Below are 55,752 nucleotides of genomic sequence, written 5' to 3'. Positions count from 1 at the left end.
GGGATGGTCTCGACGGCCGCGAACGCCTGCTCGCGCTCGGCCTGGTCAGGCAGGTACGTGTCGAGGAGGGTCAGGTAGAACTGGACGTGCAGCGCCTCTTCGTAGAGCTGGCGGCTCAGGTACAGCCGGGCCTCGGGGGCGTTGATGTGCTGGTACAGGTTGAGCACCAGGTTGTTGGCGACGATCGAGTCGCCGGTGGCGAAGAAGGCGACGAGCCGCTGGATGAGGTGGCGCTCGGCCGGGTCGAGGCGGCGGGCCAGGTCCTGGAGGTCGTCGGAGAAGTCGACCTCCTCCACCGTCCACGTGTTGCGGATGGCGTCGCGGTACATGTCGTAGAAGACGGGGTACCGCATCGGGCGCAGGGTCAGCTCGAAGCCCGGATCGAGGATGTTCCCCCGCCGGCGGACGGGGAGGGGGGCGTGGGCCGGGGCCTCCCGCAGATCGATCTGGTCGAGCTGGTCGCGGCGGACGGCGGTCACTGGCAGGCCTCGCAGGCGTCAGGGTTCTCGAGCGAGCAGGCGACGGCGTCGTCGTCGGAGACGGTGGCCGTCGGGGCCGGGGCGGAGGACCCGGGACCGGGGGTGGGCGGCGGCGGGGCGATGGTTCCGCTGCCGGAGGTGGCCGAGGCGATGCGCGTGGCCGGCCGGGAGCGCAGGTAGTAGGTGGTCTTGAGCCCCTGCTTCCACGCGTAGGCGTACATCGACGAGAGCTTCCCGATGGTGGGCGACTCGAGGAACAGGTTGAGCGACTGGCTCTGGTCGAGGAACGGGCCTCGGGCGGCCGCCAGGTCGATCAGGGAGCGCTGGGGGATCTCCCAGGCCGTGCGGTAGAGCGCCTTGAGCTCGTCGGGCACGTCGCCGAGGTCCTGCACCGAGCCGTTGGCCGCGCGCAGGCGGTCGACCATGCGGTCGTCCCAGAGCCCGAGCGCCTGCAGGTCGCGCACGAGGAACGTGTTCACCTGGAGGAACTCGCCCGAGAGCGTCTCCCGCTTGAACAGGTTGGAGACGGCCGGCTCGATGCACTCGTAGGCGCCGGCGATCGAGGCGATGGTGGCGGTGGGCGCGATGGCGAGGAGCAGCGAGTTGCGCAGGCCGTGCTCGGCGATCCGAGCCCGCACCGCATCCCAGCGGGGGTCGGTGGTCTCGACGCCCCACAGCTCGGGCTGGAGGCGGCCTCGGGCCGCCCAGGTCTCGGCGTAGCGAGGGTGCGGGGCGCCGGCCTCGACCGCGAGGTCGACCGAGGCATCGAGCGCGGCGAGGTAGATCTCCTCCGAGATGCGGGTCGACAGCGCCAGCGCGTCCGCCGAGTCGAACGCCATGCGGTGGGCGAAGAACACGTCCTGCAGACCCATGATGCCGAGGCCGATCGGTCGCCACCCCTCGTTCGACCGCCCCGCCGCGTCGGTCGGGTAGAAGTTGATGTCGATCACCCGGTCGAGGAACCGCACGGCGGTCCGCACGGCCGTCTCGAGCCGCGGCCAGTCCATGGGCTCATCGGTGCCGACCGTGGCGAAGCGGCCGAGGTTCAGCGACCCGAGGTTGCACACCGCGGTGTTGTCGGCGTCGGTGACCTCGATGATCTCGGTGCACAGGTTCGACAGGTGCACCACGTTCTGGGCCTCGGCGGCCTGGTTGCACGTGCGGTTGGACGTGTCGGAGAAGCACATCCAGCCGTTGCCGGTCTCCGCCAGCGTGCGCATCATCCGCCCGTACAGCTCGCGAGCGCGGAGCTGCCGGACGTAGCGCCCGTCCTGCTCGGCCTTGGCATAGGCCGCGGCGAAGGCATCGCCGTGCAGGTCGACCAGCTCGGGCACCTCCTTGGGGTCGAAGAGCGACCACATCCAGTCGTGCTCGACCCGCTCCATGAAGAGGTCGGGCACCCAGTGGGCCAGGTTGAGGTGGTGGGTGCGGCGGGCGTCGTCCCCGGTGTTGTCGCGCAGCTCCAGGAACTCCTCGATGTCCGCGTGCCAGGTCTCGAGGTAGACGCACGCCGCCCCCTTGCGCCGGCCGCCCTGGTTCACCGCGGTGACCGACGAGTCGAGCGTCTTCAGGAACGGGACGATGCCGTTGGACAGCCCGTTGGTGCCCCGGATCAGCGAGTCGCGGCTGCGCACCCGGCTGTAGGAGAGGCCGATGCCGCCGGCGTGCTTCGACAGCTGGGCCACGTCCTTGTAGCGGTCGTAGATCGCGCCGAGCTCGTCAGCCGGCGAGTCGAGCAGGTAGCACGACGACATCTGCGGGTGGCTGGTGCCGGAGTTGAACAGCGTGGGGCTGCTCGGCAGGTACTCGAACGCGCTCATCAGGCGGTACAGGTCGATGGCCTCGTCGGGTGAGGTCGACAGGCCCGCGGCGACCCGGAGCAGGAAGTGCTGCGGCGACTCGATCACCGCCCGGGTCTCGGGGTGGCGCAGCAGGTAGCGGTCGTAGACGGTGCGGAGGCCGAAGAACTCGAACTCCAGGTCCGCCGAGTGGTCGATGGCGTCGTCGAGCTTGCGAGCGTTGCGGGCGACGAGGTCGGCCGTCGTGGCGTTGATGATCCCCTGCGCCACGCCCGCGGCCACCGACTGGCTGAACGACTGGATGCCCTGGTTGCGCACCTCCTTGTCGATGCACGCCGCAAGGAGCCGAGCGGCCAGGCGGGAGTAGCTCGGCTCCTCGGTGATCAGGCTGGCGGCGGTGCGGATCGACACCTCGTCGAGCTCGGTGGTGGTGGCCCCGTGGGACAGCCCGCTGATGGTCTTGGTGGCCACCCGGAGCGGATCGACGTTGGCGAGGCCCACAGCGCACCGCTCGACGGCCCGGACGATCTTGTTGAGGTCGACCGCCTCGAGATCCCCGTTGCGCTTGCGCACCTGCATCCGGGAAGGGGCGGTGACGGCCTCGGCACCGGCGCCGCGCTCTGCTTCCGGCTCGGCTTCGTTGGAGGGCGGGGCGACGATCGACATGGCCTAGATAACAGGCCTGTAATTCCACCCGCGTCAACGGCCCCCAATGAGTGCTAAACCCGCCGAGGAGCCGCGGCGCGGGGCCGCAACGGGGTCGGTCGGTCAGGCACCCACGCTGAGGCGGATGCCCATGACCTGGTCGTGGATCTTCTCGGCCAGCTCCCTCGTCAGGGTGAAGACGTGGTCGGCCTGGGACTCGGAGTGCATCGCGAGGCCGCACACGGGCGTGACGAGCGCCTGACGGCGCAGCAGGACCGGGTCGCAGCCGTTCTGGACCAGCTCGCACCACTGCGCCGACAGCTGGCGCCAGTAGCGGCTGTTCGACTCGCCCATCGGCCCGTCGGTGGGCACCGCGCCCCACGCCACCCAGCCGCCGCGCTCGAGGTAGGCGCCCAGGGCACCGGCTGAACCGGTGACGTCGGCACCGAGCGGCATCGACAGCAGGCCGGGGCCGGCCTGCATGATGAGGCGCCAGTCGGCGGGACCGCAGACGTGGACGCCGGTCAGGGCGCCCTCTTCGATGGCCGCCAGCGCCCCGGACAGCACGTCGACCACCTGATCGCCCGGGAGCGGCAGATCGGACCGCAGGCCGCCCACCAGGCCCGGCTCATCGAAGACCACGACGCGCGGGACGCCGGGGGCGCGGGCCTCGGCGAGGGCCACCAGGTCTCGGGCCCGGGTGGCGACGGCCCCGCTGGCGACGGCGAACGCGATGTTGGCGGGCGCTCCGGCGTCGAGCAGAGCCAGGCCCGCGGTGATGGGCCCGGTCAGCTGGAGCTTGATGGGATCGGTGCGACCGGCGACGGCGTCGAGGAACTTGCGCCACGTGGTGAAGGGCCGCCCCGACAGCGATCGGTCACCGAGCTCCTGGGTGGGATCGAGGAGGCCGGGGTCGGGGATCGAGAACGAACCGTCGTCGTCGACCACGACGCCCTCGATGCCCCAGAGCGCCTGCGGGATCATCATCTCGAGCGGATCGAGGCGGGGCAGGGTGGGCGCGGCCGGCAGCTCCGCGGTGCGGTCGAGGACGAACGCGATGGCGGCATCGCGGTCTCGGTGCGGGAGGCTCCCGACCGACGTGGGCGCGCCGAGCGGCAGCGTGTCGGGACGACCCGTCACCTCACCAGCTGCGCTCGCAAGACCCACGAAACTGCCTCTCCACTCCCAAGATGCCGGTGACCCGGCCATCTCCCCCTGACACTGGAATAGCGACCGGCGCGGCGCGTCGGCAAATCTCGGACCGATGTCCGCGATCATTCGCCTCCGTCTCTGGCCCCTTCGGGTCCTCTGGGTGCTCCTCGCACTGAGCGCCGGTCCCGTCGCGAGCGACGCGCTCGATGGCCGGTCCACGCCCGTCGTCGCGTCCGTGGCCACCTGGTCGTGGCTCGGCTGGACGGCTGCGCTCGTCGCCATGCTGCTCCCCCGCACCTCGAGCCTCACCGTGGTGCGCGTGCTCGTCCCCGCCGGGTGGATGGCCACGATCGCCGCCGTCGCCGTGGGCGACGACATCACCGCGCTCGACGCGCTCGCGCTCGTGGCGGCCACGGGCGCCCTGGTGTTCGCGCTGGCGCCGTGGGTCACCGACACCTTCGTCGACGGCTCGTCGTACGGCCCCGAGCGGCGCATCGCCCTGCGCACCCCGCTGGTCCTCACGCTGCTCGCCACCATCACCGAGGCGGTCGTGGTGCTGGGGGCGTCGGTGGGGATCCTGCTGCTCGCCTCGCGCCAGTGGGCCGCAGGGGCGGCCGGGGTGCTGCTCGGCGCCGCGGTGGTGTTCCTGGGCGTCCGCTCGATCCACCAGCTGTCGAGGCGGTGGCTCGTCCTCGTCCCCACGGGCATGGTGATCCACGACCCGCTGGTGATGCCCGAGCCTCAGCTGTTCCTCCGCCAGACCATGGCCCGGCTGGGCCCCGCCGAGACCGACGCCGACGAGGCGCTCGTCACCCAGGACCTCACGGCCGGCGCGTCGGGCCTGGTGCTGTCGCTCACCTTGTCCGAGCCGGTCGAGCTGCTCGTGCCCGCCGGCCGCGGGGAGACCACCCTGCACTCGGTCGACCGGGTGCTGTTCAGCCCGGCGCTGCCCACCGAGCTGCTGGCCGAGGGCCGCAAGCGCCGCCTGCCGGTAGCGTGACCCCGCGGCCGGGCTGACCCACCGGTCGGTCAGCGCAGCGGGAACGGCGCCGCCACCACCAGCTCCACGTTGCGGTCCTCGGGACGGCCGAGCAGCGCGATCGGATCGATCCAGCGGTCGTCGTTGGCGGCCAGCTCGCGGCTGATCGACGCCAGCTCGGCGACCGTCCAGCGGTCGTCGGTGCGGTGGTCGGTGGCGGGGGCTCCGGCGTGGTCGAGCACCGTCACCAGGATCGACACGGTCCCGTCGCCGTTGTCGAGCAGCTCGAACGTGCGGCCCTGCTGGCTGAAGTCGATGGCGCTGGCGGTGTCGATCTCCCAGCAGCCGGCACCTCGGCCGAACCCGCGGTGCACCAGGATCTTGTGCTCGTGGCTGTGGCCGTTGATCCACACCACCACGTTGGGGTAGCGCGTGAGCAGCGCCACCAGGTCGGGCCCCGAGGTGCGGGGACCGGGATCGGCCGGATCGTCGTGGCCGTTGTCCATGGTCCACGAGTTGTGGTGGCTGAGGATGACCACGAGGCGGTCGGCCCCGTCGCCCTGCACCCACCGACCCTGCGGATCGCGCCAGCGCCGGTGGTGGCGCTGCAGCTCCAGCTCCAGCCACTGGGTCTGGCGGGGCCCGAGCGAACCGCCCGACCCCTGGGCGTGGTTGCACGTGTCGAGACCGAGGACCTGGACCTGGTCGCCCTCGGGCCGCGACCACCAGGAGGTGCCCTCCTCGAGGTTGGCGGCGGTGAACCCGTGATCGCCGGCATCGACCACCTTCCGGAGGAAGTCGTCGAGCGGGACCGACCGGCGGGCCTCGGGATCGGCGGCGACGCGCTGGATGCCGGGGCCGCGCCTCAGGCGCTCCCAGCGCGCCCGTCCGCCGCCGAGCAGCCGGGTGTGGAGGCTCGTCCGGATGAGCCCGATCGTGCCGCGCGGCTTGGCCGAGGCGGAGGCGAGGAGGTCGCCGACCTTGGCGACGTCCGAGCCGAACGTGCCCTGGTAGAGCACGTCGTGGTTGCCGAACACGGCGAGCCACGGCACGGTGAGGCCGGTCGGCTGGAAGGGCGCCACCGCCGCATCGAGGAAGCCGGGCAGCGCCGGGAAGCCGGCGTCGCCGTAGATGTCGTGGCTCGGGTCGTCGGGGTGCCAGACGCCGCGCCACCCCGAGCGCTGGACCCCTTCGTAGCGGCCGGGGGCACCGGTGTTCGGCGTGACCTCGTGGCCTTCGAGCACGCCCAGCCACCACGCCACCTCGGCCTCGGTGCGGTTGTCGGTGTTGTCGCCGGTCTGGGCGCACCAGGCCATCGGCGCGCCCGTCACGGGGCTGGCGGCGACCGCGTTGGTGGCCACCACCAGCTGATCGAGCACGTGGGTGGTGCACAGCTCCTGGGGCCGGTGGCCACCGTCGGCGCCCGGGTTGAACCAGCCGAAGGTCTCGCCCCCTTCGAGGCGCGCCGGCGACTGGGCATCGCAGACGTGGGTGTCGGTGTGGTGGCCGATGTAGAGGAGCGAGCGGCGGGTGGCCGCCCGATCGTCCGCTGGGGCGACGCCGAGGTCGGTGCACAGGAGGTGCGGTTCGCCCGGAGCCCAGGCGAGACGCCGGTACCGGCCGGAGCCCACCGGGCGGATGGTGGCGTCGAGCGTGGTGAGGGGCCGCTCGGCCCCGAGGTCGCGGCTGCCCTCCGGCGCCGACACCGGCAGGGTCCAGTCGTTGCGACCCGCCGCCCGGCCCTGGCGCAGCCACCGGCGGATCCGCCGGACCATGTGGCCGACCGAGTTGTCCTGGTGGTTGGGCATCGACGCTCATGGTGGCACGGCCACCGCGAACGGACGGTGAACATCGCCGACGCCGGCCCGACCTGCGGGCGAACATCCGAGATCAGGTGGCGATGGCCCCGCCGACCACCTCGTCGCCGTCGAACGCCACCACGCTCTGCCCCGGTGCCACCCGCCGCTGCGGCTCGGCCCACCGCACCACGGCCGCACCAGCGGCGGCGTCGAGCACGTGCACCGCCCCCGGCGCCGGGGTGCCGTGGGCGCTGACCTGCAGCAGGACGGGACCGTCCACGGGAGCGGCCGACCACCGCAAGCCCGTGACCCGCTGCTCGTCGACCAGGAGGTCGCGCTTCGAGCCCACGGTGACGGTGGCCGTGGCCAGGTCGACATCGATCGCGTACCGAGGCGCGCCCCCGCCCGCCAGGCCCAGGCCCTTGCGCTGGCCGAGCGTGACCAGCTGGACCGAGTCGACCGAGCCCACCTCGGTGCCCGACCCGTCGACCACGCGGCCGGGCGTGAGCGGGATCAACCGGTCGAGGAAGGCGCTGCGGCCGCTCGTCTTGGTGATGAAGCAGACGTCCTGGCTGTCGGGCTTCGATGCCGTGCGCAGGCCGAGCTGGGCCGCCAGCGCCCGCACGTCGTCCTTCTGCATGGCACCCAGGGGCAGGAGGGTGCGGGCCAGCTGCTCCTGGCCCAGCATGTGCAGCACGTAGCTCTGGTCCTTGGCCGCGTCGGCGCCGCGGGCGATGCGCCGGGTGCCATCGGGCCGGGTGACGATGCGGGCGTGGTGTCCGGTGGCGACGGCGTCGAAGCCGAGGGCGCGGGCCCGCTCGTCGACCGCCGCGAACTTGATGTGGCGGTTGCACTCGATGCACGGGTTGGGCGTGCGGCCGGCCTGGTGGTCCGAGGCGTACGGGCCGACCACGTGCTCGGTGAACGCGTCGCCGAAGTTGAAGACGTGGTGGTCGAGGCCCAGCGCGTCGGCGACGCGCCGGGCGTCGTCGACGTCGCTGACCGAGCAGCACCCCGAGTCGCTCTCGCCACCCCAGAGCTTGAGGGTGACGCCGACGACATCGTGACCCTGGTCGCGCAGCAGCGCGGCGGCCACCGACGAGTCGACCCCGCCCGACATCATCACGAGGACCTTCACGACACGGGCTCCCGCTCCGAGCGCAGCTGGGCGAGCGCCGCGGGGAACGCGGCGAGGACCAGGTCGATCTCGTCGTCGGTGGTGCTCCAACCGAGCGACAGCCGCACCGATCCGTGGGCCCAGTCGGGCGCCACGCCCATCGCCGCCACGACGTGCGACGGCTCCAGCGCGCCGGACGCGCACGACGATCCGGCCGACGCGGCCACGCCGGCCTGGTCGAGGAGGAACAGCACCGCCTCGCTGTCGACGCCCTGGCACGACAGGTGGGCGATGTTCGCGACCCGGTCGACCACCGTGCCCGGCACGGTCTCGCGCACGTCCGTGAGGCCGTCGGTCAACCCGGCCACGAGGCGGTCGCGCTGCTCCGCGACACGTGCGGCGACAGTGGCCCGGTCGCGGGCACTGACCGCGAGCGCGACACCGAGGCCGACCGCGCCGGGGAGGTTGGGCGTGCCGCTGCGGCGCTCGCGCTCCTGGCCGCCGCCGAGCAGGATCGGGGCCAGTGCGACACCGGCCCGGACGCCCAGCACGCCGACGCCCTTGGGCCCGCCGACCTTGTGGCCGCTGATGGTGATCAGGTCGGCCCGAGCCGCCGCGGTGCGCACGTCGACCCACGCCGCCGCGGCCACGGCATCGGTGTGCAGCCACAGGCCGTCGGGGTGCGCCGGCCGGGCCGCGGCCACCACGTCGGCCACGGCATCGAGGTCGTTGAGGGCGCCGACCTCGTTGTTGGCGAGCATGACCGACACCACCGAGATCGATCGGTCGGCGGCCAGCTCGGAGGCCAGGTGCTCCAGGTCCACGCGGCCGAACGGGTCGACGGCGATGGTCCCACCTCCGAGGGCGTGGACGACGTCGAGCACGGCGTGGTGCTCGGCCGCGGAGCAGACCGGCGCGCCGCCCGTGGCGGCCACCACCCCCGCCACGGCGAGGTTGTCGGCCTCGGTGCCTCCCGACGTGAACACCACCTCGCCGGGGTGCAGGCCCAGCAGGTCGGCGATCCCGTCGCGCGCGTCGTCGAGGGCGCGGCGGGCAGCTCGCGCCCAGCCGTGCTGCCCGGAGGGGTTGCCGGGCGTGTGCTCGAGCACCTCGACCACGGCCGCGACGGCCTCGGGCCGCATCGGCGTGGACGCCGCGTGGTCGAGGTAGGCAGAAGGCACCCCGCAAGGCTACGACCCCTCCCCACCCCCACCACTGCCCGGCCCCTGTGCCTGACCCGATCCCGTCCCCATCCCTCCCCGTCGAACTTCGCAGGGATGCGGCCGCGTGGTGCCAGGACGCGTGGCGCCCTGGCCCCTACGACGTTCAGGTGGGGGGTGCGGTGTAGCGGCTGACGTGCGACGGGGAGTCGGGGCCGAAGGGGGTGCGCTCCCAGTCGGCCCACCGGTCGGCCAGCACCAGGCCTGCGGCGGCCGCCATGTCGTCGAGCTGCTCGGGCGTCGACCAGCGGATGTGCCACGGGCGGAGCGTGATGCCCGCCTCGGTGATGTCGACGTACTGGCCCAGCGCCTCCTGGCGTCCCGGATCGGTCTGGCTCACGCTCAGGACCACCCGGTCGGCGGTGATGGTGCGGGGCGCCACCGCCTCCTGGGCCCGGCCGGGCACGGGCACGAACGCCTCCACGACGAACGAGCCGCCGGGGAGCAGCCGCGCCGCGGCGTCGGCGATGCAGCGCTGCTGGTCGGCCGGGTCGACCAGGTTGAAGAGCGTGTTGTAGGCCACGAACACCACCGCGAACGCCCGGTCGCCGAGCGGCGGCGCGGCCATGTCGCCCAGCACCGCCTCGACGGCCCCGCCCCCGTCCTTCGCAGCCAGCTCGGCGAGCATCGCCTCCGACGCGTCGACGCCCACGACCTGCACGCCCATGGCGCTCAGGGGCAGCGCCAGCCGCCCGGTCCCGACGCCGAGCTCGAGCACCGGACCCCCACCCGCGTGCCCCTCGAGATCGGCCAGCTCGGCGAGGAGCGCCGCACACGTGGGCGCATCGGTGATCCCCTGGTACCAGTCGTCGTAGACCGCGGCGAAGCGATCGCCGTAGGTGGCGTGGTCGTACCCGTCCATCGCGTCAGTGTTCCACCCCGGCGACGTTGGCCCTGCGGGCCAGGCCAGGTGCCTACGATGCGGGCAGTGAACCAACTTCGGCTCAACCCGCTCACCGGCCGCTGGGTCACCGTGTCCACGGGCCGGGCCTCGCGCCCCGGTGAGTTCGCCGTCGACCAGAGCCACCCCAAGGGCGATCCGGCATCGGGCTGCCCGTTCTGCCCCGGCCACGAGGAGGAGCTCCCTCCGGCCCTCGAGACCTACGGCACCAGCGGGGCGTGGTCGCTGCGCGTCGTGCCCAACAAGTACCCGGCGTTCGACGGCACCGGGGAGATGAAGGTGGAGCGCCTCGGCCCCCTGTTCGCGAAGGCTCCCGCCACCGGCATCCACGAGGTGCTCGTGCTCACGCCCGAGCACGAGCACAGCTGGGCCGACCTCGACGACCGCCACACCGGCTTGGTGATGTCGGCGCTTCGCGACCGCCTCGAGGACCACGCCGCCGCGGCCGGCATCCGCTACAGCCAGGCCATCGTCAACCACGGCAAGGCGGCCGGGGCCAGCCTGCGGCACCCGCACGGCCAGCTCCTCGGCATCCCGTTCGTCCCTGGCGAGATCCTCGAGGAGCTCTCCGGGTTCCGCCGGTTCGATGGCGGCTGCCTGCTCTGCGCCACCATCGAGGCCGAGGGTGATGCCGGCCACCGCGTGGTCTCCCTCGACGACGACGTCGCCGTGATCGCCCCGTGGTGGAGCGGCGCCCCGTTCGAGCTGCTGGTGCTGCCCATCGACCACAAGCGGCACCTCCACCAATCGACGCCGCAATCGCTGGTGGCCGTCGGGGTGGCGGTCCGCGATGCCCTGGCCCGCCTCCGCACCCTGTTGGGCGACGTCTCCTACAACATCGTCTTCCACACGCTGCCGCACCGCTCGAACGACCCGTTCCACTGGCACGCCCACATCACGCCGCGGGTCCACAGCATCGGCGGCTTCGAGCAGGGCACGGGCGTCCCCATCAACATCGTCGCCCCCGAGGACGCCGCCGCCTTCCTGGCCGGCTGATCCCTCCGGCGCTCAGCGCAGGACCACGAGGCCGATCGCCGGCCGGGTGAAGATCCGGACCTGCGGGGCGTCGAGGCGGGCCAGCCCCACGCCGGAGCTCACGAAGATCGCGTTGCCCTGCACCTCGTGCAGACCGCCGCGGGCCACGGACCGCGACACGGTCGAGGCCGTGACGAGCGGACCGTACAGCGGCACGACCACCTGACCGCCGTGGGTGTGGCCCGAGATGGTGAGGTCGACGCCCGACGATGGGGGGAGCAGCTTCACGACATCCGGACGGTGGGACAACAGGAGGCGGACATCGCTCGGGTCGCTCGCGATCAGCGCGCGGCGCATGGCGACGGCGGGCGGCGGCGCCCAGAGGAGGGGGTTGCCCCCGATCCGGACCGTCCGGTCCCCCACCCGGAACGTCTCCACCACGTCATCGAGGATCTGGATGTCGGTGCCGGCGACGATGCGATCGAGGCGGTGTCCCGTGTCGACGTCGCCTCGGACCGCGTACACCCCGCCCGGCGCGTGCAGGCGGCCGAGGAGGGCGCGGAGGGCGCCGAGCTGCGCCTCGAACTGGCGGTCGCTGCCCTGGAACACGTCGCCGGGGATGACGATCACGTCGGGCGCCAGCGCGAGCAGGCGCGTCACCGCCCGCTGCTCGTAGGCCGTCACCCGCGTCGTCTGCAGGTCGGCCACCACCCCGATGCGGATCGGGTCGGAACCGGCCCGCTCCGGCGGCAGGGCCACCTCGGCCCGCTCGACCCGGAGGCGGTGCGGGGCCACATGGGTCCCGTACCAGGTGACCGGAGCGGGGATGAGGAGGGCGATGGCCACCACCCAGACCGGCCAGGTGGCCCCGCGGCGGATGGACGCCACGATGACCGCGACGCCGGCAGCAGGCACGGCGATCCCCATCACGAGGTACGCCACGTGCATCGCGGAGAACGTCGTCGAGGAACGGGCCAGGCCCCCTGCGGCGACCACCGAGACCATCCCCGCCACCACCAGCACCGCCCCCGGCACCAGCAGCGAGCGAAGGCGCAAGCGCCCGGTCGTCCGACGTGCGACCACCACGACGGCCGCCACCACGAGCAGGGCCACCACGAGGGCCGTGATCGTGAAGCCCCTCGTGTCCATGCGCCGCAGCCTTCCAGATCGCGGTGCAGCCAACGGTTCGGCCGGGGTCGGCGCTCCCTAGGCTGCTCCGATGGCTCGAGTCCGGGTTTCCACCATCATCGACGCGGCCCCGGCGGTGGTGTGGGACGAGGTCCGCCACATCGATCGCCACGTCGACTGGATGGCCGATGCCGACAGCATCCGGTTCACGTCGCGGCGCCGCTCCGGTGTGGGCACCACGTTCGACTGCCGCACCAAGGTCGGCCCCATCCGCCTCACCGACCGCATGGAGATCACCGACTGGCGAGACGGCAAGCTCATCGGCGTCGTCCACGTGGGCCTCGTCACCGGGTCGGGCCGCTTCACCGTCACCAGGGCCCGGGGCGGGCGCAGCCGCTTCACGTGGGACGAGCGCCTGAAGTTCCCCTGGTGGCTGGGCGGGCCGGTCGGCGGCGTCGTCGGAGGCCGCATCATGCGCCGCATCTGGAAGCGCAACCTGCGCGTCCTCAAGGCCCTCGTGGAGAGCGGCCGCGGCTAGCCGGCGTCAGCCCGGCTGGTAGCCGTTGGCGAACACCACCGCGCCCACCACGAGGGCCACCATCACCGCGCCGGACATCACGTAGGCGCCACGGGTGCCGACGCCGGGCCGGCGGGCGAGGTCGAAGAACAGCCAGCCCGCCAGCGCCCCGCCGGCCAGCCCGCCGAGGTGGGCGCCCTTCGAGATCGACGGGATGGCGAACGTGATGATGATGTTGAGGATCAGCACGTTGAGCAGCGGCGACGACCGCAGCGGGATCCCCCGCTCGCGGTACGCCAGGAACAGGGCCCCCATGAGCCCGAAGATCGCGCCGGAAGCGCCGGCGGACAGGGCGTCGGGCGTGACGATCAGCGAGCCGAACGAGCCCGCGAGGAGCGACACCGCGTAGATGATGCCGAAGCGCAGGCGGCCGGCGTACTGCTCGAGCGCGGTGCCGAGGATCCACAGCGACCACATGTTGACCGCGATGTGGATGATCCCGAAGTGGACGAAGCCCGACGTGACCAGCCGGTACCACTCGCCGTTGCCGACCCCGATCTGCTGGATGCCCTGGTTCGAGTTCGTGTACGCCTTGGCGATCGATGCGAAGTCGATGTGGAACTGGGTGATCGACCCGCTGAGGTAGTCGGCGTTCCTCACCGCGATGGCACCGAGCACGAACACCAGCACGTTGAGCCCCATCAGCACCTGGGTGACGATCGGGCGATCCCGCAGGGCGGCGGCGCCTTGGTACACCTTCTGGGCGCCCTGCTTGGTGCACTCGGGGCAGTGGAAGCCCACCGAGGCCTGGTGCATGCACTGCGGGCAGATCGGACGATCGCAGCGCTGGCAGATCACCCCGGCCTGTTGGTCGGGGTGTCGGTAGCAGGTCTGGAAGCCGGTCTCCACGGGGCCGACGGTAGCGGCCCGCTACCTCAGGTCATCATCGGGCTCGTCGACCAACGAGAACCAGTAGAAGCCGTACGGCGGCAGGGTGACGAAGTACGGCAGCTCGCCGATCGACGGGAACTCCACGCGTCCGAACAGCTCGATGGGCTGCTTGCCCGCCAGCATCGACAGGTCGATCTCGACGGGCTGCGCCACCTTCGACAGGTTGTTGACGCACAGGACGATGTCGTCGGCGCTGTCGTCGCGGGCCTGCTGGCGCAGGAACACCAGCACGGCCTCGTTGGCCACGTCGAGCGCCTCGAACGACCCGGTGCCGAACACCGGGTGCTGCTTGCGGGCCTGGACCATCCGCTGGACCCAGTGCAGGAACGACCCGGGGTTGCGCAGCTGCGACTCCACGTTGACCGCGGCGTACCCGTACACCGGGTCCATCAGCGCGGGGAGGTAGAGCTGGGCGAAGTCGGCGGTGGAGAAGCCGCCGTTGCGGTCGGGGGTCCACTGCATGGGCGTGCGCACGCCGTCGCGGTCGCCCAGGTAGATGTTGTCGCCCATCCCGATCTCGTCGCCGTAGTACATGACCGGGCTGCCGGGCAGGCTGAAGAGCAGGCCGTGGAAGAGCTCGGCGATGCGGCGGTCGTTCTCGAGCAGCGGGAGGAGGCGCCGGGAGATGCCGACGTTGCGCTTCATGCGCGGGTCCTTGGCGTACTCGGCGTACATGTAGTCGCGCTCTTCGTCGGTGACCATCTCGAGGGTCAGCTCGTCGTGGTTGCGCAGGAAGATGCCCCACTGGCCTCCCCCCGGGATCTCGGGGGTCTGGGCCATGATCTCGCGGATGGGCCGCGAGCTCTCCTGGCGGGCGGCCATGAACATGCGCGGCATCAGCGGGAAGTTGAAGCACATGTGGCACTCGGGCCCGTCGGCGTCGCCGAAGTAGTCGACGACGTCGGCGGGCCACTGGTTGGCCTCGGCCAGCAGCACGCGGCCGGGGAACTCGTCCTCGACCACCTGGCGCACGCGGCGCAGGTACTCGTGGGTCTCGGGGAGGTTCTCGCCGTTGGTGCCGTCGCGCTCGAACAGGTACGGCACCGCGTCGAGGCGGAAGCCGTCGAGGCCCAGGCCCAGCCAGTGCCGGACCACGTCGAGCATGGCGTCGGCCACCTCGGGGTTGTCGTAGTTGAGGTCGGGCTGGTGGTGGAAGAAGCGGTGCCAGTAGTACTGCTCGCGGCCCGGCTCCCACGTCCAGTTCGACGGCTCGGTGTCGACGAAGATCACCCGGGCCTCGGACCAGCGGTCGTTGTCGTCGTTCCAGACGTACCAGTCGGCCTTGGGGTTGTCCTTCGACGACCGCGACTCCTGGAACCACGGGTGCTGGTCGCTTGTGTGGTTCATCACCATGTCGGCGATGACCCGGATGCCCCGGCGGTGGGCCTCGTCGATGAGCTCGGCGGCATCGCCCACGGTGCCGTAGTCGGGGTGGACGGTGAAGAAGTCGGAGATGTCGTAGCCGCCGTCCTTGAGCGGCGACGAGTAGAAGGGCAGCAGCCAGAGGCAGTCGACGCCGAGCCACTCGAGGTAGTCGAGCTTCTCGGTGATCCCGCGCAGGTCCCCGGTGCCGTCTCCGTTGGAGTCACGGAACCCGCGGACCAGGACCTCGTAGAAGATGGCCCGCTGGTACCAGCCGGGATCGTCGCTGTTCATCGTGGGGATCGTAACGACGAGCGCAAGGCCCACCGGCCGGAGGGCCAGGTGGCGGGCCGTGCGGGCGCGACCATCGGGAGAGCCGACTTGCGCCTGCCCTCCCTCAGGTCCCGCCTCAGGACGCCGCCTCGTCCGAGGAACTGGGCGAAACCCTGCCATGTCCTGACAGATTCGTCATCTAATGTGTCGAACGTCACATGACGGCGGTCCACGGGGCCGGCAGACCGGTCAGGACAGCCAGGTGACCTCGGCAGGCGGTCGGTGGGGCGGCGGCGCGCTCCCCGTGGGCCAGCCCAGGTACACCAGCGCCACCAGGTCGTGGTCGCCATCGACGCCTGCGAAGTGGCGCGTGGGCTCGTCGAGCACATCGGGGATGGTGGCCCAGTAGTTGCCGAGCCCGAACGACGTGGCCGCCAGCAGCAGGTTCTGCACGGCCGCCGCCACCGCATCGCGATCCTCACGCGCCCGCACGGGCTGCGGGTCGACGGCGACCCAGACCAGCACCACCGCCGCGCTCCGCGCGTACTTGGTGGGGAGCTTCGCCACCTTCTCCGGCGGGACCCCCTCGCGCTCGGCCACGGAGGCGAGCGCCTCGCCGAAGCGGTAGCGGGCATCGCCGGTGATCACCGTGAAGCGCCACGGCCACGTGCGCTTGTGGTTGGGGGCCCAGGTGGCCAGCTCGATCAGGAGCGACAGGAGCTCGGCGGGCACCTCGTCGTCGGGGTCGATCAGCAGGCTCGTGCGCCGGGTGCGGATCACCTCGTCGACGGCCGTCGGGACATCGAGGATCGGTAGCTCGGCGTCGGTCATCCCACGAGTGTGCCGCGCGATGCCGATGACGGGCGCGTGAACATGTCCCGGCACCAGGTGCCGCACCGGAGATCGCTGGCTACGGTCGAGCGCATGCGAGCGCTGCGGAGCTTCACCGTCCGACCCCACCTCCCCGAGGCGCTGGCGCCCCTCCAGGAGCTGGCGATGAACCTGCGGTGGGCGTGGGACGACCGCACCCGCGACCTGTTCCGCTGGGTCGACCCCGACGCCTGGGACGCCACCCGCCACGACCCGATCAGCACCCTCGCCACCACCTCACCCGAGCGCCTCGCCGAGCTGGCCGCCGACCCGGCGTTCCTGCGCTACCAGGCTTCGGTCCACGAAGACCTCACCCGCTACCTCGAGGAGCCGCGCTGGTTCCAGAACCGGACCAGCGCGCTGCGCCAGGTGGCCTACTTCTCCCCCGAGTTCGGCATCGCCGAGGCCCTCCCCCAGTACTCCGGCGGCCTCGGCATCCTGGCCGGCGACCACCTCAAGTCGGCCAGCGACCTGGGCGTGCCGCTCGTGGGCGTGGGCCTCTTCTACCGCCACGGCTACTTCCGCCAGGGGCTCGACAGCGAGGGCTGGCAGCAGGAGCGCTTCCCCGACCAGGACCCGTTCGCCATGCCGCTGACGCTCTGCGAGGGCGTGCGGATCCAGGTCGAGCTGGCGGGCGCACCGCTCCAGGCCCAGGTGTGGCGGGCCGATGTCGGACGCATCCCGCTATACCTGCTCGACACCGACGTCGACGAGAACCCCGACGAGCTGCGCGGGGTCACCGACCGCCTGTACGGGGGAGACGTCGAGCACCGCCTGCGTCAGGAGATCCTGCTCGGCATCGGCGGCGTCCGGGCGCTCGAGGCCCTCGGGGTCGACGCCCAGGTGTTCCACACCAACGAGGGCCACGCCGGGTTCCTCGGGCTCGAGCGGATGCGCCGCGCGATCGTCGAGCACGGGCTCACGTTCGACGAGTCGGTCGAGGCCACGCGCGCCGCGTCGATCTTCACCACCCACACCCCGGTGCCCGCCGGGATCGACCGCTTCCCGCGGGCCCTGATCGAGCAGTACTTCGGCAGCTGGGCGGCCGAGTGCGGCATCGACATCGACCAGCTGATGTCGCTCGGCCACCGCCCGAGCGAGGAGGCCGCCGCCCCCGACGACGAGCGCTTCAACATGGCCGTCATGGGCCTGCGCCTCGCCGGCCGGTCCAACGCCGTCGCCAAGCTGCACGGTGCCGTCAGCCGGGAGATGTTCAACGAGCTGTGGCCCGACCTCGACGCCGACGAGGTGCCGATCACCTCGGTGACCAACGGCGTCCACAGCGGCACCTGGGTCTCCGCCGACATGAGCGACCTGCTGGCCCGCCACGTCCTGCCCGAGTGGGACGAGGCCAGTCCCGAGAGCTGGGAACGGGTGTGGCTCACCCCCGACGACGAGCTGTGGCGGGTCAAGGAGCAGGCCCGCGCCCGCCTCGTGGCGTTCGTCCGCCTCCGGGTCAAGCTGCGGGCCATCGAATCCGGCATCTCCGAGTCGGAGGCGCAGTGGGCCGACGACCTGCTCGACCCGCACGCGCTCACCATCGGCTTCGCCCGCCGCTTCGCCACCTACAAGCGGGCCAACCTGCTCCTGGCCCAGGCCGAGCGGCTCCAGGACCTGCTCCTCAGCCCCGATCAGCCGGTCCAGTTCATCTTCGCCGGCAAGGCCCACCCCGCCGACGACGAGGGGAAGAAGATGATCAGCCAGATCGTCAACTTCGCCAAGGAGCTCGGCGTCCGGCACCGCTTCATCTTCTTGGACGACTACGACATCTCCGTCGCCCGCACCCTCTACCAAGGGGCCGACATCTGGCTGAACACCCCGCGGCGTCCGCAGGAGGCCTGCGGCACCAGCGGCATGAAGGCGGCGCTCAACGGCACCCTCAACTGCTCGATCCTCGACGGCTGGTGGGACGAGATGTTCGACGGCGACAACGGCTGGGCCATCACGTCGGCCGAGGATCTCGACGACCTGGGCGCCCGCGACCAGATCGAGGCCGACAGCCTCTTCGACCTCCTCGAGCACCAGATCGTCCCGCTCTTCCACGACCGGCCCGGCGGCGCCGCCGGCGACGGCTGGCTCCGCCGGGTGAAGTCCAACCTGGTGTCGCTCGGGCCGGCCGTCGTGGCCTCCCGCATGGTGCGCGACTACACCACCGAGCTCTACGAGCCCACGGCGGCCGCTGCCGACTCGCTGCGCGGCGACGAGTTCGCCCGGGCCAAGGAGCTCGCCAGGTGGAAGGAGCGGGTGCGAGCTGCGTGGGGCGGGGTCAAGGTCACCGAGGTCGACGCCAGCGACGAGCCCGCGGAGCTGGGTGCCGAGCGCACCATCTCGGTCACGTTGGAGCTGGGCTCGTTGTCACCCACCGATGTGGCGGTGCAGCTGATCCACGGCCGCGTCGGCCAGCACGACGAGCTGGTCGACACCGCCACCACCGACCTGGCGTGCGCCGACCCGTCCGCGCACCCGGCCACGTACTCGGGCACGGTCACCTGCACCACGCCCGGCCGCTACGGCTTCACCGTGCGCGCCATCCCCACCCACGCCGACCTCCCCACCCCGGTCGACCTCGGCCTCACCACCCTCGCCTGACCGCCCCCACCCGGGAACCTGGCACGGATCACGGACGGGACGGGTCCCGATCCGTGCCGAGCTCGATGAGGAGGGTCAGGCTCCGGTGAAGTCGGCCTTGCCGGGGCCGTGCTCGAGGAACGACTCGATGCCGATGCGGGCGTCGGCGGTGCCGAAGACCTCGACGAAGAGGTCCTGCTCGAGGTCGAGGCCGGCCGCCTCGGACCCCTCGAGGCCCTGGTCGATGGCGGCCTTGGCGAGGGCGATGGCCGCCGACGGTCCGGCCGCGAGCTCGCGGGCCCAGGCGAGCGACGCCTCGTGGAGCTCGTCGGGCTCGACCACCCGGTCGACCAGCCCGATCTCGCGGGCCTCCTCCGCGCGGACCTGCCGGCCGGAGAAGATGAGGTCCTTGGCGCGGGCCGGTCCCACCAGGCGGGCGAGGCGCTGGGTGCCGCCCCCGCCCGGGATGATCCCCAGCAGGATCTCGGGCTGGCCGAGCTTGGCCTTGGTGGAGGCGATCCGGAAGTCGCAGGCCAGCGCCAGCTCGCACCCGCCGCCGAGGGCGAAGCCCGAGATGGACGCGATGGTGGGCCGCGGAAGCGCAGCGAGCGAGTTGAACGCGTCGAGGAACAGGCCGCCGATCACCCGCGCCTCGTCGGGCCCGGAGAACTCGGTGATGTCGGCGCCGGCGGCGAAGATCCGCTCGCCGCCCGTGACGACCACGGCACCCGGCAGGTGCTCGTTGAGGGCGTCGACGGCGGCCCGGATCTGGCGCAGGACCTCGGACGAGATGGCGTTGACCTTGGGGTTCTGCAGGGTGAGGACGGCCACGCCGTCGTCGTGACGGTCGATGGTGACCAGCGGGGAGGGGGCGTCGGGCATCCCCGCGACCCTACCGGTCGCCGAGGACCTGGTCGGCGGCTGTCCATGGGTCGATGCGACCGTGCAGCAGGTCGTGCTCGATGCGTTCGCGATCGGCGGCCGCCACGCGGGCCTCCGCCTCGGCGCGGAGCCGGTGCTGCACCACGAGGACCAGTTCGTCGCGCAGCCGGTCCTGACGGCGCTGCTCGAGGCCGCCGGTGGACTCGAGGTGGCAGCGGTGAGCGACGATGGCATCCCAGAACTCCTGGGTGCCCGCCCCGGTGGTCCCCACGGTGGACACCACCGGCGGCCGCCAGCCGTCGTCGGCGACGCCGCGGGTGAGGTCGAGCATGCCCTCGATGTCGTGGGCCGTCTGGGCCGCGCCGTCGCGGTCGGCCTTGTTGACCACGAACACGTCGGCGATCTCCATGAGCCCCGCCTTGTTGGCCTGGACGCTGTCGCCCCATCCCGGGTTGACGACCACCACGGTGGTGTCGGCGGCGCCCGCCACCTCGACCTCGACCTGGCCGACGCCGACGGTCTCGATCAGGATCCACGGGAAGCCGACGGCATCGAGCAGGCGGCCGGCTTCTCTGGTGGCGAGGGCCAGGCCCCCGAGGTGCCCGCGGGTCGCCATCGAGCGGATGAACACGCCGTCGTCGAGGGCGTGCTCGTTCATGCGGGTGCGGTCGCCGAGCAGGGCGCCGCCGCTGAACGGTGAGGACGGGTCGATGGCCAGCACGGCGATTCGCTCGCCGAGGGCCCGGGCGGTGGCCACGGTGGCGCTGGTGAGCGTGGACTTGCCCGCGCCCGGCGCGCCCGTGATGCCCACGGTGTAGGCCTGGCCGACCAGTCCGAACGCCGCCTGGTCGATGGCCCGGGACTGGTCGTCGCCCCGTTCGATCGCGCTCAGGAGGCGCGCCAGGACCCGCCGGTCACCGCCGCGCGCCGCCTCCACGAGGTGGGCGGCGTCCGCAGCACCGGCACGCGGGGCTGCGGTCAGAGCGAGACCGCAGACTCGGTCTCGACCGGCTCGGCACCGAACTGCTCCACCGAGGTGACCCCGGGGACGCGGTCCTTCAAGATGCGCTCGACGCCGGCCTTGAGGGTGACCGTGGACGCGGGGCACGAGACGCACGCGCCCGTGAGCTCGACGGTGACCACACCGCTGGCCTCGTCGACGCTCTTCAAGAAGATGTCTCCGTTGTCGGCCTGGATGGCCGGACGGATCACTTCGATGGTCTTGCGTACCTGCTCTTCCACGATGCTCCTCAGGGTGCCGGAGAAATTCTCTCACGGCGGTTCCGGCGGTGGCGAACCCCGCACGGTGGTCAACGCTTCGGAAGTGACCGGTGTTCCCGCCGATCTGGGATGCTGGCCCGGTGTTCGCCGTCGTCGAGGTGCTCGCCCACCAGGGCGGCTGGGATGAAGCGTTGACGGTGCTGGTCCCCGTGGGCCTGTTCGTGGGGCTCCTCTGGGCGGCGAAGGTCCGAGCCGAGCGCCAAGACGAGGGCGAAGACGGGCGAGACGATCGGTGAGCCCTCGCACCACGGTGAACGACTTCGAGGTCGACGGACCGGGGCTGCAGGCCCTGTGCACCGCGCGCGACGACCTCCTGCTCGAAGCACCCGACCCGGCCGACCGCCCCGCCGACGACGACGGCACGCGCTCAGCCCACTTCACCTGCGACTCGGGCCCGTTCGAGACCTACGACCGCACGGTGGCGGCCACCCCGATCGAAGGCGGCCGCTACCTGGTGCACGAGGAGATCCTCTGGGACGTCGCCATCCCGCTGTGGGGTGCGCTGTTCCGGCCGCTCGTGGGCCGCCAGCTCCGCCGCTCCGAGGCCCCGCGACTGCTCTCGGAGGAAGAGGAGGCGGAGCGGGCGCCCTGGTGGTCGCCGCCGGCGCGCCTCGACGCCCGGTCGTCGTCGATCCTCAGCCTGCTCTGCGGCCTGTCGATGCTGACGGGCTACCTGGGCACGACGCTCACCCAGACCATGACCTACGCCGCCAAGGAGTTCGGCGCCTCGACGGCCGCGCAGGGGGCCACCTTGGCCACCGTCCGGGTCGGGGTCCTGCTGTCGTTGGTGCTCGTGACCATGTCGGACCGGCGCGGCCGCCACCGCCTCCTCAAGATCTGCGCGGTCGGCGGGATCCTCGCGTCGGTGGCCGGCGCGGCCTCGCCGGGGCTCATCGCCCTGGGCGGCACGCAGACCGTCGCCCGGGCGTTCGCCACCGCCCTGGCCCTCCTGATCGGCGTGGTGTCGGTGGAGGAGATGCCCGCCGGCGGGCGGGCCTACGGAGCCAGCGTGCTGGCGATGACCGCCGCCCTCGGCGCCGGGATGGCGGTGATCCTGCTGCCGGTGGCCGACATGGGCCTGTACGCCTGGCGGATCATCTACGCGGTCCCGCTGGTCGCGCTGCCGTTCTTCGTCCGGGTCGCCACCCGGCTCCCCGAGAGCCGCCGCTTCGTGAAGCCGCACGGCCGGGCCACGATGCGCGGCCACCGCAAGCGCTTGGTCCTGCTGGCCTCGGCGAGCTTCTTCGGCCTCATCTTCCTGGCCCCGGTCAGCCAGTTCCAGAACGAGTTCCTGCGGTCTGAGCACGGGTTCAGCGCGCTCCAGATCACGCTGTTCACGCTGGCCACCAACACGCCAGGCGGGATCGGCATCGTGGTGGGCGGGCGCCTGGCCGACCTCCGGGGCCGCCGCATCGTGGGCGCGGTCGGCCTCATCGGCGGCGCCGTCCTGCTGTCGATCGGGTACCAGGCGAGCGGGGCCTTCCTCTGGCTCGCGTTCATGGCGGGCACCGTGGTGGCGGCCGCCACCATCCCCGCGCTGGGCGTCTACGGGCCCGAGCTGTTCCCCACCGCGCTGCGCGGCCGGGCCAACGGCCTCATCACGCTGGCCGGCGTGGGCGGGAGCAGCATCGGGCTGATCCTGGCGGGCCGGCTCGACACCCACTTCGGCGGGCTCGGCCCGGGCATGGCGGTCTTGGCGCTCGGCCCGATCATCGTCGCGGTGCTGGTGCTGACCCTGTACCCCGAGACCGCCCACGTGGAGCTCGAGGTGCTCAACCCCGAGGACGCGTCGAGCGCCATCGCGGTGGCGCCCCCGATGCTCTGAACGGCCAGCGGGTCAGAGCGACCGGATCCACTCGTGGATCACCGCCGCCACCGCCTGGTCGGAGCCCTTGAGGTCGTGGCCCTTGCCCTCGACGCGGTGGTGCGTGACCGGCCCGGGGATCACTGCGGTGGCGGCCTCGAGCTCGTCGGGGGTGCCGAACGGATCGCGGGTGCCCGACACGAACAGGCACGGCACCTCGAGCTGGGGCAGGTGCTCGATGCGGAGCGTGTCGGGCTTCCCCGGAGGGTGCAGGGGGTAGGCGATCAAGATCAGGGCGGCGGCGGGCAGCCCGTCGGCGACGGCCATCGAGCACATCCGCCCGCCCATCGAGCGTCCGCCGAGGGCCAGGCGGCCGGGCCGGATGTGGCGCTCGGCGCAGAGATCGGCCGCCTGCTCGCGGATCGACGCGATGAGCTTGGGCGCCCGATCGGGCGGGCGCTTCGGGCCGAGGTCGCGGTAGGGGAAGTTCATGCGCCGCACCGGCAGCGGGGCCAGCTCGTCCTCGATCGCCACCAGGGCCGGCTGGTCGCGGTGGCCGCCGGCGCCGTGGGTGAGGAGCAGGGCCCCGACGGGGCGAGCGCGACCCACGACGCTCAGCCGTGCAGCAGGATCCGGCGAGCCTCGGTGAGCTCGGAGATCCGCTGGGCGGCGTCGTCGGAGTCGCCCCCGTGGTCGGGATGGGCGTCGCGGAGCAGCTCCCGGAACCGGTTCTGCACCACCTTGCGGCCGGTCAGCTCGGGGGTGAGGCCGAGCACGCCGAGTGCCCAGACCACCGGATCCCGACCGCCGAGCGTGGACCAGTTGGCCGTGCTGCGCGTCTCGGTGAGGTACTCGACGAACTCCGGGCCCAGCTCGGCCCGCCAGTGCATCGAGCGACGGATGGCGCTCATCACCGATGGCCGGACCTCGGGGGCCAGGCGGCCCGCGGCGTAGACGGCAGCGAGCACGTTGGGCTCCGCGGCCACCGATTCGTGCAGCTCGAACAGCAGTTCCTCACCGGTGCCGATCAGGCGGTGGGGGCACTTGGTGAGACCGACGCGGTCGTCCTGGAGCCGGTGACGCAGCCGCGGCTGCGCGATGCGCTGGCCCGCCTCGACCTGGTGGGTGAGGCGCGTCAGCTCGTCGAGCAGGTCGGGGTCGACCTCAGGGATGAAACGGGCGACGATCCCCCCGAGGAGCAGGCCGCCGAACCCCGGTGCCGGGGAGGTGGGGAGCACTGCCACGCCGATGGCGACGCGGCGCGTGGGCGCGATGGGTCGCGAGTGGAAGACCTCCAACTCCGCGAGCAGCATCAGGACACGCTACCGGGGAGGGGTGCGGGGGCTCACGTCCTGCTGGCAGCGATGGCCATCGGTCCAGCCGGTCAGACCAGGTCGAGCATCCGGGTGCGGAGCTGGTGCACCAGCTGCCCTGCCAGCACGGCGCGGTCGACGACCGCAGCGCCGTCGTCCTCGCCGGGACCCTCGACCTCGACCTCGGCCTCATCGTCGTCGTCGAGCAGGTCGGCGGCGCGGCCGTCGCCCTCGCCGTCGATGTCGTCGGCCCCGTCGTCCTCGGCCTCGTGCCCAGTGTCGGCGTCGGCGACCGCAACGGCGTCGGTCGCCGCCTCGGGGTCGATCGGGCCCGCCAGGACCGAGCGGAGCTGGGCGACCTGGGTCAGCAGCTCGTCCCACTCGTGGCCGGACATCCCGTACGGCACGCCCAGCCCGTCGAGCCCGTCGGCGGCGTCGACGTAGCGGGCCACCAGCTTGTCGTCGGTGGGCGCCTTCCCGAGCTTGTCGACGGCCACGTACAGCCGGTCGAGGGCGGCGTGGGTGGCCAGGCCGTCCTCCTCGGTCTGCTCCTCCGGGTTGAGGACGTTGTCGATGATGGTGGCCACCGCCTCCTCGGACTCCTCGGGCACGAGGAGCTCGCCGGTCTCCTGCCAGGCGTGGGGGATGTGCGCGGCGATGAGCTCGGCGTCGAGCGCCGCCAGCTCGTCGGCGCTCACCTCCTCGATCTCGAAGGCCACCTGGGCCACGTCGGCGGGCAGCTCCTCGGCCTCGCCCCCCTCGACCGCGGCGATGAGCTCATCGACGGCCTCCTCGTGGGGGGCGGCGACCACGAGGGCGCCGATCTCCCAGACGTGCGGGATCTTCGCCAGGTCGAGCATGCCCGAGAGCGTGACGCGGAGCTGGTTGCCCCACCCGTCGAGCTCGTAGGCGATCTGGTCGCCCTCACCGAGCGGGGTGGCGACGGTGGGCACCGCCTCCTCGCCGCCGGGTCCGACCTCGTCGACGAGCATCACATCGCAATCGATGCAGCGCCGGACCGAAGCCACGTACTGGGATCCGCAGTTGGGGCACACGCGCGTCGCCATGCCGGAAGCTAAGCAGACCGGTCCGCCGGCGGTTGCGCCAGCACCGGCTCGCGCTGCTCGATGACCACCTCGACGTCGAGGACCTGCTCGAGGAGCTGCTTGCGCTCGTCGGCCGCGTACAGCTCGAGGCCGATGTCGAAGCCCGGGGACCGCGTGATCGCCTCGACCACCAGCGTGGGCCCGCGGTCGGTGACGACGAGGTCGGTGATGGCCTGCTGGTGGGAGCGATCGAGCCCGATGGCGACCCGCAGCACGCCGGCGCCGACCAGCACCACGCGCTGCTCGTGGTCGTCGAGCAGCCCCCACTCGGGGTGGCTCGCCTTGGGCGCGCTCTTGCGGTGGTACCGGGCGATCTGGGCCACCACCTCGATCTCCTGGTCGGTGAACCCCACGAGGCGATCGGAGTTCCTGATGAGGTAGTAGCTGTGCTTGTGGTGCTTGGCGTGCGAGATGAGCAGGCCCGAGTTGGCGAGCAGCGCCGCCGCCTCGAGCAGCGATCGGGCGTCGCTGTCGAGGTGGTGGTGGTCGATGGTGGCGTCGAACAGCTGGAGCGCGAGGCGGGCGACGTGCTCGGAGTGCTGCGGATCCTCGTCGCAGGCGAGCATGAGGTCGAGCACGCTGCGCCGGGCGACGTCTCGGAGGTGCGGGAGCGAGCCGCCCCGCTGACGGGCGATGGTGTCGAGCAGCACCCCTTCGCGCAGGGCGTACTCGGAGAGGAGCAGCTCCTCGATGCGGAACCTGAGGACCACGCCCTCGAGCACGAGCGCACCGGCCAGGATGATGTCGGCCCGCTTGGGGTCGAGGTCGGGGAGGTCGGCGGTGGTGCCGGCGGCGCGGGCCTCGATGAGCACGGCCACCACGTTGCGCACCTGCTCGCTGGTGAGCGTGGCCCCGTTGAGCGTGCGCAGCGGATCGTCGCCCGCCAGCGCCCGGGCGAGCCGGTACACCTGCTCGATGGTGCCCGAGGACCCGACGGCCACCTCGTAGGGGTGGTCGCGCACCGACCGGTCGAACGAGGCCAGCACCTCCTGGATGTGGCGGCGGCAGGAGTCGACCGAGGACGGGTGGAGCCGTTCGGCCGCGAAGAAGCGGTTGGTGAGCCGGACCGCGCCGAGCTTGAAGCTGACCGACGCCAGCACCTCGCCCTGCTCGCCGATCAGCAGCTCGGTGGAGCCACCGCCGATGTCGCACAGCAGCAGGCGACGGTCGTAGAGCTCGAGGGCTTGGAGCACGCCGAGGTGGATGAGGCGGGCCTCCTCGACCCCCGAGACCACCTCGATCTCGACCCCGGCCTCGAGCCGGGCGCGGATCAGCAGGTCGTGGCTGTTCTCGGCCTCGCGCACCGCGCTGGTGGCGACCGCCCGCAGCGGGGCCCCCTGGCTGTCGGCGATCTTGCGGAACCGGCCCAGGGCCGCCACGGCCCGGTCGATGGCCGCGGGCGCCAGGGTCTTCATGTCGGTGGACCCCGACCCGAGGCGGACCATCTCCTTCTCGCGGGTGAGCACCTCGAACCGATCGCCGTCGGTGGTCCGCGCCACCACCAGGTGGAGCGAGTTGGTCCCGACGTCGACAGCAGCAAGGGGGTCCGGCACTTGGATCGAGGCTAGTGGTGCCCTGCCGCGCTCCCGCGCCGGAGAAACCGCTTGACTACTGAGTAGTGACTACTGGATAGTCATGCGCATGGCCGTCCGTGAGGGGTTGCTCGCCCTGCTCGTCGAGCAGCCGCGCCACGGCTACGACCTGCGCTCCCGCTTCGAGGCCAAGACCGCCGACCTGTGGCGCATCAACAGCGGGCAGGTGTACACGACCCTCGACCGCCTCGAGCGCGACGGGCTCGTCGACGCCACCGACGACCCCGACGACGACTCCGGCCGTCGGCGCCTCTATCGCGTCACCGACGCCGGCCGCCAGGAGCTGCGGCAGTGGCTCGACGCGGCGTCGTGGTCGGCCGAGCCGCACCGCGACGAGCTGCTCATGAAGGTGCTGCTCGTGGCCGACCGACCCGCCGAGGCGCTCGCCATCGTCACCGACCACCGCCGTGCGCTCCTGGCCCAGCTCCAGTCCGTGCGCCGCCAGCAGCGCCGGCTGCCCGATGACCTGCGGTCGCAGCTGGCGGCCGACGCCGTCGTGGCCCGCCTCGAATCCGACCTGCACTGGCTCGACCGGTGCGAGCAGCGCCTCACCAAGCACGGGAGCACCTGATGGACCGATCTTCCCACCCCCCTGCGCTCGCGCTCGCCGGGATCACCGTCACGGTGACCGACGGATCGGCGTCGCGCACCATCCTCGACGAGGTGTCCATCGCGGTCTGGCGCGGCGAGATGGTGGCGGTCATGGGACCGAGCGGGGCGGGCAAGTCCACCCTCATCGATGTGTGCTGCGGCCTGGTGACGCCCACCGCCGGACGGATCTCGCTCGGCAACCGCGCCCCGAGCGTGCTGAGCACCTCGTGGTGGAGCGACCGCCGCCGGGACACGATCGGGGTGATCCACCAGCGCCTCAACCTGCTGCACGGCCTGACGGCCCTCGACAACGTGGCCCTGTCGCTCGACCTGCTCGGCCGCCCGCACCGCGCCGCCAGGGCCGCCGCTCGTCTGGCGCTCGACCGCGTCGGCATCGCCCACGTCGCCGACACGCCGGCCGCACGGCTGTCGGTCGGTGAGCAGCAGCGGGTGGCGATCGCACGCGGCATCGTCGGCGACCGGCCGATCCTGCTGGCCGACGAGCCGGCCGCCGCCCTCGACCGGACCGCGGCCGACCAGACCACCGAGCTCCTCGCCGACCTGGCGGTCGAGGGTCGGGCGATCCTGCTCGTGACCCACGACAGCCAGCAGGCCTCGTGGGCCGGCCGCACCGTGCTCCTGCGCGACGGGATCGTCACCGACGAGATCCGTCCGGCGCCGTCGGGTCGGCCATGACCCTCCCCCTCCCCCTGCCGCCGCCACCGCCGGCCCCACCCCCGCCCACCTGGACCGGGCCCACCGCGTGGCCCCGGCCGCCCCGGTGGCTCGGTGTCGGCACGATCACCCGGCTCACCGCGCGGGAGCTGCGGAGCCGCCGGACGGCCACGCGGCTCGGCATCACCGTGGGCCTCGTCGCCGGCGCCGGCCTCGCCGGGGCGTTCGGCGGTCCGGACCACGGCGCCGTCCGGCTGGCGTCGGCCCTCGTCTTGTTGACCACGGCGGCGGCCCTCGCCGACACCACCGATCCGATCCAGCGCGACGATGCCGTCGTGCTGGTGCGGCTGGGCTGCCCCAGGCTGGTCATCCGGATCGCGGCGTGGGCGGGGAGCGTGGTCGCCCTCGGCGTCCCTGCGGCCATCGCCGCCGCGGTCACCGCCGCCATCCGCGGCTCCGCGTCTGCCGGTCAGGCCACGCCTCCCACCAACGTCGGGAACATGTGGTTGCCGGCACTGCTGCTCACCGCGGCCGGCGCCGCGGCCACCGCCGGCACCCGGCTGCCGGCACGCCGGGGCACCTCACCGAGGGCGAGCCGCACGGGCGCGGTGGTCCGCACCGTGGCGAGCGCCGGGCTGCTCCTGCTCGGCGCCGCGACCCCTGCCGGCAGCGACAGCGGGGCCACCCTCGACCTGAGCCTGATCTTCGGGGCGTTCCTGGTGATCGTCGGCCTGGTCGGGCTGGCCCCAGGCCTGGCGCGGGCCGCCACGGCGATGACGGCCCGGCTCCCCTGGGTGCCGGCACGGGTGGCGGCCGCCACGCTCGCCCCCCAGCGCCGCGGGCTCACCATGACCATCGCCCTGCTCGCCTCGCTCGCGGCGGTCCTGGTGGTGCAGACGACGGTCGGGCACGGGCTCGGCGTCCGGGAGCAGGCCAGGGTCGCCGCCATCCGCGCTCTCGGCCCGGCGACGGCGGCCGGGACCGACCGGGTGGTCGTGGTGGACCGGGCGGCGACGCGGGTGTTCGGCACCGGCGCCTCGCCCGAGCCGCCGTCCACGCGCCTGGCCGACGTGGTGCCGGCCGGCAGCACCACGGCGGAGGTGGTGCCGCTCTCGGTGGAGATGGCGCCTCCCGGCGGTCCGTTCGGCGATGTCGCCCAGGGCACGGGCGGCCTGTTCGACGACCCGGGGGGCTCGGTCGCGCTCGCCACCCCGCAGCTGCTCCATGCGCTGGGCCTCGATCCCGCGCTCGCGTCCGGCGACCGGGCGCTGGTGCTCGACCGCCGGGTGATCGACGACCAGGGCCGGGTGCGGTTGATCGCACCGGACGAGGACCTCATCGGGTCCCGGGCGGCTGGCCCCCAGGCGCTCCGCTCGGCCACCGTCGTCGTGCCCGGGGCCGCCTGGACCGCCCTGCCTCAGGTGCTCCTGCCGGCGCCGGTGTTCAAGGGCCTGCCGGCGAGGGTCACCCGCCCTCGCCCCCACGGCCGGGCCACCACCCCGCACGACCTGGTGGTCCGGTACCCGGAGCGCCCGACCGATGCCCAGATCGAGGGGCTGCACGACGCGCGGCCCGATGCCGAGATCCACCGCGGCGGTCGCCAGGTCGATCTGGCCGCTTCGAACCGGAGCGATCGGACGTCGCTGATCTGGGTGCGTTCGCCATCCGACATCCGCGAGCTGCTGCTCGGGCTCGGCGCCATGGCGCTGATCGCCACGGCCGTGGCCCTGCTGACGCTCCGGCTCGCCGTCCGACGGGAGGATGCCGTCCTCGACGTGCTGGGAGCCCGCCGCCGGACGATGGCCCTCGTCAGCGGGGCGCGGGGCGCATCGATCGCCGCGGTGGCGACCCTCTTCGGCGCGGTGTTGGCCATCGCGGCCACGCGGTTCGACCTGCACAGCTACAACACCCACAGCCGGCTCGGCACCGCGGTGGTGCTGGCGCCGATCCCCTGGTCGCTGCCGACCTCGGTGGTGGTGGCCCTGCTGGCCGTGCCGGTGCTCGCGGGTGGCCTGGGGGCGGCGACGGCCCTGATCGGCCCCGTCGCGCGGGGCCGGCACGACCCGGCCACCGATCGCTGACCCCTCCACCGCGGGACCACCGCACCCCCAGCGGGTCCACCGCCGGTGCGAGCAGGACCAACAACTATCATCGTCGGATGCCCGAGAAGCAGGTCCCCACCCGAAACCTGGCCATGGAACTGGTCCGGGTCACCGAGGCCGCCGCGCTGGCCGCCTCCCGCTGGGTCGGCGGCGGTGACAAGAACGCGGCCGACGGCGCGGCGGTCGACGCCATGCGGGTCGTGCTCGACACCGTCCCGATGGACGGCATCGTGATCATCGGCGAGGGCGAGAAGGACGAAGCCCCGATGCTCTACAACGGCGAGCGCATCGGCGACGGTTCCCCGCCCGAGGCCGACATCGCGGTCGACCCGATCGACGGCACCACGCTCACGGCCCTCGGCCGCGGCAACGCCATCGCCGTGATCGCCGTGGGCGAGCGGGGCTCGATGTACGACCCCGGACCGGTCATGTACATGGAGAAGATCGCGGTGGGCCCCGAGGCCGCCGACGTGATCGACATCACCTCCACCCCCACCGAGAACCTCCACGCCGTGGCCAAGGCCCTGGGCAAGCGGGTCACCGAGCTCACTGCGGTCGTGCTCGACCGCCCCCGCCACGACGATCTGATCGGCGAGATCCGCCAGGCCGGCACCCGCATCCGCCTCATCCCCGACGGCGACGTGGCGGGCGGCATCTCCACCGCCTGGCCCGACTCTGGCGCCGACATCTTGTTCGGCATCGGCGGCACGCCCGAGGGCGTCATCACCGCGGCGGCGCTCAAGAGCATGGGCGGTGCCATCCAGGGCCGCCTCTGGCCCCGCAACGACGAAGAGCGCACGGCGGCGATCGCCGGCGGCTGGGACCTCGACGAGGTGCTCGACACCGAGCGCCTCGTGGCCGGCGACAACTGCTTCTTCGCCGCCACCGGCATCACCGACGGCGAGCTCCTCAAGGGCGTCCACTACGACAACCGCGGCGCCACCACCCAGTCGCTCGTGATGCGCTCCAAGTCGGGCACGGTGCGGCTGGTCAACGCCCACCACCGCCTCGAGAAGCTCAAGGAGTACTCGGTGGTGGAGTTCAGCTGACCCGCTGGGGCTCGGCGGCGCGGCCCGCCGGTGCCCAGCCCGGGCCGCGGTAGAGCCGGCGGCACCGGTCTCGCCACCCGCGGGTGGCCCGCACGTCTCGTCCCAGGGCCCGCCACTCGTGGAAGGCGATGTGGAAGAGGTTGTAGCTGTCGATGTCCTTGGTGAGCCCGTAGACCACGGGGGCGTCCTCCGCCGCGAACGAGCCGAACAGGCGGTCCCAGATGATGAGGATCCCGCCGTAGTTCTTGTCGAGGTACTGCGGGTTCGATCCGTGGTGCACCCGGTGGTGGCTCGGCGAGTTGAAGAGCCGCTCGAAGGGCCCGATGCGGTCGATCACCTCCGTGTGGATCCAGTACTGGTAGATGAGGTTGATCGCCCCCGACACCACGATGAGGTCGGGCCGCACGCCCACCAGGGCCAGCGGTGCCACCAGGATCTCGGTCTGGAAGGCGGTCCACGGCTGCCGCAGCGCGGTGCTCAGGTTGAACTCGAGGCTCGAGTGGTGGTTGACGTGCGACGCCCAGAAGAACCGCAGCTCGTGGCTGATGCGGTGGTCCCAGTAGTAGATGAGGTCCCACCCCACCAGGGCCACGGTCCAGCCGACGACGCCGGTGCCGAGGTCGAAGAACCGGTGGGGCCACAGGTGCGTCGCCAGCCACCAGCCGATGATCGCCCCGACCAGGTTGATCGTGACCAGCGAGCCGACGCCCATCCCGATCGATGCCCAGAAGTCCTTGGTGTCGATCCGTCGGCGGCGCCGGCGCAGGACCAGCTGCTCCACCACGATGAGGCCGACGAACACCGGGATGGCGTAGACGGTCAGGTCGGGCGGGTGTCCGTAGGCCATCGCGGACGGGGCGGGCTCAGGCGGCGCGGCGGGCCAGGTCGGCAGCCCGGTCCTGGCGCATCCGCAGGTGCTGCACCACCGAGACCACGGCCAGGAGCACGAGGAGGCCCACGGCGCTGGCCCGAGACGTCCACCGGGCCCAGTCGAGCATGGCCGGCGTCGGCCGCCACGCCGAGTCGGCGAAGGAGCCGTCGTCGCCCATGGCCAGGTAGGTGTACGAGGTCGACAGGAACAACATGGCCCACGGGATGAAGTTCGGCAGCCACAGCACCACCGATGCCATGTCGTAGCCCAGGTGGCCCGAGCGCCAGATGCGGTTGAGCAGCGGCCACCGCAGGAGCACGAACTGGCCCAGCAGCATGCCGAAGGCCACCAGGTAGCGGATCATCACGTCGGAGTTGGCGCGCGTGCCGTCGGCGCTCAGGGCGATGGTGGTCGGCAGGATCCACCAGGCTGCGAACGTGACGATCGGGAGGAAGGACCCGAACGGGGAGTCGCCCGACCGGAGGTTGCGGCCGATGCGCCCGATCCACACGCAGAGGGTGGCCGCCGCGAACGCGAGCAGCCCCAGGGCGATCCACATCCGGGTCTCGCTGTAGGCGGCCACGCGAACGGGCTCACCGGGGAGCAGGACGGCCGTGACGTTGGTCCACCACTCCGAGCTGCGCACGGGGTCGGGCGCGCCACGGACGTAGCTGGCCCAGTCGAGGGCCCACCAGGCGGCACCCATGGCCACCAGCGATGCCACCAGGTACGGGAGCGGCGAGGAGCCGGACCAGGCGTAGCGGCTGACGAAGAGGTCGTCGGACTGGCCGGGCGTGGTGCCGGCGACGTACGAGCGCGACCCGCCTCCGGCCCCGCCCACCGCAGACGGCGATCCCACCATCGGCGCGCGCTGGGGCCCTCGCAGCCACTGTGGACCTCCGCTGCGCTCCGGGACAGCCTCGGAGTCGGTCATTGGTGCTCTCCCCCTGCCACCGGCCAACCCGCCTGGCCCCGAGATGCTACCGCTGATGGTGTCGTCAGACGGAGACGGCCCCGGCGACCTCGAGCCGCAGCTCCGCCCGCCTGAGCGCTTCGATCGCGGCAGGATCGAGCGGTCCCTCGGCGAGGGCCGACTTGGCGTTCTGCAGCGCCGCCTCCGCCCGGGCGACGTCGATGCCGGCGACCGACTCGGAGACGTCGGTCAGCAGCGACACCTCGTTGTTGCTGACCTCGACGAAACCACCGTGCACGGCGAACACCACCGGATCCGCATCACCGGGGCGGATGATGACCTTGCCGATCTGGAGCGCGCCGACGAACGGCGCGTGGCCGGTCTGGAACGAGATGTCACCGCCCTCGATGGTGCGAGCGGTGACCATCTCGGCCTCGCCGGCCCACAGGATGCGCTCCGGGGACACGACCTGCACCTGCATCGTCATCGGGTGATCACTCCCCCGCGGACTTGCGGAGCTCGTCGGCCTTGGCGCGGGCGGCGTCGGCGCCACCCACGTTGAGGAACGCCTGCTCGGGCAGGTCGTCGAGGTCGCCGCGGAGCAGGGCCTCGAACGAGTCGACGGTCTCCTCGACGGGGGTGGTCACACCGGGGAGCCCGGTGAACACCTCGGCCACGTACATGGGCTGCGAGAGGAAGCGCTGGACCTTGCGGGCCCGGGCCACCGTGACCTTGTCCTCTTCCGACAGCTCGTCGAGACCGAGGATGGCGATGATGTCCTGGAGCTCCTTGTACCGCTGGAGCACCTGCTGCACGCCGCGGGCCACGTCGTAGTGACGGTCGCCCACGACCTCGGGAGCGAGGATGGTGGAGCTGGAGGCCAGGGGGTCCACGGCGGGGTAGATGCCGAGGGCGGCGATGTCGCGGCTCAGCTCGGTGGTGCCGTCGAAGTGGGTGAACGAGGTGAACGGCGCCGGGTCGGTGTAGTCGTCGGCGGGCACGTACACGGCCTGCAGCGAGGTGATGGACCGGCCTCGGGTCGAGGTGATGCGCTCCTGGAGCACGCCCATCTCGTCGGCCAGGGTGGGCTGGTAGCCCACGGCCGACGGCATGCGGCCGAGGAGGGTGGACACCTCGGAGCCGGCCTGCGTGAAGCGGAAGATGTTGTCGACGAACAGGAGCACGTCCTGCTGCTGCACGTCACGGAAGTACTCGGCCATGGTGAGGGCCGACAGGGCGACGCGGAGGCGCACGCCCGGGGGCTCGTCCATCTGGCCGAAGCAGAGGGCGGCCTTCTCGAGCACGCCGGACTCTTCCATCTCGAGCATGAGGTCGGTGCCCTCACGGGTGCGCTCGCCGACGCCGGCGAACACCGACACGCCGCCGTGGTTCTGCGCCACGCGGCGGATCATCTCGGTGATGAGCACGGTCTTGCCCACCCCGGCGCCGCCGAACAGGCCGATCTTGCCGCCCTGCTTGTACGGGGTGAGGAGGTCGATGACCTTGATGCCCGTCTCGAACATGGTGGCCGAGGGCTCGAGGGAGTCGAAGCTGGGGGCCGGGCGGTGGATCTCCCACCGGTCGGCGACCTCGCCGAGCTCCTCGGACGTGATGTCGAGGGGCTGGCCGATCACGTTGAAGATGTGGCCGAGGACCTTGTCGCCGACGGGCACGGTGATGCCGGCGCCGGTGTTGCGGACCTCGGTGCCGCGGCGGAGGCCGTCGGTGGGCTTGAGGCAGATGGCGCGCACGCGGCCGTCGCCGATCTGCTGGGCGACCTCGGCCCGGACCTCGGTGGAGGTGCCGTCGGGCTCGACGATCGTCATGGCGATGGCGGTGTTGATCTCGGGCAGGGAGTCCGGGGGGAACTCCACGTCGACCACGGGGCCGGCGACGGTGACGACGCGGCCGGTCTTCAGCTCGGTGCTGGGCTCGTTGGTGATGGTCATGACTGCTCCTCTGAGCTGAAGTGGTTCGCTCGTACGGCGGGCGGGTGTTCGTGCGAAGGGTTGAAGATGTCTTCGATGTTGACGTGGTCGATCAGAAGGTCGCCGGCATCGGCTTGCGTCTGGCGGAGCGCCTCGGCGCCGCCGACGATCTCCATGATCTCGGTGGTGATGGCGTCCTGGCGGGCCCGGTTCATGACCCGGCTCAGCTTGACGATCATGTCCTCGGCGTTCTCGGTGGCCGACTTCATGGCCCGCTGGCGAGCGGCGTGCTCGGAGGCCGCGGAGTCGAGCATGGCGGCGTAGAGGCGGGCCTCGGCGTAGCGGGGCAGCAGGCGCTCGAGGATCTCGGTGGGGCTGGGCTCGAACTCGTAGTCGGCCGTGGGGCCCGACGCCTCGGTGCTCTCGCTGAGGGCCGTGGTGTCGAGCGGCATGTACTGCACGACCTGCGACACCTGGGTGCCCATCGACAGGAACTTGGTGTAGGCGATGTGGACCTCGGAGTACTCGCCCGACTCGAAGGCGGCGGCCACGTGGGCGGCCACCTGACGGGCGTCCTCGTAGGACGGGTCGTCGGAGAAGCCCGAGAAGCTCTCGGCGATCTCGTAGCCGCGGAACCGGAAGTAGCCCTGCGCCTTCTTGCCCACGGTGATGAGGGCGGTCTGGCGGCCGGCAGCCTTGTCGGCGGCCATGGCGCGCTCGGCGCCACGGATGACCGACGAGTTGTAGCCGCCGGCGAGGCCGCGGTCGGCGGCGACCACGACGTACGCGACGGTGGTGATCTCCGGCCGCGGGTTGAGCAGCGGCGAGTCGCCGCCGGCGCCCGCCGCAGCCAGGTTCCGGATCACGTCGGTGATCCGCTCGCTGTAGGGACGGGCGGCCGCGACGCGCTCTTGAGCCTTGGCGATGCGGCTCGCAGAGATGAGCTCCATCGCCTTGGTGATCTTCTTGGTCGACTGGACCGACTTGATCCGTCGCTTCAGGGCTCGTTCTTGGCCACCTGCCATGTCAGCTGCTCCCTCAGGCCGAAGCTTCGGAGGAGATGTCGAAGTCCTTGCCGAACTCCTCGAGGGCGGCCTTGAGGGCGTCCTCGTCGAGCTTGCCGGTGTCGCGGATGTCGGTCATGAGACCGCTGTAGCGAGCGCCGAGGTAGGTGAGCAGGTCGGACTCGTAGCGGCGCACGTCGGAGACGGCGACCTGGTCGAGGTAGCCGCGGGTGCCGGCGTAGAGCACCACGACCTGGGCTTCGACCGACAGGGGCGAGTTGAGCCCCTGCTTGAGCAGCTCGGTGAGGCGGTAGCCCCGGTCGAGCGTGGCCTGCGAGACGGCGTCGAGCTCCGAGCCGAACGAGGCGAAGGCCTCGAGCTCACGGAACTGGGCGAGGTCGCCCTTGAGCGTGCCCACGGCCGTCTTCATGGCCTTGATCTGGGCGGCGCCACCGACTCGCGACACCGACTGGCCGACGTTGATGGCCGGGCGGTTGCCCGACTTGAACAGGTCGTCGTCGAGGAAGACCTGGCCGTCGGTGATCGAGATCACGTTGGTGGGGATGTACGCCGAGATGTCGCCGGCCTTGGTCTCGATGATCGGCAGGGCCGTCATCGAGCCGGCGCCGTTCTCGTCGCTGAGCTTGGCGGCGCGCTCCAGGAGGCGGGAGTGCAGGTAGAAGACGTCGCCGGGGTAGGCCTCGCGCCCCGGGGGGCGACGGAGGAGCAGCGACACCGAGCGGTAGGCCTCGGCCTGCTTGGAGAGGTCGTCGTACACCGCGAGGGCGTGCTGGCCGTTCTCCATCCAGTGCTGGCCGATGGCGCAGCCGGTGTACGGGGCGAGGTACTTGAACGGCGCCGGATCCGATGCCGGCGACACGACCACGACCGTGTAGTCCATGGCGCCGTAGCTCTCGAGCGTGGCGACGGTCTGGGCGACCGTGGATGCCTTCTGCCCGATGGCCACGTAGACGCAGTTCACGCCCAGGCCCTTCTGGTTGATGATCGTGTCGATCGCGACGGCGGTCTTGCCCGTCTTGCGGTCGCCGATGATCAGCTCGCGCTGGCCCCGCCCGATGGGCGTCATGGCGTCGATGGCCTTGATGCCGGTCTGGAGCGGCTCGTGCACGGGCTTGCGGCCCATGATCCCAGGAGCCTGGACCTCCATGCGGCGGGTGGTCACGTTGGTGAGCGGCCCCTTGCCGTCGACGGGCTCGCCGAGGGTGTTGACCACCCGGCCGAGCATGCCGTCGCCGCAGGGGACGGACAGGATCTCGCCCGTGGCCCGCACGATCTGGCCTTCCTCGATGCTTCCAACTTCGCCGAGCACCACGGCGCCGATGGAATCTTCGTCGAGGTTCAAGGCGAGACCGATGGTCCCGTCCTCGAACTCGAGCATCTCGTTGACCGCGCAGTCGGGGAGGCCCCCGACCGATGCGATGCCGTCGCCGACCTCGAGCACACGGCCGACCTGAGCGGCCGACATGTCGGGCTTGAAGCCCTCGAGGTTCTTGCGAAGCGCAGAGGTGATGTCTTCGATGTTGATCGTGAGCTCGGCCATGTGCCGTTTCTCCTGAAGCCTGGTGGGCGTGTCTTAGAGGGCGTTCTTGAGCTGTTCGAGGCGGCGGCGGACGGAGCCGTCGATGACGGTGTCTCCCACCTGGGCCACGAGCCCGCCACGGATGGACGGGTCGATGATGACCTTGACCTCGACCTGCTTGCCCGTGGCCTTGCCGAGGGCCTCGGCAAGGCGGGACTTCTGGTCTTCGGTGAGGGCGATGGCCGAGCGAACCTCGGCCACTTCCTTGTTCCCTTCCGCTGCGGTCTTGGCGACGAGCTCGTCGACGATCGCAGGGAACTCGCGGATGCGACCGTTGGCCACCACGAGCGAGACGAGGCTCACCGTGGTGGGCGTGGCCTTGCCCGAGAGGAGGTCGACGATGATCTGCTGCCGGGTGGCCACAGGGATGTGGGGGTCGGCGAGCTTGTCACGCAGCTCGTCGTTCCCCTTCACCACCTGGGCGACCCGGAACAGCTCGTCTTCGACCTCGGCGAGGGGGCCTTCGGTCCGAGCGACCGCGAAGAGTGCCTCGGCGTATGCCGTGGTGCGGTCGTCGGCCATCAGCTGTTCGCTCCCACCTGGTTGATGTAGGCCTCCACCAGTGCGGTGTTGGTCTCCTGGTCGAGGTTGCGGCCGACGACCTGCTCAGCGGCACCGATGGCCAGCGCGGCCACCTCGCCACGGAGGTCGGCGATGGCCTGGACCTTGGCCGACTCGATGTCGGTCGTCGCCTTGGTCTTGAGCTCGGAGATGTCGGCCTCGGCCTTGGCCTGCAGGGTGGACCGCACCTCGTCGGCGGCCTGACGGGCCTCCTCGATGATGCGGGCCGATTCCGAGCGGGCGTCGGCGAGCTGCGCTTGGTACTGGGCGAGGATCTCGGTGGCCTCGGTCCGCTGGGCTTCAGCGGAGTCGAGATCGCCCTTGATCCGCTCGGTCCGAGCGTTCATGCCGGACTTCATCGCCGGGAGGGCCTTCCAGGTCAGGAAGGCGAACACCAGCGCGAAGCCGATGAAGCCCCAGATGAGCTCGTTGGCCTCGGGGACCAACGGGTTCGGAGCCTTCTGGCAATCGTCGATGGTCTGGCCCTCAGCGAGGAGCTTGGCGCATTCCTCGGTGCTGTGGTCCTTGTAGTTGGCGCTCTCCTGGGCCGAAGCCGGATGCGTGAGGCCAACGGTGGACACCAGCACGATCGCGGCTGCTACGAGCAGCAGTCGAATTCGTTGCATGTGGTCGTCTCCCGATCAGGCGCCGGCGAGGAAGAACACCACGAAGCCGATGAGCGCGAGCGCTTCGACGAACGCGATGCCCAGGAACATGGTGGTGCGCACCATGCCGGCGGACTCGGGCTGACGGGCCATGGCCTGGACCGACTGGCCGACCAGGTAGCCGATGCCGATGCCCGGGCCGATGGCGCCGAGGCCGTAGGTCAGGGCGGCAACGCCCTTGTTGGTCAGGCCGGAGGTGGTGGCGGCGGCCAGTACGTCGATGCTCATTTCGGAGCCTTTCTTTGGCAGGTGCTTGGTGCTTGTGGGACTTGGGTGATCGGTTGGATCAGTGCTCGTGGCTCGCAGCCGCATTGATGTACACGCCCGTGAGGAGCGTGAACACGTACGCCTGCAGGAAGGACACGAAGACCTCGAAGGCGGTGAAGAAGACCACGCCGAGGAAGGGAAGCGGGGCGAAGATCGCGTACCACTTGGGGGTGATGAGGGCGCTGGTGAGCACCGCGAACGTGACCAGCAGGATGTGGCCGGCCAGCAGGTTGGCGAAGAGACGCACGGTGTGGCTGAAGGGCTGGACGAGGAACTTCGAGACGAACTCGATGAGCACGACCAGCGGGAGGATCGCGACCGGCACGCCCGGGGGCACGAGGGCGTGCTTGAAGTACCCGGCGCCGTGGCTCTTGAAGCCGGCGCCGTGGTACCAGACGTAGGCGGTCAGGGCGAGGACCAGCGGCAGCGAGATGCGGGCCGAGGCCGGCATCTGGAAGCCCGGGATGACCTCGAAGATGTTGGTGAAGAAGATGAAGAGGAACAGGCTGAGCAGGAGCGGCGTGTACTTCTTGCCCTCCTCGCCCATGGTGTCCATGACGATGCCGTCCTCGACGAACTCGATGGCCATCTCGGCCAGGTTCTGGGCCCCCGTGGGCACCGCCTTCTTCTTGTTGCCCAGCGTGAACAGCAGCACGACCAGGAACAGGGCGATGGCGTAGATCAGGACGACCTTGTTGATCTCCCACCAGGTGCCATCGCCAGCGATGCCACCCCAGTTGGTGATGTGGCTCAGCGGCGGGAATTCAAGGGCGAGCACGCTCATTTTTCCTCAGCAGAAGGCTTGAGGCCCGGAAAGGCCAGAGATGCGGATACGAACTTGGTCTCCCAGAAGAGGAGACCGAGGTGGGTCACGATGAGCGTCACCCCGAGCGGCACGGGGGCCACCCAGGGCTGGTCACGGACCAGGAGCACGGCGGCGGTGATGGCCGCCATGCGGATCAGGAAGCCGAACAGGCAGACGCCCATCAGCAGGCCGAGCGAGATGCGAGCCGCCCAGCCCAGGAGGGCCGCCGCGACGGCGAAGTTCACGAGGATGAGGGCGTAGGCGTAGCCCACCGAGGCGACGCCGGCCCAGCCCCAGCCGAGGGCGCCGAGCAGCAGGGCCACCGGCAGCACCATGAGGCCGTGCTTGACGAGGTCTCGGGCGACCTGGGCCTCGGGCGCCGGACCGAGGTCTCGGGTCTCGAGCGCGGAGGGCTTGGGGCGGACGGTGGTGGCCATCAGGCGGCGCCGCTCTTGCGGTTCCAGATGGCGCCCTCTTCGTGCTTCTTCATCTCGAGGTCGTAGCCGAGGAACAGCTTGACGGTGATCCCGGCGAAGCCGAGGACGGAGAAGACGATGGTGAAGAGGGGGTAGGTGCCGAAGAGCAGGTCGACGAGGCGGCCGATGCCGACCATGAAGACGAGGGTGACGGCGAGCTCGAGGCCCCGGCCCATCGCGTCGCCGTAGCCCCTGTTGAGCGACTGGGAGTAGGCGCTGCGGCTGAACGGGTCGGCCGAGGCCGCGCGGGGGCTCACCGGGGTCGTCGCAGCAGGCGTGCTGGCCGCTGCGGCGGGGGCTTCGTTGCCCGGGGTGAGTGGCGTGGAGTCGCTCATGGAGGTGTGGGTCCAAGCAGAAGGCGCTGCAGTCTCGCAGGTGTGCCTCAGTGCCGCTTGTGAATCGAATCTCAATGTAGGCGCAACGCCGCGAGGCGGCAAATCTTGCGCCCCACGAGTCAGGTGGCGCCCCGCTCGGGGGCCGGCTCGCCGACGTCGACGGCGTCGTCGCCCACGGGATGGGCCTCCACCGCGGCCACCTGGGCCAGGCGCCGGTGCTCCTCCTCGGCCGCCTCGGCGATGCGGGCCCGCCGGGTGCCGGGGTGGAAGAACGTGAGCAGCATCAGGGCCAGCGCGGCCACGCCGATGGGCACCAGGCCATCGCCCTTGCCCGTGTACACGGGGTAGAGCACGAACAGCGACAGCAGCCCCGACCAGAGCCAGAGGATGGCCACGCTGCGGCGCTGCCCGTGGCCCAGGCGCATCAGCCGGTGGTGGAGGTGGTCCTTGTCGGCCTCGGCCAGACCGGAGCGCTTGCGGGCCCGCCGGACGATGGCGAAGGCCGTGTCGATGATCGGGATGCCCATCACGAAGAACGGGATGAACAGCGGGGCGAAGAAGAAGAAGACCTGCCCCGACGACTCGACGCTCGTCTGGCCGCCCACGAGCATCGTCGACGCCGCCATGAGCCCGCCGAGCATCAGGGCGCCGCCATCGCCCATGAAGATCCGGGCCGGGTTGAAGTTGTGCGGCAGGAAGCCCAGGCAGATGCCGGCCGTGATGACGCAGATGAGCGGGCTCGGGTTCTCGGGGCCGATCACCCCCACCCCGCCCGTGACGAGGTGGTGGCCGTACAGGAAGAAGGAGCCCGCGGCGATGGCGATGATGCCGGCGGCCAGGCCGTCGAGGCCGTCGATCAGGTTCACGGCGTTGGCCATCCCCAGCACCCACAGGACCGAGATCAGCGGCGCCAGGTCGGGGCCCAGCACGAACAGGCCGTCGACGAACGGCGGCCGGAAGAACAGGAGGCTGACGCCGTAGCGGTACATGACGCACGCCGCGAGCACCATGCCGGCGGTCTTGGCCGGGGCCGACACGTCGCGGACGTCGTCGAGGGTGCCGACGCCGCACATGATGACCGCCCCGAGCACCACCCCGAGCGGGGTGGAGATCCCGTCGAACATGGCCGGGAACCCACCCGACAGCCACGCCACCGCCATGGCCGCCAGGAAGCCGACGAGCATGGCCAGCCCGCCGAGGAGGGGCATGGGCCGGTCGTGCACCGCCCGGTCGGACGGCAGCGCCACGACCCCGAGGCGCTTGGCCATCCACTTGACCAGAGGTGTGACCGCGAACGTGACGCCGAGGGCGATCGCGAAGACGGCCACGTAGGCCAAGGTGGTGGGCATGTGCGGACCAGTCTCGCCGCCGGCGGCGATCAGCCGGGGTAGGGGGCGAACTTCGAGCAGAGGGTGGCCACGGCCTCACGGGTCTCGGCGATGACCGCGTCGTCGTCGCGGTGGGTGAGGACGCGGTGGATCTGGAAGGCGATCTCGCGCATCTCGCGAGCGCCCATGCCCTGGGTGGTGACCGCTGGCGTGCCGATGCGCAGCCCCGAGGTGATGTAGGGCGGACGGTGGTCGCCGGGGACCGTGTTCTCGTTGAGGCTGATGCCAGCGCGATCGAGCACCAGGCGGGCCTTCTTGCCCGACAGGTCCTCGTCGAACGGGCGGAGGTCGACCAGCATCAGGTGGTTGTCGGTCCCGCCGGAGACCAGGCGCAGCCCGTGGCCGGCGAGCGCTTCCGCCAGGGCCGCGGCGTTGGCCACCACGCGCTGGGCGTACTCGGTGAACTCGGGGGTGGCGGCCTCGCGGAACGCCACCGCCTTGGCCGCGATCACGTGGTCGAGCGGACCGCCCTGCGAGCCCGGGAACACCGCCTTGTCGATGGCGGCGGCGTGCTCGGCCTTGCTGAGGATGCAGCCGCCGCGCGGACCGCGCAGCGTCTTGTGGGTGGTGAAGGTGACGATGTCGGCGACCGGCACCGGGTTGGGGTGCACGCCGCCGGCGATCAGGCCGGCAATGTGGGCGGCGTCGAACATGAACAGCGCACCGACCTCGTCGGCGATGTCGCGGAAGGGCTGGGGATCGATGATCCGCGGGTAGGCGGTGGCGCCGGCCACGATGATCTTGGGGCGGTGCTCGAGGGCCAGGTCTCGGACCTGGTCGAAGTCGATGCGCTCGTCGCTGGGCGTCACGCCGTAGGACACGAAGTTGTAGAGGATGCCGCTGGCGTTGACCGGCGAACCGTGGGTGAGGTGGCCGCCCTGGTCGAGGCGCAGGCCGAGCACGGTGTCGCCGTGGTCGAGCAGGCCGAGGTACACGGCCATGTTGGCGTTGGCGCCCGAGTGGGGCTGCACGTTCGCGTGCTCGGCGCCGAACAGGGCCTTGACCCGTTCGCGGGCCAGCTCCTCCGCCTGGTCGATGATCTCGTTGCCGCCGTAGTAGCGCTTGCCCGGGTAGCCCTCGCTGTACTTGTTGGTGAGGACGGAGCCCGTGGCCTCCATCACCGCCGGCGAGGTGAAGTTCTCCGAGGCGATGAGCTGGACCGTGCGGTTCTGGCGGTCGCGCTCGGCATCGATGATCGAGAACAGCTCGGTGTCACGGTCGGTGGGCCAGCTCATGAGGGTGCTCCTTTGGCGGCGCCGGACGCGCGGGCGGTGATGCCCGGGACCAGCGAATCGAGGTATCGGTCTTGGGCGCGGCCATCGCCGCTCAGCTCGGCGATCGCGCCGAGCTGGTCGACGCGGCGCTGGTGGCGGCCTGCCTGGTAGTCGGTCTGCAGGAAGCAGATCACGATCTCGTCGGCCAGGCCCGGGGCGACGATGCGCCCGCCCATCGACAGCACGTTGGCATCGTTGTGCTCGCGGGCCATCCGTGCGGTGTAGAGGTCGTTGCAGAGGGCCGCCCGGACCCCCATCACCTTGTTGGCCGCGATCTGCTCGCCCTGCCCGGAGCCGCCCAGCACGATGCCGCGCTCGGCGTCGCCGCGGACGACGGCGCGGGCCACCGCGGCGCAGTAGGCGGGGTAGTCGACGGACTCGTGGCCATCGGTCCCCAGGTCGATCACGGTGTGATCGAGCCCGGTCAAGATGTTGACCAGGTGGACCTTCAGGTCGTACCCGGCGTGGTCAGCGCCGATCGCGATCCGCATGGATGCCTCCGGAGGGGGCTGGGGCGACCGGGTGGTCGCTCGGGGGTGGGGTCGGCCAGGCGCTGGCGACGAGGGCGGTGACCGACTGGTCGATCGCGACGGCGCAGGCTCGGAAGGCACGCAGCGACCGACCCATCGGGTCGGCGATCTCGAGACGCGGATCGCTGGCCGCGTAGCCGTCCGGGGACCGGACGGCACCGATCTCGTGGACCCAGTCGTCGAGGGACTGCCCGGGGCGACGATCGCCGATCTCTCCGAGGTTGACCAGCTCGGGGAGGGTGAACGACCGCGGGAACAGCGCGGCGTCGAGGGCCGCCACCTCCCGCACGTGCTGGCGCTCCATGCCCAAGATGAGCGAGGCCCCCTGGAGCAGCTCGAGCGAGATCTTCTGGGCGGTGTGCGTCGAGATGTCGAGGCCGTAGCGGCTCATCGCCTTCACGGCGTTGGGCTCGGCCGGGCGGCCGTCGAACAGCAGGCCGGCCGAGCCGACCGTGACCGCGGGTGCCACGTCGACGAGGCGAGCGCGCAGCAGCGCCTCGGCCATCGGGGAACGACAGATGTTCCCGGTGCAGACGAAGACGATGTCGATGGCGCGAATCGTAGTTGGCGCCTCGCAGGTGCCTGATCTTGACCGAGTGGTCAAGATCGCCGTTGACTGTTCGCTCCAGCCCGCAAGGAGACCCGATGACACAAGGTGAGGCAACCCTCGATCCCCGGACCCCCGTGGTCGTGGCGGTGGGACAGGTGGAGCAGCGCACCTCCGACCTCGACCAGGCGCTCGAGCCCACCGCGCTGCTGGCCGAGGCGGCCCGGGCGGCCCAGGCCGACAGCGGCGCCGACCGGTTGCTGGCATCGGTGGACACCATGGCGGTGATCCACATCCTCTCCCACCACTACCTCGACCCCGCCGCCCTGCTGGCCGCCGACCTGGGCGTGGCCCCGGCCCGGACCATCCACACCGACGACGGCGGGAACTACCCCCAGTCGCTGCTCAACCGGGCCTGCGCGGAGATCCAGGCCGGTTCCTCGCAGACGTGGCTGATCGGCGGCGCCGAGACCTGGCGCACCCGGCAGGCGGCGCGGGCCCAAGGTGTCGATCTGGGCTGGTCGAAGCAGGGCGACGACGTGGCCCCCACCGAGCACGTCACCAACCACCTCCCGCTGTCGCACGAGGGCGAGTGGGCTCGAGGCGTGGTGCTCCCCGCGAGCATCTACGCCCTGTTCGAGAACCAGTGGCGCGCCGCGCAGGGCTGGTCGCTCGACGAGCACCGCGACCGGCTCGCGGCGCTCTACGCCGGGTTCAGCGCCGTGGCGGTCACCAACCCGCACGCCTGGATCCGCACGCCCTGGACCGCCGACGAGATCCGAGAGCCCTCACCGCGCAACCGGATGGTCGGGTTCCCGTACACGAAGGTGATGAACGCCAACAACGCCGTGGAGCAGGCCGCGTGCTTCGTCGTCACCTCCGTCGAGCACGCCCGCTCGCTCGGCATCTCGTCGGACCGCTGGGTCTTCCCCTGGTCGGGCTCCGACGCCCACGAGCACTGGTTCGTGTCGAACCGCTGGTCGCTCGGCGCCGCGCCGGCCATCGGCATCGCCGGCCGGGGCGCCCTCGACCTGGCCGGGGTCGGCCCCGACGACCTCGGTCACATCGACGTCTACTCGTGCTTCCCCAGCGCCGTGCAGATCGCCGCCGCCGAGCTGGGGCTCGGGACCGACCGGTCGCTCACCGTCACGGGCGGCCTCTCGTTCGGCGGCGGGCCGTGGAACAACTACGTGAGCCACTCGATCGCGGCCATGGTCGAGCGGCTCCGCGGCGACGCCGGTTCGCTGGGCCTCGTCACCGGCAACGGCGGCTTCCTCACCAAGCACGCGTTCGGCGTGTACTCCACCACGCCCCCGCCCCGGCCGTGGCGCCACGTCCGCCCCCAGGACGAGGTCGACGCCCGCCCCAGCCGAGAGTTCGCCACGGTGGTGGACGACGCGGTCACGGTCGAGTCGACCGTCGTCATGCACGATCGCGACAGCCAGCCCGACGCCGCCATCGTGTCGGGCCTCCTCGCCGATGGGCGGCGGGCCTGGGGCAACACCTCCGACGCGGTCGCCATGAAGCAGATGATCACCAGCGAGACCGCCGGAGCGGCCGGGCGCATCGACGCCGACGGCGCCTTCACCTTCACCTGAGCCCGGCCCGGTCGAGGCCGGCCGGGTTCAGCCGCCCCGGCGCTTGGGCTTGGTGGACTGGTCGGCCTCTTCGCCGTCGATCGCCACCGCCAGGGCGCCGACGACGATGGCCAGCACCGACACGATGTCGGCCATCTCGCTGTCGACCCAGTTGACCGCTCGAAGGCAGATCAGCACCACGCCGGCGATGATGATCGAGAAGCCGATCTTCGTCGTCACCCCGCCAGCATGACCGCGAGCGCCACGTCGAAGCGAGACGCCCGCTCAGATCGGTGCGTCGCCGGTGCCGGAGGGCGCGGTACCCGTCAGGCGAGCCGGTCGGCCGTGATGGCACCGACCCGCAGGACCCTCCACGGGACCGAGGTGGCATCGACCACCGTGCTGGCCGCGGCGCCCGCTGGACCCCCGTCGACGACCAGGTCGACCGGCCCGACCAGCGATGCGGCCGCGGCGTGGGCCGTCGGCGGCGTGGGGTCGCCGGTCCGGTTGGCGCTGGTGGTGGCGATCGGGCCCACCTCGGCGGCGAGCGCCCGGAGGAACGGGTGGTCGGGGCACCGCACGCCGATGGTGGAGGCATCGCCGCCCAGGTCGAGCGCCGCCGCCACCGCCGACCGGCGCAAGACGATCGTGAGCGGGCCGGGCCAGAGCTCGGCCATCCAGCGACCCACCTCGGGCAGGTCGAACTCCACCAGCTCGAGCGCCTGGTCGAGGTCGGCCACCAGCACCGCGAGCGGGTGGTCGGCCGCCCGGTCCTTCAGCGCGAACAGATCCCTGGTGGCCCCGTCTCGGGTGGGCAGGGCGGCCAGGCCGTAGACCGTGTCGGTGGGCAGCACGACCGTGCCCCCGCCCTCGAGCACGGCGATGGCCTGCTCCAGGGCAGACGGATGGCTGGCATCGACGGCAGGCGCACCGAGCTCGGACACAGCACGGAACGCTAGGGGCTGGCGCACCCTCGATCCCACCACCAGAGGCCGCCGCGACGCGCCAGCGGCCGGCAGGTCAGCTCTGACGGCGGGCGACGACGGTGCGGTCGAGGCCGGCGACGTCGGGGTGGACCGTGGCGTCGACCAGCCCGGCCGACGTGGCGAGGCGGCAGACCGCCTCCCCCTGGGTCGCTCCGATCTCGAGCACCACGATGCCGCCGGGAGCCAGCCACGCCCCCGCCTCGGCCAGCAGGTCCTCGTAGGCCTCCAGCCCGGTGGGCCCGGGCACCAGGGCGGCGACCGGCTCCCAGTCCGCCACCGACGCGTGGAGCTCCTCGTCGGCGGCGATGTAGGGCGGGTTGGAGATCACCGCGTCGAACCGGCCGCGCAGGTCCGGGTCGATCGCACCGAACCAGCTGCCCTCCGCCACGCGCACCCGGGACCCGGCCATGCCCAGACCGGCCAGGTTGGCGCGGGTGACGGCCAGCGCATCGGCCGACCGGTCGGTGGCCCACACGTGGGTCGAGGGCCGTTCCGTGGCGATGGCCAGGGCGATGGCACCCGAGCCGGTGCCGAGGTCGGCGACCGTCAGGCGGTGACCCGACGGCCGGGTGATGGCCAGGCGATCGAGCTGGTCGAGCGCCACCTCGACGACCTGTTCGGTCTCGGGCCGCGGGATCAGGACCCGGCGGTCGACCAACAGGTCCAGGTGCCGGAACGACCAGTGGCCGAGCACGTACTGGATCGGCTCCCCCGCCACCCGGCGGCCGACGAGGTGGTCGAGGTGGGCCACGCCGCGCACGGTGGCGAGCGAGTCGAGCCCGAGGACCAGTTCCGACCCCTCCATGCCGCTCGCCTCCTCGACGATCCACCTGGCTTCGGTGGACGCCTGGGCGATCCCGGCACCGGTGAGGTGGCCGGTGGTCTCGGTCCACAGCTCGCGCCAGGACACCGTGCCGTCGAGGTCGGGACCTCCCGGAGAGGTGGGTTCGTCGGTCATCGGAGGCCCGCGGGCTCAGTCGCCCTCGGTCAGGCGACGGGTCTGCTCGTCTTGGACCAGGGCATCGCTGACGTCGTCGAGCTCGCCGGACAGGACCTTCTCCAGCTTGTAGATGGTGAGGCCGATGCGGTGGTCGGAGACCCGGTTCTCCTTGAAGTTGTAGGTCCGGATCTTCTCGGACCGGCCCCCGCCGCCCACCTGGTCCTTGCGCGCTTCGGACAGCTCGTCTCGCTGGCGGTCCTGCTCGAGCTTGAGCAGCCGCGACTTCAGGACGATCATCGCCTTGGCCTTGTTCTGGAGCTGGCTCTTCTGGTCCTGCATCGACACCGTCACGCCGGTGGGCTTGTGGGTGAGCCGCACCGCGGAGTCGGTGGTGTTGACCGACTGCCCGCCCGGCCCCGACGACCGGTAGTAGTCGACCTGGAGGTCGTTGGGATCGATGTCGACCTCGACCTCGGCCGCCTCGGGCAGGACCGTCACCGTGGCCGACGAGGTGTGGATCCGGCCCTGCGACTCCGTGACCGGCACGCGCTGCACCCGGTGCGGGCCGCCCTCGTGCTTCATGCGGGTCCACACGCTGTCGCCGGCGAGGGAGAAGGTGACCTCGTTGTACCCGCCCATGTCGGACGGCACGGCGTTGAGGACCTCGAGCTTCCAGCCCTGGCGCTGGGCGTACCCCTGGTACATCCCGAACAGGTCCCGGGCGAAGAGGTTGGCCTCCTCGCCGCCCTCGGCGCCGCGGATCTCGACGATGACGTTGCGCCCGTCGTTGGGGTCCTTGGGCAGCAGGAGCAGCTCGAGCTCCGAGGTGAGGCGGGCGATGTCGGCATCGGCCTCGGCGGCCTCGACGCGCATCATCTCCCGGTCGTCACCGGCCAGGTCGGTGAGCATCTCGCGGGCCGTCTCGGCATCTTCGGTGCGCTGGCGCAGCTCGGTGCTGCGGCTCACGATGGCGCCCAGCTCGTGGTGGCGCTTGGCCAGCTCGCGGTACTTGTCCTGGTCGGCGAAGACGTCGGGATCGGCGAGGCGCGCCTCCACGTCGGCGAACTCGCGCTCCAGCCCTTCGAGTCGTCCGAGCATCAGCCCGCTCCCCCGGGCTGCACGTCGCGCCAGGCGTCGGCCACGGGGACCACCTCGGCCGGCTGGACCAGGTGGTGGGCCAGCTCGGTGGTGACGGGCAGGGCGTCGCGCGACGGGACCGCCAGGACCAGCCGGGCACCCGGTGCGTGGGTGAAGCGATCGTCGGCGGCGCTGGGGACGAGCTCGAGGTCGACGCCCGTGGAGCAGGTGACGACGAGGGGACGGCCGTCGAGGTCCTCACCCACGGCCGTGGCCACACCGGGCTCCTTGAGGTTGCGGCGGGGCACCGCCGACCCGACCGATCGCAGGTGGGCCGCCCCCACCAGCCCCGGGTCGGCCACGATCACGGCTCGCAGCCAGCGCTCGGGCACCAGCTGGTTGAGGGGATGGCGCTGCGCATCGGGCGCGCGCACCGCGGCGACGAAGTCGATCGCCCGGCTCAGCGCATCGGCCTCGGCCAGCTCGGCGAACATCATGGCCCCGACCTCGCGGTCGAACCGGCCGACGCCCACCTCGATGTGGGCGACATCGGCGTCGTCGGCCACCACGCGCGCCACCTCGAGGCCGAGCAGCTCGCCCAGCAGGTTGCCGTCCTCGACCACCGCCTCGAGCCCAGCGGCGGTCAGGACCGGGCGGTACAGCTCGGCCCCCGGCGACGGCGCCGGGTCGACCGCCGGCGGGGCGGGCTCCACCACGGACAGTTCTCGGCCGGTGACGGCCCAGACCGTGGGGCCATCGGCGAACAGCGCGGCTCGGCGCGCCAGCACGCCACCGGCCACGGCGTCGTCGACCAGCAGGTGCAGCTCGGCGGCCTGCGCCCGCTGGGCCACGGCCAGGGCGGCCCCGAGCCGGCGGTCGGCATCCTCGTCGAGCAGGATCCACACCCGGCCGCCCTCGGCGTCGAGGAGCGTGGCCCCGCCCGGGAAGGTACCCGGGCGCGCCGAGGCGGCGACGTCGGCCCACCGGCCTCGGACCAGCGCGCCGAGCTTGGCGGCTAGCAGTCCGGCGCGGGGGTCGATGTCGTCGTTCATCGGGTCCAGACGCGGCGATTCCGCCAGGAGACCTGGCGGAATCGTCGACGAGCTTGTGAGCTAGTTGGAGGCAGCGTCGATGTTCTCGGTGGTGACCGTGGAACCGGGACGACGGCCGTAGCGGCGCTCGAACCGATCGATGCGGCCACCCGTGTCGACCAGCTTCTGCTTGCCTGTGTAGAACGGGTGGCACTCGTTGCAGAGCTCGACCGAGATGGCCGCCTGCGTGGAGTGCGTGGTGAACGTGTTCCCGCAGGAGCACTTGACCTGCGTGACCACGTAGTCGGGATGGATGTCGGCCTTCATGATGACTCCAGTGTGGCGGTTTGCGTGTTGTCTTCCAAATGGAACAACCACGCCCTATTCCCGAGGCCTGTGACCAGGGGGCGAGGGCAGCGGCTGCTGGGGCTCAGCCCTTGGCGATCTCGGCCAGGAACTCGGCGTTGGTCTTGAACGAGCCGAGGCGCTCGGTGAGCATCTCGAGCCCGGCTGCGTTGGAGCCGGTCTCGTCCTTGAGGCCGCCGAGGACCCGGCGCAGCTTCACGATCTGCTTGAGCTGCGCCCGGTCGAAGAGGAGCTCCTCGTGGCGGGTGGAAGAGGCATCGACGTCGATCGCCGGGAACACCCGGCGCTCGGCCAGGCGGCGGTCGAGCTTGAGCTCCATGTTGCCGGTGCCCTTGAACTCCTCGAAGATCACCTCGTCCATGCGGGTGTTCGTCTCGACCAGGGCCGTGGCGAGGATGGTGAGCGAGCCGCCCTCCTCGGCGTTGCGGGCCGCACCGAAGAACTTCTTGGGCGGGTACAGGGCGCTCGTCTCGATGCCGCCGGCCATGGTGCGGCCACCAGCGGGGGCGGCCAGGTTGTAGGCGCGGGCCAGGCGGGTGATGCCGTCGAGCACCACCACGACGTCCTTGCCGCTCTCGACCAGGCGCTTGGCCCGCTCGATCACCAGCTCGGCGACCGCGGTGTGCTCCTCGGCCGGACGGTCGAAGGTGGACGCCGCGACGCTGCCTCGCAGCAGCCACCGCTTCATGTCGGTGACCTCTTCGGGCCGCTCGTCGACCAGCAGCACGATCAGCTCGACCTCGGGGTGGTTGACCTCGATGGACCGCACGACGTTCTTGACGATCGTGGTCTTGCCGGCCTTCGGCGGCGACACGATCAGGCCGCGGGTGCCCTTGCCGATGGGCGAGAGCAGGTCGATGATCCGCACCGTGGTGTTGCTCGGATCATCGGGCAGCTCGAGCGTGAGGCGCTGATCGGGGAAGAGCGCCGTCAGGTCCTCGTACTTGGGACGGGGCGGCTGGTTGTGGGCCTCGTGGCCGTTGACCGTGTCGACCTGGAGCAGCGCCGGGTTCTTCTCGTTGCGCGCCGGGGGACGGCTCTTGCCGCTGACCATGTCGCCGGTGCGCAGGCCGAACTGCCGGGTCTGCTTGACCGAGATGTAGGCGTCGTCGCGGGACGGGAGGAAGCCGTGCAGGCGGAGGAAGCCGTAGCCCTCGTCACGCAGGTCGACCATGCCCTCGACCGCGATGGGCTCGGGCTGGACCTGGTCGTCGCCCTCAGGACGGCGGTCGCGGTCGCGGCCCCGACGGCGCCGGCGCCGGTTGCCCGACTCGAGGTCGCCGTCTTGGCCGTCGCCCCCGCCGTTGCCGCCCTGGTTGGCGTTCTGGCCGCCGTCTTGCTGGTTGCCCTGATCGCGCTGGTTGCCCTGATCGCGCTGGTTGCCCTGATCCCGCTGGTTCCCCTGATCGCGCTGGTTCCCCTGATCGCGCTGGTTCCCCTGATCCCGCTGGTTCCCCTGCTCGACCTGGTCGCGCTGGTTGTTGTTCTGACCAGCGTTGCCGTTGCGGCCGCCGCCGCGCCGACCCTGCCCGGCGGGCGCGTCGTCGTCATCGCCGGCTCCGGCCTCGTCGGCGGGCTCGGCGTCGTCGGCCGGTGCGCCCTCGGAGTCGCTGTCGTCATCGTCGTCGGACGCCTCGTCGCCCTGCGGCTCGTCGGCGGGCTCGGAGGTCTCGGCCCCTTCGGCACTGTCGGGCGCGTCGGTGTCGGTACCTGGGTCCTCGGCGGCTGCGGCACCCTCGTCGGCGCCCACGAGGCGCATGATCAGCGAGACGATGTCGGCCTTCTTGGCCCGGGCTCCGGGCTTCTGGCCCAGCTGCTCGGCGATGGCGGCGAGCTCGGCGCGGTCCTTGCCCTCGAGGAGGGTCATGTCGAACCCGCTCATGCGGCGGCCTTGCTGGTGGTGACGTGCTCGGTCATCTCGTGCCTCTTTCAGCGATGCATCGTGCGGGGCGCCCGTGGCATGCCCGGCCGCGCAGTCGATGAGCTACCGACTCGAACCGAAGCCCCGGCTGCGAACGCCATGGGGGATTCCCCGTCGCCCAGGCACCATGTGCACTGGGACCTGTCCATCGTAGCGACCTCCCCACCCCACCCGCGAACCACCCGCCCACCCCACGGAACTTGTTGCAGCCAGGAACGCACAGGGCACTGGCTGCAACAAGTTCGCCGGGGCGATGACGACGACGTGGCTCGTGGCGCGCCCAGCCGGGACCGCACCGGCTTCGTCCACTGGTGCTGGCTGCACCCGAGGCTCCGACGGGTCCGAGCCCGAACCAGCGCTGCGCAGACCAGTCCGGCGCCGGGCTGACGTGGCTCGGGACGGTGGCCATGGGGGATGCTGTCGCCATGACCGATGCGGAGCGCACCCAGTCCATCGTCTGCCTCGACCTCGAGGGAGTGCTGGTCCCCGAGATCTGGATCGCCGTGGCCGAGCGCACCGGCATCGACGCGCTGCGCCGCACCACTCGCGAGGAGCCCGACTACGACGTGCTCATGAAGTACCGGCTCGACCTGATGGCCGAGCACGGGCTCACCATGTCGCTGGTCCAGGACGTCATCGCCCAGCTGTCGCCCCTGCCGGGCGCCAAGGAGTTCCTCGACGAGCTCCGCCAGCGCACCCAGGTCGTCATCCTCTCGGACACGTTCGAGCAGTTCGCCCAACCGCTCATGGCCCAGCTCGGCTGGCCGGCCATCTGGTGCCACCGCCTCGTGGTGGAGGACGACCGGGTCGTGGGGTACACGCTCCGGATGGCCGACCCGAAGCGCAACGCCGTCGAAGCGCTGCACGGGCTCAACTTCCGGGTCATCGCGGCCGGCGACTCGTACAACGACACCACCATGCTGCTGGCCGCCGAAGCGGGCTTCCTCTTCCACTCGCCGGCCAACGTCCAGGCCGAGTTCCCGCAGCTCCCCGCGCTCGACGAGTACGACGACCTCCTCGATGCCATCACCGCCGAGCTGACCTGATCAGCAGCCGGGGGCTGCCCCCGCGCCGATGGTCAGTCCGCCTGACCGCCTCGTTGTCGGGGGTGGTCGGTACCCTGCCACCTGCATGACAGACGCACCTCCCCCACCCGGCTGGTTGCGCCGGCTGGGCGGTGCGCTCCGCCCCCACCGGCGCAACGTGGCCATCGCCCTCGGCGCCGCCGGCGCAGGGCAGGTCATCGCTGCGCTCACCCCGTTGGTGGAGCGCTTCATCATCGACGACGTCGTCATCGCCGGCACCTCGCCGATCATCCCGTCGCTGATCGTGCTGCTCGTGTTCGCCGCCATCCGCTTCGGCACCGCGTTCGTGCGGCGCTACTGGGCGGGCCGGGTGAGCCTCGACGTCCAGAACGACCTGCGCACCGAGGTGTACGACCACCTCCAGCGCCTCGACGTGGCCCGTCACGACGAGATGTCCACCGGACAGCTCGTGAGCCGCGCCATCTCCGACATCGGCCTGGTGCAGGGGCTGCTCGCCTTCTTGCCGATGGTGCTGTCGAACATCTTGTTCCTTGCCGTCGCCCTCGCCGCCATGCTCTGGCTCAGCCCGCTGCTCACGATGGTGGCCCTGGTCATCACGCCGATCATGGTCCTGGTGTCGATGCGGCTGCGCCGGTCGGTCTTCCCTGCCTCGTGGGACGCCCAGCAGCAGGCCGGGGCCGTGGCCGGGGTGGTCGACGAGTCGGTCAGCGGGGTCCGGGTCGTCAAGGGGTTCGGCCAGGAGGAGCGCGAGGTGGCCCGCCTGGCCGAGTCGGCCGAGCGCCTCTACGCCAGCCGCGTCCGCGCCGTCCGCCTCCAGGCCCGCTTCCAGCCGTTGCTGCAGACCCTGCCGGCGCTCGCCCAGGTGGCGGTGCTGGCCCTCGGCGGCTGGCTCGCCATCGAAGGGCGCATCTCGCTCGGCACGTTCCTGGCGTTCTCCAGCTACGTGAGCCAGCTGCAGGCGCCGGCCCGGATGCTCGCGGGGCTGGTCACCATCGGCCAGGCCGCACGCGCCGGCGTCGAGCGCGTGTTCGACCTGCTCGATGCCACCGCCACCGTCACCTCCGCCGCCGACGCTCCGCCGCTCGAGGTCACCGAGGGCCGCCTCGAGTTCCGCGACGTCACCTTCGCCTACACCCGCGGCGAGCCGGTCCTGTGCAACCTCGACCTGATGGTGGAGCCGGGTGAGACGCTCGCCCTGGTGGGCACCTCCGGCTCGGGCAAGTCCACCATCGCCCTGCTGGTCCCCCGGTTCTACGACCTCACGTCGGGGTCCATCACCGTCGACGGCACCGACGTCTCCACCGTCGACATCGCGTCGCTGCGCCAGCAGATCGGGCTGGTGTTCGAGGACACGTTCCTCTTCTCCGACTCCATCGGCGCCAACATCGCCTACGGACGCCCCGAAGCCACTCCCGAGGCCATCGAGGCCGCGGCCCGGGTGGCCGGCGCCCACGACTTCATCGCCGCCCTGGCCGACGGGTACGGCACCGAGGTGGGCGAGCGCGGGCTCACGCTCTCGGGCGGGCAGCGCCAGCGCATCGCCCTCGCGCGCGCCGTGCTCGCCGATCCGCGCATCCTGCTGCTCGACGACGCCACGTCCGCGGTCGACAGCCGCATCGAGGCCGAGATCCACCAGACCCTCCGCGAGGTGCTCGCCGGCCGTACCACGCTCCTGGTCGCCCACCGCCGGTCCACCCTGCTGCTGGCCGACCGCATCGCGGTGCTCGACGCCGGCCGGGTGGTCGACGTCGGCACCCACGACGAGCTCCAGGAGCGGTGCCGGCTCTACCGCCTGTTGCTCACCGGCCCCGGCGACGAGCTGGTCGAAGACCCCGACAACATGGCCGAACCGCCCGCCGAAGCCGCCGTCGTCGACGGCATCACGCCGGCGCTGTGGGTGCGCACCGGCACCGAGGACGACGCCACCGACCTGGCCCTCGCCGCCGCGGGCCGCCAGGACACCGGCAGCCTCGGCGCCGGCATGGGCGGCGGCGGAGGCGGAGGTGCCGGCGGGATGCTCGGCGGCATGCCGGCCACCCCCGAGCTGATGGCCCGGGTGGCGGCCCTGCCCGCGGCCACCGATGCGCCCGACCAGTCCTTCGACGACGCTCGGGCCGAGGACGCCTCGTTCAAGTTCACCCGGTTCATCCGGCCGTGGCGCAAGCAGCTGGCGCTCGGGCTCGGCCTGGTGGCGCTCGACGCGCTGGCCTCGCTCGCCGGGCCCCTGCTCATCCGCCACGGCATCGACGCCGGCATCGACGCCGATCCCCAGAGCATGCAGGCCGTCTGGGTCGCGAGCCTCGCCTACCTGTTCGTGGTCACCGCCGACTTCTTCGTGATGACGTTCGAGACGTTCATCACCGGTCGCACCGCCGAGCGATCCCTGTGGTCGCTGCGGGTGAAGGTGTTCTCCCACCTCCACCGCCTGGGCCTCGACTACTACGACCGGGAGATGGGCGGGCGGATCATGACCCGCATGACCTCCGACATCGAGGCGCTCACCCAGCTCCTCCA

The 55,752-nt window shown here is 71.7% G+C and carries 53 protein-coding genes and 1 pseudogene (2 of these 54 only partly in view); 13 read left to right on the top strand and 41 right to left on the bottom strand.

The window, feature by feature from the left end:
• The 3 genes from ACPPVX_RS17035 to ACPPVX_RS17025 form a co-directional block, all read right to left on the bottom strand.
• Positions 1-353: the beginning of a ribonucleotide-diphosphate reductase subunit beta gene (locus ACPPVX_RS17035; RefSeq protein WP_426575049.1), read on the bottom strand. Its footprint begins 607 nt before the window's first position; the window shows 353 of its 960 coding nt (coding positions 1-353); it begins with the start codon at positions 351-353; its stop codon lies beyond the left edge, outside the window.
• 122 nt (positions 354-475) lie between these two features.
• Positions 476-2,944, bottom strand: a complete 2,469-nt coding sequence (locus tag ACPPVX_RS17030) for a ribonucleoside-diphosphate reductase subunit alpha (protein ID WP_426571770.1) — start codon at positions 2,942-2,944, stop codon at positions 476-478.
• 102 nt (positions 2,945-3,046) lie between these two features.
• On the bottom strand, positions 3,047-4,063 hold the full coding sequence (locus ACPPVX_RS17025) for a hypothetical protein (RefSeq protein ID WP_426571769.1): 1,017 nt from the start codon (positions 4,061-4,063) through the stop codon (positions 3,047-3,049).
• Between the two features lie 172 nt (positions 4,064-4,235).
• On the opposite strand from ACPPVX_RS17025, the gene ACPPVX_RS17020 reads away from it, so the two are divergent.
• Positions 4,236-5,075: a hypothetical protein gene (locus ACPPVX_RS17020; RefSeq protein ID WP_426571768.1), complete on the top strand. Its 840-nt coding sequence runs from the start codon at positions 4,236-4,238 to the stop codon at positions 5,073-5,075.
• A gap of 29 nt (positions 5,076-5,104) precedes the next feature.
• Here the strand turns inward: ACPPVX_RS17020 and ACPPVX_RS17015 are convergent, their stop codons facing one another.
• The 4 genes from ACPPVX_RS17015 to ACPPVX_RS17000 form a co-directional block, all read right to left on the bottom strand.
• A complete protein-coding gene (locus ACPPVX_RS17015) occupies positions 5,105-6,862 on the bottom strand; it encodes a TIGR03767 family metallophosphoesterase (RefSeq protein ID WP_426571767.1) in 1,758 nt (585 codons plus the stop codon).
• 82 nt (positions 6,863-6,944) lie between these two features.
• A complete protein-coding gene (mnmA, locus tag ACPPVX_RS17010) occupies positions 6,945-7,991 on the bottom strand; it encodes a tRNA 2-thiouridine(34) synthase MnmA (protein ID WP_426571766.1) in 1,047 nt (348 codons plus the stop codon).
• Positions 7,988-9,151 (bottom strand): cysteine desulfurase family protein, encoded by a 1,164-nt coding sequence (locus tag ACPPVX_RS17005; protein ID WP_426571765.1) that lies wholly within the window; start codon positions 9,149-9,151, stop codon positions 7,988-7,990. Before ACPPVX_RS17005 ends, mnmA begins: the two co-directional genes overlap by 4 nt.
• Positions 9,152-9,296: 145 nt before the next feature.
• A complete protein-coding gene (locus tag ACPPVX_RS17000; protein ID WP_426571764.1) occupies positions 9,297-10,052 on the bottom strand; it encodes a class I SAM-dependent DNA methyltransferase in 756 nt (251 codons plus the stop codon).
• A gap of 57 nt (positions 10,053-10,109) precedes the next feature.
• On the opposite strand from ACPPVX_RS17000, the gene ACPPVX_RS16995 reads away from it, so the two are divergent.
• Positions 10,110-11,087: a galactose-1-phosphate uridylyltransferase gene (locus tag ACPPVX_RS16995; RefSeq protein WP_426571763.1), complete on the top strand. Its 978-nt coding sequence runs from the start codon at positions 10,110-10,112 to the stop codon at positions 11,085-11,087.
• Positions 11,088-11,099: 12 nt separating this feature from the next.
• On the opposite strand, the gene ACPPVX_RS16990 is transcribed toward ACPPVX_RS16995, so the two are convergent.
• Positions 11,100-12,215, bottom strand: a complete 1,116-nt coding sequence (locus tag ACPPVX_RS16990; protein WP_426571762.1) for a metallophosphoesterase — start codon at positions 12,213-12,215, stop codon at positions 11,100-11,102.
• Between the two features lie 70 nt (positions 12,216-12,285).
• Between ACPPVX_RS16990 and ACPPVX_RS16985 the strand changes: the two genes are divergently transcribed.
• Entirely contained in the window at positions 12,286-12,732 is a 447-nt protein-coding gene (locus tag ACPPVX_RS16985; protein WP_426571761.1) for an SRPBCC family protein, read from the top strand.
• Positions 12,733-12,738: 6 nt separating this feature from the next.
• On the opposite strand, the gene ACPPVX_RS16980 is transcribed toward ACPPVX_RS16985, so the two are convergent.
• The 3 genes from ACPPVX_RS16980 to ACPPVX_RS16970 form a co-directional block, all read right to left on the bottom strand.
• Positions 12,739-13,620: a rhomboid family intramembrane serine protease gene (locus ACPPVX_RS16980; RefSeq protein WP_426571760.1), complete on the bottom strand. Its 882-nt coding sequence runs from the start codon at positions 13,618-13,620 to the stop codon at positions 12,739-12,741.
• A gap of 21 nt (positions 13,621-13,641) precedes the next feature.
• Complete coding sequence (gene treS, locus ACPPVX_RS16975; RefSeq protein WP_426571759.1) at positions 13,642-15,318, bottom strand: maltose alpha-D-glucosyltransferase; 1,677 nt, start codon at positions 15,316-15,318, stop codon at positions 13,642-13,644.
• A 228-nt stretch (positions 15,319-15,546) separates the two neighbouring features.
• Positions 15,547-16,128, bottom strand: coding sequence for a nitroreductase family protein (locus ACPPVX_RS16970; RefSeq protein ID WP_426571758.1), 582 nt, complete (start codon positions 16,126-16,128; stop codon positions 15,547-15,549).
• Positions 16,129-16,221: 93 nt separating this feature from the next.
• On the opposite strand from ACPPVX_RS16970, the gene glgP reads away from it, so the two are divergent.
• Complete coding sequence (glgP, locus tag ACPPVX_RS16965; protein ID WP_426571757.1) at positions 16,222-18,756, top strand: alpha-glucan family phosphorylase; 2,535 nt, start codon at positions 16,222-16,224, stop codon at positions 18,754-18,756.
• A 75-nt stretch (positions 18,757-18,831) separates the two neighbouring features.
• On the opposite strand, the gene ACPPVX_RS16960 is transcribed toward glgP, so the two are convergent.
• The 3 genes from ACPPVX_RS16960 to ACPPVX_RS16950 are packed head-to-tail and all read right to left on the bottom strand — an operon-like array spanning position 18,832 to position 20,859.
• On the bottom strand, positions 18,832-19,617 hold the full coding sequence (locus tag ACPPVX_RS16960; protein ID WP_426571756.1) for an enoyl-CoA hydratase/isomerase family protein: 786 nt from the start codon (positions 19,615-19,617) through the stop codon (positions 18,832-18,834).
• 10 nt (positions 19,618-19,627) lie between these two features.
• Entirely contained in the window at positions 19,628-20,554 is a 927-nt protein-coding gene (meaB, locus tag ACPPVX_RS16955; protein WP_426571755.1) for a methylmalonyl Co-A mutase-associated GTPase MeaB, read from the bottom strand.
• A 41-nt stretch (positions 20,555-20,595) separates the two neighbouring features.
• Complete coding sequence (locus ACPPVX_RS16950; protein ID WP_426571754.1) at positions 20,596-20,859, bottom strand: NifU family protein; 264 nt, start codon at positions 20,857-20,859, stop codon at positions 20,596-20,598.
• Positions 20,860-20,978: 119 nt separating this feature from the next.
• On the opposite strand from ACPPVX_RS16950, the gene ACPPVX_RS16945 reads away from it, so the two are divergent.
• Positions 20,979-21,134: a hypothetical protein gene (locus ACPPVX_RS16945; RefSeq protein WP_426571753.1), complete on the top strand. Its 156-nt coding sequence runs from the start codon at positions 20,979-20,981 to the stop codon at positions 21,132-21,134.
• A complete protein-coding gene (locus ACPPVX_RS16940) occupies positions 21,131-22,723 on the top strand; it encodes an MFS transporter (protein ID WP_426571752.1) in 1,593 nt (530 codons plus the stop codon). The genes ACPPVX_RS16945 and ACPPVX_RS16940 overlap by 4 nt, the downstream gene beginning before the upstream one ends.
• A 12-nt stretch (positions 22,724-22,735) precedes the next feature.
• Here the strand turns inward: ACPPVX_RS16940 and ACPPVX_RS16935 are convergent, their stop codons facing one another.
• The 4 genes from ACPPVX_RS16935 to ACPPVX_RS16920 form a co-directional block, all read right to left on the bottom strand.
• Positions 22,736-23,311, bottom strand: a complete 576-nt coding sequence (locus tag ACPPVX_RS16935) for an alpha/beta family hydrolase (protein ID WP_426571751.1) — start codon at positions 23,309-23,311, stop codon at positions 22,736-22,738.
• A gap of 5 nt (positions 23,312-23,316) precedes the next feature.
• Positions 23,317-24,015 carry a hypothetical protein gene (locus ACPPVX_RS16930; protein WP_426571750.1) on the bottom strand — a complete coding sequence of 233 codons (699 nt, stop codon included), beginning with the start codon at positions 24,013-24,015 and terminating at the stop codon, positions 23,317-23,319.
• 71 nt (positions 24,016-24,086) lie between these two features.
• On the bottom strand, positions 24,087-25,082 hold the full coding sequence (locus tag ACPPVX_RS16925; protein WP_426571749.1) for a hypothetical protein: 996 nt from the start codon (positions 25,080-25,082) through the stop codon (positions 24,087-24,089).
• An 8-nt stretch (positions 25,083-25,090) separates the two neighbouring features.
• Entirely contained in the window at positions 25,091-26,674 is a 1,584-nt protein-coding gene (locus tag ACPPVX_RS16920) for a Ppx/GppA phosphatase family protein (protein WP_426571748.1), read from the bottom strand.
• 88 nt (positions 26,675-26,762) lie between these two features.
• On the opposite strand from ACPPVX_RS16920, the gene ACPPVX_RS16915 reads away from it, so the two are divergent.
• The 4 genes from ACPPVX_RS16915 to glpX all read left to right on the top strand — a co-directional run bounded on the left by ACPPVX_RS16915 (position 26,763) and on the right by glpX (position 31,130).
• On the top strand, positions 26,763-27,284 hold the full coding sequence (locus ACPPVX_RS16915; RefSeq protein ID WP_426571747.1) for a helix-turn-helix transcriptional regulator: 522 nt from the start codon (positions 26,763-26,765) through the stop codon (positions 27,282-27,284).
• The gene (locus tag ACPPVX_RS16910) at positions 27,284-28,000 is read left to right on the top strand and encodes an ABC transporter ATP-binding protein (protein WP_426571746.1); all 717 of its coding nucleotides are present in this window, start codon (positions 27,284-27,286) and stop codon (positions 27,998-28,000) included. Before ACPPVX_RS16915 ends, ACPPVX_RS16910 begins: the two co-directional genes overlap by 1 nt.
• The gene (locus ACPPVX_RS16905; RefSeq protein WP_426571745.1) at positions 27,997-30,060 is read left to right on the top strand and encodes a hypothetical protein; all 2,064 of its coding nucleotides are present in this window, start codon (positions 27,997-27,999) and stop codon (positions 30,058-30,060) included. The genes ACPPVX_RS16910 and ACPPVX_RS16905 overlap by 4 nt, the downstream gene beginning before the upstream one ends.
• 77 nt (positions 30,061-30,137) lie before the next feature.
• Complete coding sequence (gene glpX, locus ACPPVX_RS16900) at positions 30,138-31,130, top strand: class II fructose-bisphosphatase (RefSeq protein WP_426571744.1); 993 nt, start codon at positions 30,138-30,140, stop codon at positions 31,128-31,130.
• Here glpX and ACPPVX_RS16895 read toward each other — a convergent pair.
• The 16 genes and pseudogenes from ACPPVX_RS16895 to ACPPVX_RS16820 form a co-directional block, all read right to left on the bottom strand.
• Positions 31,123-31,977 carry a sterol desaturase family protein gene (locus ACPPVX_RS16895; RefSeq protein ID WP_426571743.1) on the bottom strand — a complete coding sequence of 285 codons (855 nt, stop codon included), beginning with the start codon at positions 31,975-31,977 and terminating at the stop codon, positions 31,123-31,125. The genes glpX and ACPPVX_RS16895 overlap by 8 nt on opposite strands.
• A gap of 16 nt (positions 31,978-31,993) precedes the next feature.
• Positions 31,994-32,863 (bottom strand): hypothetical protein, encoded by an 870-nt coding sequence (locus ACPPVX_RS16890; RefSeq protein WP_426571742.1) that lies wholly within the window; start codon positions 32,861-32,863, stop codon positions 31,994-31,996.
• Positions 32,864-32,999: 136 nt separating this feature from the next.
• Positions 33,000-33,401, bottom strand: coding sequence for an ATP synthase F1 subunit epsilon (gene atpC / locus ACPPVX_RS16885; RefSeq protein ID WP_426571741.1), 402 nt, complete (start codon positions 33,399-33,401; stop codon positions 33,000-33,002).
• Positions 33,402-33,408: 7 nt separating this feature from the next.
• On the bottom strand, positions 33,409-34,863 hold the full coding sequence (gene atpD / locus ACPPVX_RS16880; protein ID WP_426571740.1) for a F0F1 ATP synthase subunit beta: 1,455 nt from the start codon (positions 34,861-34,863) through the stop codon (positions 33,409-33,411).
• A gap of 125 nt (positions 34,864-34,988) precedes the next feature.
• Positions 34,989-35,867 (bottom strand): annotated as a pseudogene (locus ACPPVX_RS16875) (F0F1 ATP synthase subunit gamma); the annotation flags it as partial.
• 13 nt (positions 35,868-35,880) lie between these two features.
• The gene (gene atpA, locus ACPPVX_RS16870; protein WP_426571739.1) at positions 35,881-37,407 is read right to left on the bottom strand and encodes a F0F1 ATP synthase subunit alpha; all 1,527 of its coding nucleotides are present in this window, start codon (positions 37,405-37,407) and stop codon (positions 35,881-35,883) included.
• 33 nt (positions 37,408-37,440) lie between these two features.
• Positions 37,441-37,968, bottom strand: a complete 528-nt coding sequence (atpH, locus tag ACPPVX_RS16865) for an ATP synthase F1 subunit delta (protein WP_426571738.1) — start codon at positions 37,966-37,968, stop codon at positions 37,441-37,443.
• Positions 37,968-38,633, bottom strand: coding sequence for a F0F1 ATP synthase subunit B (gene atpF / locus ACPPVX_RS16860; protein WP_426571737.1), 666 nt, complete (start codon positions 38,631-38,633; stop codon positions 37,968-37,970). The genes atpH and atpF overlap by 1 nt, the downstream gene beginning before the upstream one ends.
• Positions 38,634-38,648: 15 nt before the next feature.
• Positions 38,649-38,900, bottom strand: coding sequence for an ATP synthase F0 subunit C (gene atpE / locus ACPPVX_RS16855; protein WP_426571736.1), 252 nt, complete (start codon positions 38,898-38,900; stop codon positions 38,649-38,651).
• Positions 38,901-38,958: 58 nt separating this feature from the next.
• On the bottom strand, positions 38,959-39,717 hold the full coding sequence (atpB, locus tag ACPPVX_RS16850) for a F0F1 ATP synthase subunit A (RefSeq protein WP_426571735.1): 759 nt from the start codon (positions 39,715-39,717) through the stop codon (positions 38,959-38,961).
• Positions 39,718-39,719: 2 nt separating this feature from the next.
• Positions 39,720-40,181 (bottom strand): ATP synthase subunit I, encoded by a 462-nt coding sequence (locus tag ACPPVX_RS16845; RefSeq protein ID WP_426571734.1) that lies wholly within the window; start codon positions 40,179-40,181, stop codon positions 39,720-39,722.
• Positions 40,181-40,555, bottom strand: coding sequence for an AtpZ/AtpI family protein (locus tag ACPPVX_RS16840; protein WP_426571733.1), 375 nt, complete (start codon positions 40,553-40,555; stop codon positions 40,181-40,183). The genes ACPPVX_RS16845 and ACPPVX_RS16840 overlap by 1 nt, the downstream gene beginning before the upstream one ends.
• A gap of 119 nt (positions 40,556-40,674) precedes the next feature.
• Positions 40,675-41,904: a glycosyltransferase family 4 protein gene (locus ACPPVX_RS16835; RefSeq protein WP_426571732.1), complete on the bottom strand. Its 1,230-nt coding sequence runs from the start codon at positions 41,902-41,904 to the stop codon at positions 40,675-40,677.
• 29 nt (positions 41,905-41,933) lie between these two features.
• On the bottom strand, positions 41,934-43,178 hold the full coding sequence (gene glyA, locus ACPPVX_RS16830; protein WP_426571731.1) for a serine hydroxymethyltransferase: 1,245 nt from the start codon (positions 43,176-43,178) through the stop codon (positions 41,934-41,936).
• Positions 43,175-43,708 carry a ribose 5-phosphate isomerase B gene (rpiB, locus tag ACPPVX_RS16825; RefSeq protein WP_426571730.1) on the bottom strand — a complete coding sequence of 178 codons (534 nt, stop codon included), beginning with the start codon at positions 43,706-43,708 and terminating at the stop codon, positions 43,175-43,177. The genes glyA and rpiB overlap by 4 nt, the downstream gene beginning before the upstream one ends.
• Positions 43,686-44,399 carry a hypothetical protein gene (locus ACPPVX_RS16820; protein ID WP_426571729.1) on the bottom strand — a complete coding sequence of 238 codons (714 nt, stop codon included), beginning with the start codon at positions 44,397-44,399 and terminating at the stop codon, positions 43,686-43,688. Before ACPPVX_RS16820 ends, rpiB begins: the two co-directional genes overlap by 23 nt.
• On the opposite strand from ACPPVX_RS16820, the gene ACPPVX_RS16815 reads away from it, so the two are divergent.
• Entirely contained in the window at positions 44,393-45,892 is a 1,500-nt protein-coding gene (locus ACPPVX_RS16815) for an acetyl-CoA acetyltransferase (RefSeq protein WP_426571728.1), read from the top strand. The genes ACPPVX_RS16820 and ACPPVX_RS16815 overlap by 7 nt on opposite strands.
• Before the next feature lie 27 nt (positions 45,893-45,919).
• On the opposite strand, the gene ACPPVX_RS16810 is transcribed toward ACPPVX_RS16815, so the two are convergent.
• The 7 genes from ACPPVX_RS16810 to rho all read right to left on the bottom strand — a co-directional run bounded on the left by ACPPVX_RS16810 (position 45,920) and on the right by rho (position 52,153).
• Positions 45,920-46,111: a hypothetical protein gene (locus tag ACPPVX_RS16810; RefSeq protein ID WP_426571727.1), complete on the bottom strand. Its 192-nt coding sequence runs from the start codon at positions 46,109-46,111 to the stop codon at positions 45,920-45,922.
• An 86-nt stretch (positions 46,112-46,197) separates the two neighbouring features.
• The gene (locus tag ACPPVX_RS16805) at positions 46,198-46,815 is read right to left on the bottom strand and encodes an L-threonylcarbamoyladenylate synthase (protein ID WP_426571726.1); all 618 of its coding nucleotides are present in this window, start codon (positions 46,813-46,815) and stop codon (positions 46,198-46,200) included.
• A 76-nt stretch (positions 46,816-46,891) separates the two neighbouring features.
• On the bottom strand, positions 46,892-47,815 hold the full coding sequence (gene prmC, locus ACPPVX_RS16800; protein ID WP_426571725.1) for a peptide chain release factor N(5)-glutamine methyltransferase: 924 nt from the start codon (positions 47,813-47,815) through the stop codon (positions 46,892-46,894).
• Positions 47,816-47,830: 15 nt separating this feature from the next.
• Positions 47,831-48,895, bottom strand: a complete 1,065-nt coding sequence (gene prfA, locus ACPPVX_RS16795; protein ID WP_426571724.1) for a peptide chain release factor 1 — start codon at positions 48,893-48,895, stop codon at positions 47,831-47,833.
• Positions 48,895-49,926, bottom strand: a complete 1,032-nt coding sequence (locus tag ACPPVX_RS16790) for a hypothetical protein (RefSeq protein WP_426571723.1) — start codon at positions 49,924-49,926, stop codon at positions 48,895-48,897. The genes prfA and ACPPVX_RS16790 overlap by 1 nt, the downstream gene beginning before the upstream one ends.
• Positions 49,927-49,986: 60 nt before the next feature.
• Positions 49,987-50,232 (bottom strand): 50S ribosomal protein L31, encoded by a 246-nt coding sequence (gene rpmE, locus ACPPVX_RS16785; RefSeq protein ID WP_426571722.1) that lies wholly within the window; start codon positions 50,230-50,232, stop codon positions 49,987-49,989.
• Positions 50,233-50,335: 103 nt separating this feature from the next.
• Entirely contained in the window at positions 50,336-52,153 is a 1,818-nt protein-coding gene (rho, locus tag ACPPVX_RS16780; RefSeq protein WP_426571721.1) for a transcription termination factor Rho, read from the bottom strand.
• A gap of 464 nt (positions 52,154-52,617) precedes the next feature.
• On the opposite strand from rho, the gene thrH reads away from it, so the two are divergent.
• Together thrH and ACPPVX_RS16770 are read left to right on the top strand one after the other, a co-directional pair.
• A complete protein-coding gene (thrH, locus tag ACPPVX_RS16775) occupies positions 52,618-53,238 on the top strand; it encodes a bifunctional phosphoserine phosphatase/homoserine phosphotransferase ThrH (RefSeq protein ID WP_426571720.1) in 621 nt (206 codons plus the stop codon).
• An 85-nt stretch (positions 53,239-53,323) separates the two neighbouring features.
• Positions 53,324-55,752, top strand: partial view of an ABC transporter ATP-binding protein gene (locus tag ACPPVX_RS16770; protein WP_426571719.1) — the 5' portion only. 1,375 nt of this gene lie beyond the right edge of the window; only the first 2,429 of its 3,804 coding nucleotides appear in the window; it begins with the start codon at positions 53,324-53,326; its stop codon lies off the right edge, out of view.

The organism is Aquihabitans sp. McL0605 (assembly GCF_049993875.1).
Lineage (GTDB): Bacteria > Actinomycetota > Acidimicrobiia > Acidimicrobiales > Iamiaceae > Aquihabitans.
This window is presented reverse-complemented; position numbering and strand designations above follow the sequence as displayed.

Excerpts from the sequence above, each read along its gene's own strand:
- ACPPVX_RS16985 (WP_426571761.1), top strand. The coding sequence starts at position 12,286 with ATGGCTCGAGTCCGGGTTTCCACCATCATCGACGCGGCCCCGGCGGTG.
- ACPPVX_RS16925 (WP_426571749.1), bottom strand. The coding sequence starts at position 25,082 with ATGGCGACGCGCGTGTGCCCCAACTGCGGATCCCAGTACGTGGCTTCG.
- ACPPVX_RS16930 (WP_426571750.1), bottom strand. The coding sequence starts at position 24,015 with ATGCTGCTCGCGGAGTTGGAGGTCTTCCACTCGCGACCCATCGCGCCC.
- rpiB (WP_426571730.1), bottom strand. The coding sequence starts at position 43,708 with ATGCGGATCGCGATCGGCGCTGACCACGCCGGGTACGACCTGAAGGTC.
- atpA (WP_426571739.1), bottom strand. The coding sequence starts at position 37,407 with ATGGCCGAGCTCACGATCAACATCGAAGACATCACCTCTGCGCTTCGC.
- ACPPVX_RS16995 (WP_426571763.1), top strand. The coding sequence starts at position 10,110 with ATGCGGGCAGTGAACCAACTTCGGCTCAACCCGCTCACCGGCCGCTGG.
- rpmE (WP_426571722.1), bottom strand. The coding sequence starts at position 50,232 with ATGAAGGCCGACATCCATCCCGACTACGTGGTCACGCAGGTCAAGTGC.
- ACPPVX_RS16960 (WP_426571756.1), bottom strand. The coding sequence starts at position 19,617 with ATGCCCGACGCCCCCTCCCCGCTGGTCACCATCGACCGTCACGACGAC.
- glgP (WP_426571757.1), top strand. The coding sequence starts at position 16,222 with ATGCGAGCGCTGCGGAGCTTCACCGTCCGACCCCACCTCCCCGAGGCG.
- thrH (WP_426571720.1), top strand. The coding sequence starts at position 52,618 with ATGACCGATGCGGAGCGCACCCAGTCCATCGTCTGCCTCGACCTCGAG.
- rho (WP_426571721.1), bottom strand. The coding sequence starts at position 52,153 with ATGAGCGGGTTCGACATGACCCTCCTCGAGGGCAAGGACCGCGCCGAG.
- ACPPVX_RS16835 (WP_426571732.1), bottom strand. The coding sequence starts at position 41,904 with ATGCCCACCACCTTGGCCTACGTGGCCGTCTTCGCGATCGCCCTCGGC.
- ACPPVX_RS16815 (WP_426571728.1), top strand. The coding sequence starts at position 44,393 with ATGACACAAGGTGAGGCAACCCTCGATCCCCGGACCCCCGTGGTCGTG.
- ACPPVX_RS16990 (WP_426571762.1), bottom strand. The coding sequence starts at position 12,215 with ATGGACACGAGGGGCTTCACGATCACGGCCCTCGTGGTGGCCCTGCTC.
- treS (WP_426571759.1), bottom strand. The coding sequence starts at position 15,318 with ATGAACAGCGACGATCCCGGCTGGTACCAGCGGGCCATCTTCTACGAG.
- ACPPVX_RS16890 (WP_426571742.1), bottom strand. The coding sequence starts at position 32,863 with ATGGTGGGATCGCCGTCTGCGGTGGGCGGGGCCGGAGGCGGGTCGCGC.
- prmC (WP_426571725.1), bottom strand. The coding sequence starts at position 47,815 with ATGACCGACGAACCCACCTCTCCGGGAGGTCCCGACCTCGACGGCACG.
- atpH (WP_426571738.1), bottom strand. The coding sequence starts at position 37,968 with ATGGCCGACGACCGCACCACGGCATACGCCGAGGCACTCTTCGCGGTC.
- ACPPVX_RS16840 (WP_426571733.1), bottom strand. The coding sequence starts at position 40,555 with ATGAGCGACTCCACGCCACTCACCCCGGGCAACGAAGCCCCCGCCGCA.
- glpX (WP_426571744.1), top strand. The coding sequence starts at position 30,138 with ATGCCCGAGAAGCAGGTCCCCACCCGAAACCTGGCCATGGAACTGGTC.
- ACPPVX_RS17030 (WP_426571770.1), bottom strand. The coding sequence starts at position 2,944 with ATGTCGATCGTCGCCCCGCCCTCCAACGAAGCCGAGCCGGAAGCAGAG.
- atpC (WP_426571741.1), bottom strand. The coding sequence starts at position 33,401 with ATGACGATGCAGGTGCAGGTCGTGTCCCCGGAGCGCATCCTGTGGGCC.
- ACPPVX_RS16915 (WP_426571747.1), top strand. The coding sequence starts at position 26,763 with ATGGCCGTCCGTGAGGGGTTGCTCGCCCTGCTCGTCGAGCAGCCGCGC.
- ACPPVX_RS16910 (WP_426571746.1), top strand. The coding sequence starts at position 27,284 with ATGGACCGATCTTCCCACCCCCCTGCGCTCGCGCTCGCCGGGATCACC.
- ACPPVX_RS16970 (WP_426571758.1), bottom strand. The coding sequence starts at position 16,128 with ATGACCGACGCCGAGCTACCGATCCTCGATGTCCCGACGGCCGTCGAC.
- atpD (WP_426571740.1), bottom strand. The coding sequence starts at position 34,863 with ATGACCATCACCAACGAGCCCAGCACCGAGCTGAAGACCGGCCGCGTC.
- ACPPVX_RS16845 (WP_426571734.1), bottom strand. The coding sequence starts at position 40,181 with ATGGCCACCACCGTCCGCCCCAAGCCCTCCGCGCTCGAGACCCGAGAC.
- ACPPVX_RS16895 (WP_426571743.1), bottom strand. The coding sequence starts at position 31,977 with ATGGCCTACGGACACCCGCCCGACCTGACCGTCTACGCCATCCCGGTG.
- atpF (WP_426571737.1), bottom strand. The coding sequence starts at position 38,633 with ATGCAACGAATTCGACTGCTGCTCGTAGCAGCCGCGATCGTGCTGGTG.
- atpE (WP_426571736.1), bottom strand. The coding sequence starts at position 38,900 with ATGAGCATCGACGTACTGGCCGCCGCCACCACCTCCGGCCTGACCAAC.
- ACPPVX_RS16905 (WP_426571745.1), top strand. The coding sequence starts at position 27,997 with ATGACCCTCCCCCTCCCCCTGCCGCCGCCACCGCCGGCCCCACCCCCG.
- ACPPVX_RS17015 (WP_426571767.1), bottom strand. The coding sequence starts at position 6,862 with ATGCCCAACCACCAGGACAACTCGGTCGGCCACATGGTCCGGCGGATC.
- glyA (WP_426571731.1), bottom strand. The coding sequence starts at position 43,178 with ATGAGCTGGCCCACCGACCGTGACACCGAGCTGTTCTCGATCATCGAT.
- ACPPVX_RS16790 (WP_426571723.1), bottom strand. The coding sequence starts at position 49,926 with ATGAACGACGACATCGACCCCCGCGCCGGACTGCTAGCCGCCAAGCTC.
- ACPPVX_RS17000 (WP_426571764.1), bottom strand. The coding sequence starts at position 10,052 with ATGGACGGGTACGACCACGCCACCTACGGCGATCGCTTCGCCGCGGTC.
- prfA (WP_426571724.1), bottom strand. The coding sequence starts at position 48,895 with ATGCTCGGACGACTCGAAGGGCTGGAGCGCGAGTTCGCCGACGTGGAG.